We start from the raw sequence: 57,671 nt of genomic DNA, 5'->3' as shown, positions 1-57,671 counted from the left end.
CACTTGTTCTTTATGCATGATAGCCACGCCTTCACGTACATCGTCTGCACCGTAGCAAAGGATCTCACCACGTGGACCTTGGGAGAAACGGCGACGTTCTACTTCCACTAACTCACCAGTTTGGTAGTTGTATTGAGTGCGTACGTAAGTGAAACCATTGATGCGTGAGATTAGGTAAGCGGCGTCTTTACCTAAACCATTCAGGATCACTTTCAACGGATTTTTGCGTGATTTGTTCACGTTTAGTGCGATTTTGATTGCGCCTTCTGCCGCTGCGAATGACTCGTGACCGGCAAGGAAAGCGAAACAGCCGCTTTCTTCATTCAATAGACGAGCCGCCAATGCACCGTGACCGATACCCACTTGGCGTTGCTCTGCCACGCTGCCGGGTTTAGTGCACGCCTGAAGACCTTCACCGATGATGTTTGCTGCTTCTTCTGCTGTTTTTGCTCCGCGGAAAATCGCCAAAGCGGTGCCCAGTGTGTAGGCATCTGCCGCGCTTTCAAACGCGATAGGTTGAGTGTCCATCACTAGTGCTTTAGGGTCGATACCACGATCCATACAGCATTGGTAAGCCGCTTCCAGAGAAGAAAGTTGCATTTCGTCTAATGTGCGACGTACAGATTCAGTAATTGGAGTGTTCATAATCTCTTTCCTCTTGGTGGCAATTATTGTTGGCGTGGGTTAATGGTCGTTACGGCTTCGTCAAAACGACCGTAAGTGCCCGTTGCTTTTTCTGCTGCTTCTGCTGCAGATACGCCTTCGTTGATGGCTTTCATCATCTTGCCTAGGTTGAGATATTGGTAACCAATCACTTCTTTGTTTTCGTCTAGCGCGAGTTTTGTTACGTAGCCTTCAGCCAACTCCATGTAACGCACGCCTTTTGCTTTAGTTGAGTAACTAGTACCCACTTGGCTACGTTGAGTTTGACCAAGGTCTTCCAGTGCCGCACCAATTTCCAAGCCGCCTTCAGAGAAAGCAGATTGAGTACGACCGTAAACAAATTGAAGGAAGATTTCGCGCATCGCGACGTTAATAGCATCACATACCAAGTCGGTATTCAGTGCTTCAAGAATGGTTTTGCCAGTTAGGATTTCTGCGGCCATCGCGGCTGATTGAGTCATGCCTGAACAGCCGATCGTTTCGATCAAAGCTTCTTCGATGATGCCGTTTTTGACGTTAAGAGTCAGTTTTGCTGCACCTTGTTGAGGAGCACAAGCGCCAACGCCGTGGCTAAGACCAGAAATCGCGATAACGTCTTTTGGATTGATCATTGCGCCTTCAACAGGGATCGGTGCAGATGCATGAAGATCGCCGCGTTGAATCGGGCACATTGATTGGATTTCGTGTGAGTATTGCATAGTGTTTTCCCAGTGTATTTTTATTTTTTGAGAAAACAGGAGCGGGGTTGGAGAAGAGTTGAATTGCTCACTACAGAACTCTTGCTTTCACAACATAAGCGAAAGCACTTCCAACAGGGCTGACCTGTTTTCGTTTCTGTAGGAGTCATTAGCTTTAACAGCGGTTCGAATCTTTCGATTCCGGTGGTACCCCATCACCGAACCCATTTAGACTAGATCTAAGTCACACTAATCTGCAACATGAAATTTAGATCAATTTGGGATATTAAATCGGTTCTTTATATTCTCAGAGATATATGGAGATAAACGGAAGGAATAAAAAAACGCCGCATAATGCGACGTTTTTTCTAAACAAATGAGAGGCTTATGCAGCGTCTTCTTGCTCGCTATCTTCTTCAACAGCTTCAAGCTTCTTTGCTTTTTTTGGTGCAGGTTTACGTTTTGCACCCAGAGCGTAAAGCACTTCTTCTTTGTTTTGCGCAAGGAACATTGCAAGATCTTCTTGCTTACCTTCGTCTTCTAGAAGTTCACTTTTACCCAGCAGTGAGAATAACTCGTCTGCCATATCCAGCATTTTGTCGTATGCGTCAGCTTCCGCTTTAGAGGTAAAAGTCATTTTTTCTTCTCCATTGCGTTCTACCACGTACTTGACGATTACAGCCATGGTTGGTCCCCTAATTTGGTGTATTGATACTGGCTTTTTATACAGTTTTTGACCAATCAAGTCTAGCGACAAGCCTCAGAATGAGAGACACGTACAACTAACTGACTAGCATTTAAACTATCTTGGTTTCACTTTGCGGATTTGTCCGCCAAAGGAAGGTTTGTTGGTCGCTCCCAATCTTGGCAAAATTCGATAAACGTTTTGAGCAATGGGCTTTGATATTTCTCTTTATGAACCAGTAACCAGAAGCGACGTTTCATATCTAAAGGCATGTCGAGCAGTTTTACGCGGCCGTCACGAATAGCAGGTTCTGCAGACAAACGTGACAAGCAACCTAAGCCTAACCCTGCCGATACTGAGTTGATCAGCGCTTCGGTGGTATTGAGCTGAAAAGCTTCATGCCAATGTTCCAAGCGCGGCGCGACAACGCGCATAAAAAATTCGCGTGAACCAGATCCTGCCTCTCGCAATATCCATTCACTGTTTTCTAGCTCGGTTAAGTTTACTGGCCCTTCGTGCGCGGCTGGGTAATCGGGCGCGCAAATCACGCACATTTCATCTTCGCTAAACTGGGTAGACTGCAATTCAGGGTGAAGTGTTTTGCCCTCAATGAGGGCTATGTCTAACTCGTAATCGGTCAGCATGTCGCAGATTTGTGCGGAGTTAGAAATGAACAGGCTTTGAGAACGATGGTTCGTTTGCTGACGAAATTCGCTAAGCAAATAGGGCGCGACTTGGTTGCCAATGGTGTCGCTGGCACCAATGCGAAGTTGGCCCGATAGCGCTTGGTCACCATCGAAAATGCTCTCGATGTCTTTGGCTCGGTTGAGTAACTCATCCGCCAGTGGTAGCAGTTTTTGACCTTCTTGGTTCAAAATCAGTCGGTTATTAACACGATCAAACAAGTGATGGCCGATCTGTTTTTCTAATTCTGAGAGTGCCATGCTCACTGCGGCTTTCGATAAAAAGAGACTATCAGAAGCTGCTGTGAGCGTTTTGTGCTGCGTGATCGTCGTAAACACTTTCAGTTGTTTAAGAGAAATGTGACTTGCCATACCCCACCGTTAAGTAATCCTGAACGTTTGTTTTAAATAATTAGATATATCGGAACGAAGTGCAAGCGTATTATACGTCCCATCAAGAGTGAGTCTGGTTGAGGTCATTATGATTCAAAGAACAAAAGCAAAAGTAATGGGAGCACCAACTCCAATGGCGGGTTTGGCTCTTGGTATTGCAAGCTTGGGCTGGAGTTGGGAGAACTTCGCCGAATTACATGGCTACGGACAGTGGATTAGTGCGGGTATCGCGAGCATATTATTGGCTATATTGGCAACCAAGTTTTTGCTACATAATCATCTATTGAGACAAGATCTTGCTCATCCGGTTGTGGGCAGCGTGGTTCCGACATTTGCGATGGGAACCATGGTGGTTTCAAATTCTCTCGGCCATTTTTACCCATTAGCTGGCGATGCGCTTTGGCTGATTGCGGTGGTTTTGCACATCGTGTTCTTGGTGAGCTTTGTTTACCATCGCGCCAAAGATTTTGAATTGCACCACATGGTTCCTAGTTGGTTTGTACCGCCTGTGGGTATTATCGTTGCGGATGTGTCTTTCTCTGGCAACCCGATGTTAGCACCAGTGGCACAAGGTGCATTGATGTTTGGTATGGTGGCGTACGCGATCATGTTGCCGATGATGATTTACCGTTTCATGTTCACCCATGAAATTCCGGATGCAGCGAAACCAACAATGGCAATCATGGCAGCGCCAGCAAGTCTATCATTGGCAGGGTACTTAACGGTCACTGCGACACCATCACCAGTGATCATCGCTATGCTATTTGGTATCGCGGTATTGATGACAGCCATCATTTACCTCGCATTCTTTAAATTGCTTAGACTGCCATTTAGCCCAGGCTATGCGGCGTTCACTTTCCCGATGGTGATCGGTGCGACGGCGCTGTTTAAAATGGCGAATTGGATGGAGTTGCAAGGATTGGCTGCGCACTATGTTCAACAAGTGCGAGGCTTAGCTGGTCTTGAGTTGATTGTGGCAACATTTGTTGTCTCTTATGTGGCTTTACAATACATCAACAACTTATTGATTCAGCCACGCTTGATGCACGCTCATCACGCTTAAATAGCAGATAGGAAAAAGCCTCTTGGTCTTACAACCAAGAGGCTTTTTTATTTCAATCGGCGTCGATGTTGGACACTAGCCTTTTTTGTAAAATCGCGACATCTCATCCAGAGAATGACGAATGATATCGACAGGAACTTTCTGTTCTTTCTCGACTTTTAACTGGCGATTCAGTTGCTGAGAGTGCCCGCCAGGGTTTACCACAAGCATCAGTTCTTTGCCGACCAATGCATAGTTGTAGTAGCTGCCTGCAATATACCAATCGCGAGAGGCAGAGCTATCAAACAAGTTATGACCAACGCTGTATGAACTCGTTGTGCCTTGAACGTCAAACAGCGTATTCATCATGGTTGGCACGACGTCAAAATGGGTCGTGCGGTAATCAACTTGCTCTGGCTGACGATTTGGCATGTACACGTAAAGAGGCACATGCACTTGAACGTCACTGTAATTACCCGTGTGGCCCCAATAGTTCATCTTATGGTCGTTAAACTCTTCACCATGATCTGATGAAATCACCACAATGGTGTTGTCTAAGTCGACGTTTTTCAGCACATCACCAATCAAGCTGTCGATGTAGTACAACGAGTTCTTGTATCGATTGTGGTAAAGCGAAGCGTCAAAATCGTTGTTGAGCAAAATGTGGTCAACGCGTTCCCAGTATGGTTTGAATTTCGCAAATTCAGGTTCAGGAAACACCGTGCCGTGGGCGGCATCGTAGAACAGAAAACCAAAGTACGGCTTGTCGCTGTCCTGCTTTTGGAACTCGATGAACTTGTCTGTTATCTGCTGATCGCGCTCGACAGCTGTTTCCCCAGTTTGTTTCAGGGTCAAGTCCGACACTTTTTTGAATACCGTGCGAGAGAGTGGCGGACTGGTGAGCGGTGCTGAGCCAAAAATGCCCATGCGGTAGCCTTCTGCTTGCAGCGTATCCATAAAAACAGGAGAGCGTTGACTTGCGTAAAAGCTTTCCCAGTAGGTCGCTGGCAAGCTGTAAAACAGGCTGAAAATACCCGCTTGAGTTGAGTTGCCGCCGCTCATATGTTGTGTGAAATTCACCGTTTTTTCGGCGAACTTGCTGACATTTGGCATGACTTCCGGCGTCGCATCACTGTAGCGCCACGCGTCAACCAAGATAAACAAGACATTGGGCTGTTTCTCTTTGCTTTGCACTTGAATCGGCGCAAGCGGGTAGTTGAGTGAGCTACGTTCAATGTTGGTTAACTCTACGCGGTTCTTCGATGCAATGCTCTCATCCACTAGGTCGTGTTTGTAAATAAATTTACGAGCCGTCAGCGGGTAGTAAAGTGGCCAGTTATTCGAAAACTGACTGACTTCATCGTCGTAAAGGGCATTTTTGTACGCATGAATCATCTGTGTGCTGAGCAATACAGCAAACCAGACGCTGATCAAAACGAACTTAGCTCGGCTTTGTGCCAGTTTATTACTTACCCAAACGGTACAGGCGAGCCCGATCACCAGAACGGTAACTTCACTGACGAAGATAAGCCAACTCATCCACGAAATATCGAAGACATCACCGCCACTTTCGAAAAACATACGGATTAATAGAGCGTTGATGTGAAGTTTGTATTGCTGAAAAACGAGGATATCGACTTTAAACATGATCAATAGACAGATCGCGATAGCGATCACGATGCCTTTGAATACTCGAGTCGGTAGAAAAGAGAGCAATAAACTCAACAACATAAATGGAAGAGCGATCAAGCCCAGCCAGCCATATTGAGTCGAAACCAAATAGTAACCTTGCAACAAGGTTAGCGGTTCATTCTGATTGTTAGACAACACAAAAGGATAACAAGCGATCGACAGGTACACTGCAAAGCAAGCAAAAAAAGCAATCAGCCAAGCGCTGTTGGAAGACAGTTTGCGAAACATACTTTTTGTTTGTTTATAAATTATGGGTAGAGGGAGTATAAAACAGTGTTTTTTATTATGGAATAGTTGCGACGAATGTCACATTTTGTATGGAAGTGTCAGACTTGATTGACATGTGAAAATTCAGAAGATTCATACTCTATTTGAGTGATATATAACCTTTTGTTTTTTCCGAACGCGAGATCACTGCGGGTTTAAATGGGGCTGTGCTAAGCTAGCTAACAGTTTCAATCGGCGCTCGGTATTCCCAATTTGTTTACTGTTTATCACTCCAACCAAGTTGACGTTCTTAAATCACTCCTTGTCGAACTGATTCGAATCAGTCCGCTGGAAAACCCGTTCGAAAAAGAACAAATTCTGGTTCAAAGTCCGGGCATGTCCCAGTGGCTAAAAATGGAATTGGCCAAAGAGTTTGGTGTTGCTGCGAACATTGATTTTCCGCTTCCTGCTACCTTCATTTGGGAAATGTTTACGCAGGTGTTGCCAGACGTGCCAAAACGCAGTGCGTTTAACAAAGAAGCGATGACTTGGAAGTTGATGCATCTGCTGCCGGGGCTTCTCAACCAAGACGTGTTTTCGCCGTTAGCGCAGTACCTCAAAGATGACAGTGATCACTCTAAGCTGTATCAACTGGCTGAGAAAATTGCCGATATTTTCGATGGTTACTTGGTGTATCGTCCGGAGTGGATCGCAAGTTGGGAAGCAGGGCAGAGTGTGCCAGAGCTGGAAGATGAGCATCCGTGGCAGCCGATCTTATGGCAAGCGTTGTATGATCACACTGTGTCATTAGGGCAGTCTCCTTATCACCGTGCCAACCTTTATGAGCACTTTATCGACACGTTAGAGAGTTTTAACTGCAATTTTGACCATTTACCCAAGCGTTTGTTTGTTTTTGGCATTTCTTCGTTGCCGCCTCGCTATATGGATGCGCTAAAAGCAATTGGTGAACACATCGACGTGCATCTGATGTTCACTAACCCTTGTCGTTATTATTGGGGTGAAGTTCGAGATCGCAAATATCTGGCTCGTTTGGCGGCGAAACATCGTCAGCACGTTGTGTGGCAGGACGATCACTCGGAAGTGCAAGGTGAAACTGAGCAACTGAAAGGATCACTGGAAGATAATGTGATCGATGAGCTGCACACCGATGTGGTCGGAAACAGTCTGTTGGCATCCATGGGTAAACTCGGGCGCGACAATATGTATCTGTTGTCTCAGCTGGAATCTCATGAAATCGAAGCCTTTGTTGATGTTGAGCGCGACAGTCTGCTCCATCAATTGCAAGCGGATATTCTCAATCTTGAAGAACATCAAGATGACCAACAGATTGAAAACAGTCATCACAAACAAGTGGTTAGCTTGGGTGATAAATCACTGAGCCTACACGCTTGTCACAGCCCGATGCGCGAAGTGGAAGTGCTGCATGATCAACTATTGGCGATGTTCGATGCTGACCCAACGTTAAAACCGCGCGATATTATCGTGATGGTCGCGGACATCAACGCTTACAGCCCTGCGATTCAGGCGGTCTTTGGTAACGCGCCGGGTGAGCGTTTTATTCCATATTCGATTTCTGACCGAACCGCCGATCAAGAGAGCCCAATTCTGGCCGCATTTATGCAGTTGGTGAACTTACCCAATACGCGCTGTTTGGCATCAGAACTACTCGAACTTCTGGAAACTCCAGCGATATTAAAGCGTTTTGAACTCAGCGAAGATGATTTCTTACAAGCCAAACAATGGGTTGAAGAATCGGGAATTCGCTGGGGGGTGGATGCCAATACCGGACGCGAATTTGAACTGCCGGAAACCCGTCAAAACACATGGCAATTTGGTATTCAACGCATGTTGCTTGGCTACGCGATGCCAGAATCCGCAGGTTTGTTTGAAACCGAGCAAGGCAGTTTATCTCCGTACAACGAAGTGCAAGGCATGGGCGCAGAGCTGGCGGGCAAGTTGGCACACTTTATCCAACAAATTAGCACTTATCGCAGCAAACTTTCTCATGTTCAGACTATTGATGGTTGGCGAGAGACTTTGGTTTTACTGCTGGATGACTTCTTCTCAGTTGAGTTAGAAGGCGAAATGGCGCTCAAATCCATTCGCGATACGCTCAGCCAACTCAAAGAGCAATTAGCTGATGCCGCATTTGATGATGCGTTATCGCCGTCGATCATCAGCCAATACCTTCAAACCAAATTATCTGGCACACGAGTCAGCCAGCGCTTCCTGGCTGGTCAAGTGAACTTTTGTACCCTGATGCCGATGCGCTCTATTCCGTTTAGAACCGTTTGTCTGTTGGGGATGAATGACGGCGTGTACCCACGCTCCATGCCGCCAGAAGGCTTTGACTTGATGACGGGAAGAACCAAGCCGGGCGACCGTTCGCGCCGAGATGATGACCGTTACCTATTCCTCGAAGCGATGTTGTCTGCACAGCAAACGCTCTACATCAGTTATGTTGGCCGTTCAATCCAAGACAACACCGAGCGAGTGCCTTCGGTTCTGGTTTCTGAGCTGATGGAATACTGTCACCAAAACTATTGTTTAAGTGGTGATGAAGCGTTGCCCGTTGATGAGTCTGGCGACAACTTATTAAATGCGTTGGTGAATACCCACGCCATGGTGCCGTTTAGCCCAAGGGCGTTCCAAGGCATGCACGCCAGCTACGCGAAAGAGTGGATTCCAGCGGCATTGACTCAAAGTAGTCAATCGCAAGGCTATGTTCGTCGTGATTTTAATCGGGCATTAGACGACTATCTGTTAGGAGCGACGTTCCCACTTGAGCTCGACTTAGTAGAGTTGCAACGTTTCTGGCGCTTACCTGTGCAGTATTTTTTCAATCGTCGTTTAAAAGTAATCTTTGAACCGCCGCTACCGGTGATGGAAGACGACGAACCCTTTGTTTTAGGTGGTTTGGAAAGCTATCAAATGCGTGATGAGCTGTTAGAAACCTTGCTTGAAACGACATTGATGCAGCCAGAGAAAAAAACAGAGGTGCTTAAACACTTTATGAGTCAACAGCGCGCGCAAGGCAAACTGCCGGTGGGGGCGTTTGGTGATATCGAGTTTGAAACCAACCGAGTTCAGGCGGAAGAGCTGGTGGATAAACTGGCGTTTTTATCTGGTGCGCCTCAAGACGATTTGGAAATCGACCTGACGTTTGATTCCTTGTTTGAGCGAAATGAAGGCGAAGAGAAAAACGTTCGCCTAACAGGTTGGCTAACTCAATGCTACCAATCCGGTTTGATTCGCTATCGAAGCGGTAAGATTCGATCGCAAGATTACCTTGCAGCGTGGATCGATCACCTTGCCATGTCGGCGTCGGGTCATGCTAAGAAAACTCACATCATTGGTTACGATCGTAAAGAAGGCGCGCTGCATTTGATCTACCCAGAAATTGCCGATGCGCAGTATGCCAAACAGCTACTGACTGAATTAGTTCGCTTATTTTTCGAAGGCATGACTAAGCCTTTGCCTTATTTCCCGAAAACGGCGTTGGCTTGTGTTGAAGCGGGCTTTAGCCGCGGTCAGTGGGTCGATGACGAAGAGAAATCTTTGAAGAAAATGGCTGACGCATTCAATGATGGCTTCATGAGCCCAGGCGAAGGCAGTAATGCGTACATCTCTCGAATTTGGCCTGCTTGGAATGATGAGTTGGCCTCAGAAGTTCGTTTGCTGACAGCATTAGTACTGCAAGGTGCGCGCTTAGCGGTTCAAGACGCTGATGATGTAAAAGCGTAATAAAGACAGCTGGATAAAGAGAAGGAAGAGTAGGGTGGCCGCCAGAAAATCATTATTTTTTGTAGGGCGTTCGCTGTACGGCCACAAGGTCAGAGGGACCATGATACTTTTGTTTAATTCATTTGAGTTGTGCCGCCAAAAAGGTTTGGCTTATCTCGTGGGGCGCATACTAACGGTACGTCTTATGGATAACCGTGAGAAAGATCTCACAAAGCTCTAAATTATCCAACTTGTTAAACATATTAATAGAATTTTTAACTATAGATCACATTTATTAGGTGATACGTCCTAGTAAATAATCCGGAGAGATTCAGCGTTATGGATCAAATGTCAGGTGCAGAGTGTCCTCTACATACATTAGACCGCACAGAGCAACCTCAACCAACGCCACTAGAACCGATGACGTTTCCTCTGCATGGTGCGAGGTTAATCGAGGCATCAGCAGGTACAGGTAAAACCTTCACTATTGCAGGTTTATATCTGCGTCTTTTGCTTGGTCATGGCAGCGCGGAAACTCGACATCGCGTACCGCTTACGGTCGACCAAATTCTGGTTGTAACCTTTACCGAAGCGGCAACTGCGGAATTACGCGATCGTATCAGGGCAAGAATCCATGATGCGCGAATCGCGTTTGCGCGTGGACAGAGTTCCGACCCGGTGATCCAACCTTTGCTTAATGAGTTTGACGATCACAAGCAAGCCGCAGAAATTTTATTGCAGGCAGAGCGTCAGATGGACGAGGCGGCGGTCTACACCATTCACGGTTTTTGCCAACGTATGTTAACGCAAAATGCGTTTGAATCTGGCAGCCGATTTAATAACGAGTTTGTGACCGATGAAAGTCACCTAAAGGCGCAAGTTGTAGCCGATTACTGGCGCCGCAATTTCTACCCGTTGCCATTTACCTTGGCTGGGGAAATTCGCCAGCTATGGAGCTCTCCATCTGCGTTGTTGTCTGACATCAGCAATTACTTAACTGGTGCGCCGTTAAGCCTTTCTGTTCCTGCAATGAAAGGCAGTTTGGCTGATCTTCATACTGAAAATTTGAAAAAAATTGATGAATTAAAAGCACAGTGGCGAGAAAGCCAAGATGACTTCTTAACGCTGATTTCAGATTCAGATATTAACAAACGCAGCTACACCAAAAAGTCTCTGCCGACGTGGTTGGAGGCGGTAAACGCTTGGGCAGCAACGGAAACCACAGGATACGATTATCCAGACAAGCTGGAGAAATTCGCGCAAAACGTCTTGTTGGAAAAAACACCGAAAGGCAGTGCGCCGCAGCACGCGGTATTTGAAGCCATTGAAACATTTCTTGCCAATCCAATCAGCTTAAAAGCGCCACTGCTTGCTCATGCGATTGAGCATTGTCGTGTGATGCTGGCCAACGCGAAAAATCAAAAACAGTGGCTCTCTTTCGATGATTTGCTGACGCAACTTTCTGCTTCTATCGATACGGACGAAAGCGAGCTTTTAGCGGCGCGTATTCGTACTTTGTATCCTGTCGCAATGATTGACGAGTTCCAAGATACCGACCCGCTTCAATACAGTATTTTCAGCCGTATTTATCTGAACAACCCGGAATGTGGTTTGTTTATGATCGGTGACCCCAAGCAGGCGATTTATGGCTTTCGTGGCGCAGACATTTTCACCTATATCAAAGCGCGTAACCAAGTAAGTGCCCACTACACGTTAGGAACCAACTGGCGTTCTAGCGCAGATATGGTGCAGGCGGTAAACCAAGTATTTGCTTTGCCTGATAGTCCATTTATCTATGATTCGGACATTCCGTTTTTACCCGTCAACTACAGCCCGAACGCTGAAAAACGCATTTGGACTATGGGTGGCCAAAAGCAACCAGCGCTGACTTATTGGTTGCAAGAAGCGGACGATAAACCGCTACCAAAAGGCGAGTATTTGACTCGAATGGCAGAGGCGACCGCAAGCCAAATCCAAACTATTTTGACGCAGGCTCAACAGGGGCAAGCGTGTCTGGTGAATGGCGAAAAACAGAAAGCGGTTCAAGCGGGCGATATCGCGGTGTTGGTTCGAACAGGTAGTGAAGGTCGAATGATCAAACAAGCGCTAGCAGACCAAGGTATTGCCAGCGTGTACCTGTCTAACCGAGACAGTGTGTTTACCAGTTCGGTGGCGCAGGATTTACAGCGTTTGCTGCAAGCGGTGCTGACTCCAGAAAATGACCGTGCACTGCGTGCAAGTCTTGCCTCTGAGCTGTTTGCCCTCGACGCAGCAAGTTTGGATGCGCTTAATAACGATGAAATTGTGTGGGAAAACGCCGTAAACGAATTCAAAGAATATCGCAAGCTTTGGGTTCAACGTGGTGTGCTGCCGATGTTGCGCGCGGTGATCAGCAAACGCCATATTGCCGAGCGATTACTAGAAGAAGGCGCGAGTTCACAGGGTGAGAATGGTGAGCGAGTACTTACCGATTTAATGCACATCGGTGAACTGCTTCAACAAGCCAGTAATGAACTGGATAGCGACCACGGTCTGCTGCGTTGGCTCGCTCAGTCTATCAGTGATGCGGAAAATGGTTTGGGTGGCAGTGATGACCAAATCCAACGTTTAGAATCGGAACGTAACTTAGTGCAGATCGTAACTATTCACAAATCAAAAGGCTTGGAGTATGACCTCGTATTTCTGCCGTTTGTGTTCAGCTATCGAGAAGCCAGTGAAGCCAAATATTACGATGCAGCCAATGACCGCACGGTACTGGATATCACTGGCAACGATGCGTCCATGAAGCAAGCGGATAAAGAGCGTTTGGCGGAAGACTTACGCTTGATATACGTGGCATTAACGCGAGCTGTGTATGCGTGTTTTATCGGTGCCTCACCGTTGCGCAATGGCCGTTCGACCAAAGAGCCAACTGGTGTACACCGCAGTGCGATTGGCTATTTGATTCAAAATGGTCAAGAAGGTGGTATTAACGATTTGCACCAAGGTTTAACAAAGCAACAAGACGAGCTTGATTGTGTCGTTGTGGCCGATCCGCCGCAGCAACTCGAAGAGAAGTACGTAGCGCCACAAGAAGAAATATACGATCTTAGCGCGAAAGAGCTGCAAAACCCTATCGACAGAAACTGGCGCATCACCAGTTATTCTGGCTTGGTCAAGCAAGGCTCTCATCACGCCGAGCATGATGCCACGATTGAGATTACGGGTTTTGATATCGACTCATCTGAAGAACAAGACGAAGCGGATTTGGTGGAGCCAGAGCGTTCGATTTTTACCTTCCCTCGTGGAGCGCGTCCGGGTACGTTCCTGCACAGCTTGTTTGAGGAAATTGAATTTACTCAGCCAGCCACGACGGAAGAGAATACACAAATCATCCTTGGCTTGATGGAAAGCGAACAGCTCGATGAAGAGTGGTTGCCCATTTTACAGCAATTGATTGATACCGTACTCGCAACGCCGTTGGATGGTAAGTCTTTGCTGCTGAATCAAAAAGCACCGTCGCAACGTTTGGTGGAGATGGAATTTTTGTTGCCGATTGAAGTTTTGTCTGCACCGGCGTTAAACCGAGTCATTCAACGTCACGATCCGTTGTCGGCGAAAGCGGGGGATTTAGGTTTCCAAACCGTGCAAGGCATGCTCAAAGGTTTTATCGACTTGGTGTTTGAACATCAAGGTAAATACTACGTGCTTGACTGGAAATCGAATCATCTTGGCGACGATGTGACGCACTACCATGGTGAGGCTCTGAAATCGGCGATGGCGGATCACCGCTACGATTTGCAGTATCAGATTTATGCGTTAGCACTGCATCGTTTCCTAAGCAGCCGATTGGCGAATTATCAATATGATCATCACTTCGGTGGCGTGTATTACTTGTTCTTGCGCGGCATGGATGGGCAGAGTGACCACGGCATTTTTGCCGCGAAACCAACCTTAGACTTCTTACAAGAGATGGATCGTTTGGTTGATGGTCAAGTACTTGAAACGCGCTCAACTCAAGCCGGGCAGATGGAGCTACTTTAATGACGACAAATCACAATCTTCATTCTGGCCAAGATAGTCTATTGGTAGTGCTGGAACGCTTGGCGCACAAAGGCGCTATTCGTCAGCTCGACTACCAATTCGCCTGTTTTATTGATTCTCAAACGCATGATGAACAGTCGGATAGCCAAGCACTGGCGTTTATCGCTGGTGTTGTCAGTAGTGAGCTTGGCAAAGGACATATCTGCCTGTCTCTGTTCGATGCACAAGGGCAATCTACGGATTTAGCCAGTAAGCTAGGGCTGTTTGGTGAGTCGGCATTGGCGCTCAACACACAGCTACAAGTCATAGACTGGATAGAACTATTACAAAATTCCAGCTTGGTCGGCGCGCAAGGAGAAGCCTTGCCGTTGATGTTCGATGGCGAGCGTCTGTATCTGCACCGCTATTGGCATTATGAAGTGACTCTGGCGGAAAAGCTTAATCACTTGGGCGCCGCAGTTAACTTGCAACCACAAGAGTTTGCGCGATTATCCGAGTTGCTCAACCATTTATTTGCACGCCAATACCATTTTCTGTTTAACGCGTTAGGCAAAGCAGTAGAAGCGGGAAGCAGCAACCAAGTGTTGCGTCAACAATTGGTGTGTGACCACCTTGATGTGGTCGCAAGCGAATCGTTGGATTGGCACGCCATTGATTCCGTGCTTAGCAATGCGCGCAAGGTTCAGGATTTGCAGCAACTGGATGAGCTGGTGCCACTTTCTGCTTGTGTGAACTGGCAAAAAGTCGCGGCGGCGGTTGCGTTAACTCGTCGATTTGCTGTGATTTCTGGTGGTCCTGGTACGGGTAAAACGACGACAGTAACCAAATTGCTTGCTGCTTTGATTGAACAGGCAACGCACGAGAAAAATCTGACCATTAAGCTGGTGGCCCCGACGGGGAAAGCGGCGGCGCGATTAACCGAGTCCATTGGTAAAGCAGTGCAAGAACTGCCAGTTTCTCCGGAGCTAAAAGCCAAAATTCCGACTGAATCGAGTACCTTACATAGGTTGCTGGGCGCGATTCCTAATAGCGCAGAATTTCGTCACAACAAGCAAAATCCACTGCATTTGGATATTTTGGTTATCGATGAAGCGTCGATGGTCGATTTGCCAATGATGTACAAAGTGGTCGATGCCTTACCGAAACATGCGCGGCTGATTTTGTTAGGTGATAAAGACCAACTTGCCTCAGTTGAAGCTGGGGCAGTGTTGGGTGATATCTGTTCGTTCCATGCATTGGGTTATGGCAAAGAGCAGGCGTCAGCCATCGCAAAACTGACGGGTTTCGATACTTTAGCGCATACGGGTAACAGTGCATCTAGCATTGCTGATAGTTTATGTATGCTGCAAAAGAGCTACCGATTTGACGCTCGCTCAGGCATTGGTCAGTTGGCAAAAGCGGTTAACTCAGGTTCTGCTGCGAGCGTAGATAACGTCTGGGCGCGTGACTTTTCTGACATCGAACATTTAGCGCTAAGTAGTCAACATTACAACCAAATGATGCAGACGTTGGTGCAGGAATACGGTCGTTACCTCAAACGCATTGGACAACAGGAAACTGATCCTAAAACCGGAAAGCCAGAGTCGCTAACGCACAAAGCCAAAGCGGTGTTAGATACTTTCAACCAATGCCGACTGCTGTGCGCGATCCGTGAAGGTGACTTTGGTGTAGCTGGGCTAAACCAGCGCATCGAGAAAGCGCTCGCGGCGCGCAAGTTCATTCAAGTTCAGGATGAAATTTGGTATCACGGTAGACCTGTCATGGTTACGCGTAATGATCATGGTCTAGGTTTGTATAACGGTGATATTGGTATTTGCATGCGAGATGACAGTGAAGAAGAACCGCGTTTGAAAGTCTTTTTCGAGTTACCTGACGGCAGTGTGAAATCGGTCTTGCCAAGCCGAGTGCCTGAACATGAAACGGCTTACGCCATGACCATCCATAAATCGCAAGGCAGTGAATTTGATTACACCCTGATGATTTTGCCACCAGACTTTAGCCCGATATTAACCCGTGAGTTGATTTACACAGGCATTACCCGCGCGAAAAAGCGTTTAGCTCTTTACGCCGAACTTAATGTTCTGAAGCGAGGCATTAAGGTGAAAACCACTCGTGCGAGTGGGTTAGTACAGCGGCTTACTAACTAAAACAAGAAGACCGAGCTTATGGCTCGGTCTTCTTTTATGCATGTTTTGCAAACGCATTGGTAAAAGACACGCTGCGTATTTTGTATTGCTGTTGATAAGCAAGAATAAAATCTCGGATAGCGTCATTTACGGGGAAAACACAGTGGACGTCTAGGCCTTCTAAAAACTGATTGTCAGCCATATCCCAGAAGCTTTGAAGCGAATTACAAATGATTGTTCTCATAACAGTGCTCGTCTCGGCTTATTTAAAGTCAGATTAACAACTGTCCTTGGTGTGCAATACGGAGCTAACTAGTTTTTCAATTGCCCAGTATTTTAGGGTGAAGGCTACATTACATCACCTAGATCCATTCGTATTGGTTAAAAACCAATCACTAGCGAGCAGAGTATAGCCAACCAAATGTATATTTAAAAGATAAAATTGGAACGAAAATCAAGCAATGGTTTGCGCATTTCTAAGTTGGGTTTACATGATGACCCGCTAGTCCGGAGTAGGGTTTATGTGTGGCCTTACTCCTAAACAAACTCGTTCCTAAACAAGCTCGATGTGCAGGGTTGAGCGTTAATGAACTAAATCCTGCCCTTTGAGGTTAGTTGGTATAGTGGAACGTTAAGTTTCGCTCCCTGATTTAAGGTTAAGCTATAAATCTAACGCTAAGATTTTGGACTTACGCTGGAAGTTATATAACCCTTGTTTGGCTCCAGGCAAATAGTCGACACTGACTTCGTAAAAACCTTGCTCTCTGAACCAATGCAAACTGTGTGTCGTGAGGACAAAAATCTGATCAATGGTTTCGGATTTAGAACGATGTTTCATGTAGTTGAGCAGTAACAAACCTCGGTTTCCATCACGATAGTCAGGGTGAATCGCTACGCAAGCCATCTCAGCTTTACGCTCTTCTGGGTATGGATAAAGGGCAGCACAGCCAATAATCAAGCCGTCTTTTTCGATGATGGTAAATTTTCCAATCTCTTGCTCTAGCTGTTCTCGAGAGCGCCTAACCAGTACACCTTGTTCTTCTAACGGGCGAATGAGGTCTAAGATACCGCCAATATCGTCAATATTAGCTTGCCTCACTTGTTCAGCACTCGCCATAACAACTTGGGTACCGATACCGTCGAAAGAGAACAACTCCTGAATTAAGGCGCCATCTACTTTATAACTGATCAAGTGGCTACGAGGTACTCCGGCACGGCAAGCGGCAATAGAGCCTTTAAGAAAGCGCAGTGTCCCAGTGTTGTAATCTAGGTCAGGAGACGTATTTTCAGAAAGCGTTTTGATGACATGTTCCGCCTCTATTGGTAGCAACTCGGCGACAGCATTACCGTTGTCATCAATGACACCTTGTTCGGAGCAAAAACCAATCAGCTTATCCGCACCCAGCTTTATCGCTAGTTGGGTGGCGACTTCTTCCGATAATAAATTGAAGCACTCGCCAGTCACAGAGCTAGCAATGGGACCTAGCAGAACAATTGAACCTTGATCAAGAGTGCGGTTGATAGCATCGGTGTCAATGCGGCGAATACGTCCACTATGGCAATAGTCCACACCATCATCAACGCCGAGTGGTTGAGCAATGATGTAGTTTCCGCTAACGACATTGAGCTGGGTACCTGCCATCGGAGTATTGTTGAGGCTCATTGATAGGCGCGCAGTAATCGCAAGCTGAAGTTGTCCGGCAGCTTGCATAACAACAGATAAAGCCGATTCATCCGTAATGCGGATATTTTTGTGGTAAGGCGTAGTGAGGTCTTGTTTTTCTAGCAGCTGATTAATTTGAGGACGTGCACCATACACCACCACGACTTTGATTCCGAGGCTGTGCATGAGTGCGATATCATTAATAATATTGCCAAAATTTTTGTGTGCGACGGCTTCTCCGCCCAGCATGATCACCATGGTTTTTCCGCGGTGAGCATTGACATAAGGTGTTGATTGACGGAATCCTTTTACGAGAGCAGTACTACGAATTTTCACTACAGCCATTCCTTTGTTTAATTATGTTAAAATAATGCCTTTTTATTCACTTGGTGGCAAGGTGAAATTTTGGAATAAAGCACAAACATATTGAGGTAGGTTCTTGGTCCCGTTAAGAGGGAAGGTTACAATGGTGGCGTCTTTCCTCAATACGTGAACCTCATGTCTTCTGCTGTTAATAAGAATGCTGCGATCACTGCTTCAAATCTGTCAAAAACGTCATCTAAATCAATGCTTCGTAAGTGGCTAGAGCGTTCTCTCATGCTTATAGCGATAGTTGGAACCGTTGTCGTGTGCATGCTGTATAGTGATTTGATTACTCGAACCATTAATCCGCCCATTCCCAAATCGACAATTTATGGTCGCTGGGTTGAGCAAGATGTTGCGCCTTATGCTCGTGAAGAATTTGTGTTGAGTGAGCGCGGTGTTACCGTAAATGGTTCTACAGTGGCGACCAGTTTTGAATTCGATGGGGATTCGTTTTCGTATCGAGTGGGTTCAAATGAGCGGCACTTCAATTTTGTGGGTAAGCAGCATGCAGAAATGAAGCTGGATGCTAATGCACATTATCTACCTGTATTCCGTTTAGAGGGGCGTGCAAGGATTGCGGTAAGATAGTCGTTTTTATCTTTGTCTGTTAAGCAGAGATCTCTTGCGTCTGTGAGTCACATGGATGATCACAATTTCATCTCTCAATCAGTAAATCTTACTTTCAAACATAATCCGGACAATTCCGTAATTCTTCCGCTGCTATCATGTTGCATTAACTGAATGAATTCACAACGAGTAAACGGATTGGCTTAGCGTTGAAACATTTTGTCGTTGCTTTTCAATTGCACCGTATGCATTTGTTTGCCATCCTTTTGCTATTCTCTTTTACGGAAAAGACACGTGTTAAAAAAACTCCTTCCTATTATCTCTTTGAGCCTACTCTTTGGCTGTGCTCAACAAAATGATCGTGCTCAGCAATATCTTGATGGTGAGTTTCCTCAGATCCTCAATAAAGTGGACGTAGTTGAGTCTAACAAACCACGCGATTTTACTGAATTTAACAAGCAAGCTGAGCAAGTGGTGATAAAGTCACCATCCATGGCGAAGATATACCAACCGCTATATCAACGATTAAGTGAGTGGGCGCAACAGAGCGGAGATACCAGTGCGTTGAGTGCGTTTGGCATTCAAGCCGCGCAATTGGGTGGTGGTGATAAAAAAGGTAATGTGCTGTTTACCGGATACTTTTCTCCCGTGATGGAGCTGCGTCATACACCAAACGACATTTTTAAGTACCCAGTTTATGGCAAGCCAAACTGCTCATCAGATTGTCCGACTCGTGCGGAGATCTACAACGGGGCATTAGATGGCCAAGGTTTAGTGCTAGGTTATGCGCCTAACCGTATTGACCCGTTTATGATGGAAGTGCAGGGCAGTGGCTATGTGCATTTTGAAGATGATGATACGTTGGAGTACTTCGCGTACGCAGGGAAAAATAATAAAGCTTACGTTAGTATTGGCCGCATTTTGATTGAACGTGGTGAAGTGCCGCGTGAAAAAATGTCTCTCAAAGCGATTAAAGAGTGGGTAATGGACAACGACGACGCAACAGTACGCGAGTTGTTGGAGCAAAACCCTTCTTACGTCTTCTTTGCGCCAAAAGCGGAAGCGCCAGTAACGGGATCGGCTGGTATTCCTTTGTTACCAATGGCCGCGGTCGCGGGTGACCGTTCTATCTTACCAATGGGCACACCAATCTTGGCGGAAGTACCATTGCTGAATGCGGATGGTACGTGGAGCGGTGCTCATCAACTGCGAATGCTGATCGTTTTAGACACTGGTGGTGCGGTAAAACAGAACCATTTGGATCTGTATCATGGCATTGGTGCGAGAGCAGGAACGGAAGCAGGGCACTACAAGCATTTTGGTCGAGTGTGGAAACTTGGGCTGGAAAACTCACCAACTCAAGCGCCTTGGGCTTTACCGCCAGAAAAGCTACAATAGCGACCCAAGAAAGAGGAACACTCTCTTATCTAGACATTTCATCAAAGAGTGCGTATAAATCGCACTCTTTGTTTTTCTATCGATCATCTGGACTTCAATATGCGTGAACTCGATACCCCAGCATCTGACAGCTACAATCAACGCTTTGGCGGCACTCGTCGTCTTTATGGCAACAGTGAAGTAGACATTCTTCGCGCTGCACACGTTTGTGTTATTGGTATTGGTGGCGTGGGTTCATGGGCGGTCGAAGCGCTGGCCCGTACTGGGATCGGTGAGTTGACTCTGATTGATATGGACGATGTTTGTGTCACGAATATTAACCGCCAAATTCATGCGATGACGGGCACCGTTGGCCAAAGCAAAATTGAAGTGATGGCCGAGCGTGTCAAATTGATCAACCCAGAGTGTAAAGTCAATCTGATTGATGATTTCATCACGCCAGACAATCAACATGAGTACTTAAGCAAAGAGTTTGATTACGTGCTAGATGCGATTGACAGCGTAAAAGCGAAGGCGTCTTTGTTGGCGTATTGCCGCAGCAACAAGATCAAAGTGATCACTACGGGGGGCGCTGGTGGTCAGGTTGACCCAACGCAGATCATGGTCGCTGATTTAACGAAAACGATCCAAGATCCTCTAGCGAAGAAAATCAAAGACACCTTGCGTCGTCATCATAACTTCCCTAAGAATCCGGCTCGTAAGTTTGGTATTGATTGCGTGTTTTCAACCGAGCAGCTGAAGTACCCTCAAGCAGACGGTTCAGTGTGTGGTGTGAAGTCGACAGCGGAAGGCCCAAAACGTATGGATTGTGCTAGCGGTTTTGGTGCGGCGACTGTTGTAACTGCAACGTTTGGCTTTGTCGCGGTATCGCGAATCGTTGAGAAGTTGATTTCAAAATATAAGAAGTAAACTAGAAGAAGAGCGCATCATGACAGATTTTCCCGTTTCTCCATTTGGTACAGATATCACCAGCGAAGACATTGTAGCGACTATGCAGCAATTTCAAGGCTGGGAAGATCGTTACCGTCAGGTTATTCAGTGGGGTAAAAAGCTGCCACAAATGCCAGAAGAGCTGAAATCAGAACAAGTTACCGTTTCGGGTTGTGAAAGCTTGGTGTGGTTAGTGAGCAAAGAGCAAGATGGCGTTTGGCATTTTTGTGCGGACTCCGATGCGCGTATCGTCCGTGGATTGATTGCCTTGGTGATGGCAGCTTATGACGGTAAAACGGCCGATCAAATTCAAGCATTTGATATTGATGCTTATTTTGAACAACTGGGGCTTGTCTCCCATTTAAGCCCGTCACGTGGTAATGGCTTGAAAGCTATTGTAGAGCAGATTAAGCAAACCGCCGTGTAACGAGTCATTTTCCCAATTCTTAAAAAACGCCGAATAGCCTAGCTGTTTGGCGTTTTTTGTATCTGAGTTGAGATATTTTTTGCAAATGGATAAAAAATATGCAAATGGTCGACTATTTTAGCGTTAATTAACCATTCTATTGATCCTGGTTCATTATATTGCCCACTTGGTTTTTATAAACTCAATTGTATTTAAAATTTGTCTATATTAGATAATAGACATATGCCCCACTCGCTCCTATTCCCCAATGTGGAAACACACTTGGAAGCGATTGGGTTACTTAGATACAAATGCTAGGAACCTCCCTATATGCAATTCACCTTGGAACATGCGCAAGACGTGTTATCCGGAATGCCAGACCCCACTTTTATTCTGAGTGAAGATGGTATCTATATTGATGTTTTTGGAGGAACAGATAAAAAAGCCTATCACGATGGAAGCAATTTGATAGGTGAGACGCTGCACAGCGTACTCGAGAAAGATAAAGCTGACTGGTTTATCGAGCAGATCAATCGATCACTGAAACAAGACAGTATTGTGACGGTCGAGTACAAGATGTGCGCCGACAGCATTCAGGGAATAGATGCTAACAGTGGGCCAAGAGGCGACCTATACTACGAAGGCAAGATCTGCCCACTCGCTATAAAATACCGAGGTCGTCGCGTTGTCCTTATTCTTACACGCAACATCTCCAATCGCCACCGAGTTGAAACCCTTCTTCGCCATCAAAGCCAAATTGATGCTCTTACCAACATCTACAATCGACGTGTCTTTTTCGAAAAGCTCACAGAAGAGGTCATTAAAGCTCAAGAGCCGAACTATCACTCCGCGTTGTTATTGTTTGATTTGGACTTTTTTAAAGTCATCAATGATAAACGTGGTCATGATGCGGGGGATTATGTCTTAGAGACCTTAGCTGATTTGGTTTCTCACTTACTCGTCAAAGACGAAATTTTTGCAAGAGTCGGAGGGGAGGAGTTTGCGATTATTTTGCCTGAAACTTCTATGTCGGCGGCGAAAGAGGTAGGAGAGGAAGTACGTTCCCACATTCAAAATTGTCAGTTCGAATTTGAAAAGATTGAAATTCCGGTCACGGTGAGTGTAGGCGTGGTGGAAATAGGCAGAAATGAAACCACCAAACGTTTGTATGCGCATGCAGATAAAGCGCTTTATGCTGCGAAAAGAAATGGCAGAAATTGCGTGGCGACTCTGGATAGGCAGATGGAGTAACCTTGTTGGTTACTCCAAATCAAACCGTTGGCGTTATAGCATGTCGACGGCTTTTTCTACGGCGGCGATGAGTCTATCCACATCTTCAGCCGTGTTATAAATACCAAAAGAAACGCGTACCGTGCCTTTAACGTTTAGCGCATCCATCAATGGGTGAGCGCAGTGGTGTCCTGCTCGTACCGCAATGCCTTGTTGATCGAGCAGCGTCGCCATGTCTTGGTGATGAACGCCGTCCATGACGAACGTCAGTACAGAGGCATTCGGTTGATAGCCTAGAATATGGATGTCATCCAAAGCGCTTAGTGCTTGGTAGGCCTTATCCTGAAGCACATGGAGATGATCCTCTACTTCGTGATGGTTAAAACCTTGGTACCACTCAATGGCTTTCGCTAGAGCAATCGCGCCCGCAACGTTTGGTGTGCCCGCTTCAAATTTACCAGGAAGTGCAGAAAACGTCGTTTTCTCGAAAGAAACACGTTCAACCATTTTACCGCCGCCGTGCCATGGTGGCATGGCTTCCAAAAGTTTAAGCTTGCCGTATAAAACCCCAATGCCTGCTGGTGCATAAAGTTTGTGACCTGAGAAAACGTAGAAATCGATATCTGATGTCGATAAATCAAGTTGCTCATGTACGATGCCTTGCGCGCCATCAACTACAACAACCGCGCCAACGTTGTGCGCCAGTTCAGTGATTTTTTCGATAGGTTGGCGTGTGCCTGTTACGTTGGTTATTTGTGCGCAAGCAACAATTTTACAGCGGTCAGACAGAAGCGCCTCAAATGCACTGATGTCGAACTGGCAATCTGATGTCATCGGAACTTTAATGACTTTAGCACCCGTTTGCTCTGCCACGATTTGCCAGGGCACGATGTTGGCGTGGTGCTCCATCTCGCTAATCAAGATCTCATCACCTGGTTGTAACGTGCTACGGGCGTAGGTTTGAGCAATTAAGTTCAGTGCTTCGGTTGCGCCCCGTGTCCAAATGATCTCTTTAGAGCTGTTTGCACCAATAAAGCTTGCCACTCGTTCTCGTGCCGCTTCAAATTGGCTGGTGGCATTAGCCGTTAAACTATGGCTGCCACGGTGAACATTGGCATTTTGCGCACTGTAGTAATGACTGATGACATTAATCACACATTGCGGTTTTTGCGTTGTCGCTGCGCTATCTAGATACACTAAGGGCGTATCGTTGACGGATTGGTTTAGAGCAGGAAATTGCTCGCGTACAGCATTTACGTCAAACATTATTCTTCACCAAGCTTGTGGTAGTGCAGAGTAGGCAGAGGGATCATTGGTTCAGCAACTGACCATGCGTGTTTTTTACCTGAGAGTTGAATGATTACTTCCATCGCGAACTCTAAAGCTGTACCCGGACCTTGACTAGTGATCAGGTTGTGGTTGATATCAAAGGTCACACGTTTACTGCGCCACTTCTCTACCGGGATATGCGACTGAAAGCTCGGGTGACAGGTCATCAGTGATTGTGGGAAAAGATCATGGTGTTGCAATACCAACGCTGGTGCTGCGCAGATAGCTGCGACCAATTTTCCCTCGTAGATGTGCTGCTTAAGGATTTCTATCATCACCGTACTATCACGGAAAATTTCTGCACCACCAACACCACCAGAAAGCGCTATGGCATCAAACTCATCATCAGCGATATCGACCAGCTTACAATCTGCCGTTAATGTGACTCCGCGAGAAGCTTTCATCGTCAATGAGCCATCAAAAGCAGCACTCGCTACCGTAACGTCATAACCCGCGCGAACCATCATGTCGATAACGGTGACGGCTTCCATTTCTTCGGTGCCTGGAGCGATTGGCACTAAGATTTTCTTACTCATTGTTCTGTCCAGCTTTGTTCTATTTGTTTGATGCGTTGGTAAAGTTTTAAATTCTCAGGCGTATTGATGCGATGTTTCTCGGCAGCCTTTAACAAGTATCCGGTTATAAAATCAATTTCCGTTCGACGCTGATGGAATACGTCTTGTCTCATTGAAGAATAGTTCTCAGCTGTGGCGTTCACCACTTGCATTACCGTATCGAAAAGAGAGCGAAACTCGATAGCAATACCTTCTTTACTCATTACTTCAACCAGTTCTTGAGTGATGCTTTCGAGTTGTATCTTAAACTCGGGCTTCGCAAGTTCACCATTCTTACACTGGAGAATCGCAGTCAGTGGGTTAATCGCGCAGTTGATCGCTAACTTAGTCCATAACGCAGATTGGATGTGTGGATTCCAAATGACCTCTGGAAGGGCATTATGCATAACATCTTGCAGAAAAGTGCACTGCATTCCTTTGTCATTATAACCACCCGCTTGCGTTGTTCCGTGACCGGTATGCAATACGTGTTGGTTATCTGGTTTGTATGCGCCGTGCGTCGTTGTTGCGAGCACTATCGGATTGTTTGGCACAACCTTCTCCACGGCAGAGGCAGTACCCATACCATTGTGCATCAGCATGATAATCGTGTCTGTATTGATATGAGGCAGTAAAGGCTGAATGGCGTCTTCCACTTGCCAAGCTTTTACCGTGATCAAAATGAGGTCCGCTTGATTTACGGAGGAAATATCTTGATTACTGAATACGTTTGCGGGTGTGTCATCCAACTGAAGTGATTGTTGGCTTTCAGAACTTCTTCCCCACAATGAAACATTGTGCCCAGCAAGCTTAAATTTTGTTGCCCAGAGTGAGCCCACCGCACCTGGACCGAGGATAAGGATATTCACCAAACGCTCTCATTAAAAAGGTTTGCTGCAAGGATAATGAGGGAAAAAAGGAAAGCAAATAAAAATGGCGCCGAAAGGCGCCATTTTTGAGCAAACTTAGTGGTTCAATTAGAACTTGTAAGTTACAGCTAGGTAGTGGCTTACACCAGTCGATTCTAGCTCAACACCTGGAGCGACTTGTAGACCGTCTTTTACACCATATACTTCTTTGTATGCTTTCAGGCCGTAACCAACCGCGAAGCGATCTGAGTGCCAGTAAATGCCGTTGAACATTGCACCACCGTTTGACGCGGTAGTACCAAATTTGTTACCAGCATCATCATCCATACCGAATTGGTAATCAATGTAACCTTGGTAAGAAATGAATGAACCATTGTCGAAGAAGTAGAATGGTTTGAACCAGTTAGTCGAGATTTGGAAACCGTTCCAACCTTTGTTGTTGCCATCGTAAGTGCTGTACAGGTTTAGGCCGATTTTACCTAACCAAGGAACCATTACATCAGAACCTAAACCGATTTTCTGGTTGTTTACACCACCGTTGTTACCACCCCATTCCATTAGAGATGCAATGTATAGCTCTTGAACTGGACCGAAAGATAGGTCTTTACCAGTTACTGCATCTAGAGACATACGTGGTGCAAATTTCATGAACATCTTGTCAGGAGCGCCGTTCTCGATTGACTTATCTTGGTTATCTTTAGTCGCTAGGTTAAATACGTCTACGTAACCGTATAGGTCGAAAATACCAGAGCGACCGCCAAATTCCATTTCTAGGTAATCGTGAGCGTTGTCGTCAGCGCCTTTAACTCGTGGCATTTCATCAATTGAGTACATGTAGTTGAACTGCATCCACTTGTAATCGTTTTTGTGGATATCGCCGTCAGAGTAATCTGCCGCCATAACTGGAGCTGAAGTAGCCGCTAGAAGGCTAAGAGCTAAAAGTGATTTACGCATAAGGGGACTCTCTATGTTTGTAATGATTCAGAACACGCAATCTGTGCTGCGCTTTCCAATTGGCGGGAATAATAGCGATAAAAATCCCAAATGAAAGTGATAAAGGGTGCAAAATTGAACGTTTTTGGTGAGTTGTGTCACGAAATTATCTTTATTTACGGAACTTTTTGTTTGTTGCATTCAGTTGCAGTAAATATGTGATTTAGATCGTTTGCGTAAGCGATTTTATGACTTTTTAAGCCAGTCGATTAACCAACATAAATCGTTAGTGATCGGAGTGATAAGGGATTCGTATGTATCCGTGAATCAAAGAGGACGTTTGAATGAAAGAAGTCATGTTATTCCCACTCACTTCAGTTGTACTCCCTGAAGGTAAAATGAATCTGCGCATTTTTGAGCCACGATATAAGCGAATGGTAAAGGAATGCAGCCTACAAAATGTGGGTTTTGGAGTTTGCCTAGTAGGAAGTGAAGGTGACCCTAAAGACGTGGGTAACGTTTCATCTATCGGAACTTTGGTCAGGATCGTTGATTTTGAAACACTCAGTGATGGCCTTCTTGGTATTACAGTTGCTGGTGAGCAACGCTTTGTTGTCAAACGCGTCCGTGCAGATGCGGATGGCTTACGTCATGCAGAGGTTGAATGGTTAGACAATTGGCAACATCTAGACAACTCACCAGATTTATTCTTTTTAAGCCAGCAGTTATCCCATGTTTATGAAGAGTTTCCTCAACTTGGAAGCCTCTACCAGCATCGTTTTTACGATGACTCTGCTTGGGTTACTCAGCGTTGGCTTGAGTTACTACCCCTAGACTGCAATCGGTTCGAACAGCTAGTCGGCGCAGAGGACTGTATTTCTGCGTTGCAATTTCTGACAGAAGCCATAGAAGCCCCGACTAACAAAGAGGCAAGGATATGAAAGGATTTAATAAAGCTGCGCTAACTATTGTTGCGACATTAGGACTGGCGGCGTGTGGCTCCGACAGTGACACTATCGAGTATTCCAATTTACAAGCAGTGCACGCGTCTTCTGATGCGCCGCTTGCAAATGTGTGGATCAACGATAAACCATCATTAACGAATGTTGATTATGGTGTGGGATCTGGCTACGTTAAATTGCGAGAGGGGATGAATTCGATTCAGGTCGATGTTCAGCTCCCAGGTAATGAAACCGCGACCGTAATACCTAAAACAGAACTAGATCTTGATTCCGACCTCAATTATAACGTGTTCGTTGTTGGCGATGCCGATGGTTCGCCAAACCCAGTTGAGCCTTTAGTTGTGACTCGCAGCGCCGATTCAATGGCTGATGCCAATAGTCTAGATGTTCAAGTTGTTCATGCAGCTTCAGGTGTTCCTGCTGTTGATCTTTATGTCACTGAGCCAGGTGCTGCTCTTGCTAGCGCGACTCCAATAACTAACCTTGCTTACAAAGCTTCTACCGACGTATTGAACATCCCAGCTGGTGAGTATCAAGTTCGACTTGCCGTAGGAGACAGCGTTGCTTTTGACTCGGGCACAGTATCTCTTGCGGCTAATTCCAACTTGACGATTGCCGCTATCGGCACAGGAGATTCGAATAGCACGTCACCTGTCAAACTCTTGGTGTTGGACGGTTCGGGCTCTTCTATAATTGAAGATATGGGCAGCCAAGCTGAAGTAAGAGTCGGACACCTTGTCGATGGAGCGCCAGTCGTCGATGTTAACGTTAACGGGGCGGCCTTCGCTCCTCTTGCCGACTTAGCGTTCAAAGAGATTCGTGGTTATTTGGATCTTGCTGCTGGCGCTTACGATATTGACGTTTACGTGGATGGCACAACAACTAATCCGATCATAGATGTTGACGGTTTAATGGTTGCGGGTGGAATGGATTACAGTGTTTACGCAGTCGGTGTTGTTAGCCCTGCGATTGATATCGAAGCTCTGGTTGTTGAAGATATGAGACGCGCTGTGGCGACTAGCGCGACGTTGAATGTGACACACGCGGCGGCTAATCCTATAGCGGAAATGGTGGATATTTACCTCACTACGAGTGCAGGAATAGATGGAAGTGATCCAACTATTGCTAATTTTGCGTATAAAGATAGCGTACAAGGATTATATGTCGCTGAAGGTACATATTATGTAACGGTAACAGTGGCTGGTAACCCAAGTATTGTTGCGGTTGACTCAGCACCAGTCAATGTAATGAACGGTGTTGTTTACCAAGTCGTTGCCATTGATGATGGGAACAACGGTGGTTTCAACTTGTTGGTCGATGACGTGACCGATTAGGAAGAATGGGAGGAGGAAACTCCTCCCACAAATTAAGGCCGATTATGATGAGTGATAGCCCGAAAAAACTGGGGCGCAGTGATTGGAACGATTACATGGATAAAGTGAAGGCTCGAGACAAAGACGCGTTCGCTTTTGTATTCCGTTTTTACGCACCCAAGCTGAAGCAATTCGCTTACAAACATGTTGGTAATGAGCAAGTTGCTATGGAGATGGTGCAAGAGACCATGGCGACAGTTTGGCAGAAAGCGCACCTCTATGATGGGGAAAAGAGCGCGTTATCGACTTGGATATATACCATAATCCGAAACCTTTGTTTTGATTTGCTGAGAAAACAGAAAGGCAAGGAATTACACATTCATTCTGATGACATTTGGCCGTCAGAGTATTATCCACCTGATCTTGTTGATCACTATTCACCAGAACAAGATATGTTAAAAGAACAGGTGGTTAAGTTTTTAGATATATTACCGAAAAACCAGAGAGATGTTTTACAAGCGGTATATCTTGAAGAGCTACCTCATCAACAGGTCGCGGAATTATTTGATATACCCCTCGGTACCGTAAAATCTAGGCTGAGGCTTGCAGTAGAAAAGCTAAGGCATTCAATGCATACGGAGCAACTATGAACAAACACCCAGATAACAGCTTGTTAGAAGCATACGCTTCGGGAAGCATTGATGCAGTTTCTGGTCTTGTGGTCGCAACCCATTTAGAAACATGCACCAAGTGCCGAGCTTATGTTAACCAAGTCGAAGCAAGTCAAGCGAATATTGTAAGTGACATACCTTCTGAGTATGTTTCTGAATTTGACGACATGTTTAATGACATCATCAATGCGAAGCCAGCGACTGATAACATCGTGATCCGCGACTCTGCTGCTGTTAATGTGGCAGGAAAAAGCTTCGCTCTTCCTAAAACCTTAGCGCGTTTCTCTGACCTCGTAGGGTCATGGAGAAGTTACGGAGGCAAGGTTTTCAGTGCTCAGATTGATCTAGGGGAAGACGCTCGTGTCAGCTTAATGTACATCGGGGAAGATGTGCAAATTCCTCAACATACGCACAAAGGCCTGGAGTCTACATTGATCCTACATGGTGGATTTAGTGACGAGGATGGCCAATATGAACAAGGCGATTTGATGATTAGAGACGCATCAGTGAAGCACAGCCCTTACACTAAGGCCGGAGAAGACTGCTTGTGTTTAACCGTATTGACTGAGCCGATGATCTTTACTCAAGGCGTGGCACGTATATTTAATATGTTTGGTAAAGGGTTATACCCATAGACCTCTTATCTTATATCTCGCAAAACAAAAACCACCGAATTCGGTGGTTTTTTATATGTTTCGTTAATGCTTGTGACGTGCTTTTTCCAATAGAGCATCAAAGTAATGTCGTAGCGAGTACAACATAATCAAGCTTGGCACGACCATGACAGCGGTAAGCACGAAGAATGTGCTCCAATCATTAAGATAATCCACTAGCTCGCCACTGAAAGAAGCAAGAGTCGTCCGTCCGAAGTTTCCTAGAGAAGCAAGCAACGCATACTGAGTTGCCGAAAATGCTTGTCCGGTTAGAATCGTCAAAAATGAAACAAAAGCGACAGTTGAGAAAGCAGTCGTAAAGTTATCGACAATAATCGTGGCTAAGTACAAGTGCTCGTTTGGGCCTACCGAAGCAATCCAAGCAAACATCAAGTTACTGGCAGACATAGCAATACCACCGATCATTAATCCACGTACAATACCAAACCTAACGTTGAACATGCTTCCGACAAAAGTAAAGAAGATGGTGGCTCCCCAACCAATCAGTTTGGAGTAATAGCCAATTTGTTCATTGCTAAAACCAATATCTTTGTAGAACGCGATCGACATCCTGCCCAAAAACGCTTCGCCAATTTTAAATAGGAAAACGAACAGCAACAGAGTAATCGCGACACGGACACCATTGCGATTAAAGAAATCAAGGAAAGGTTCCACAACAGTCACGGTAAACCAAGCTACGACTTTCGAACCAACCACTTCTTTGTGGCGTTGTTCAGCGGCAGACTGAAGTTGTTCGCGTTGAGTCTTAGGTTCACCGACTAAAATCGTAAAGACCATTAGAATGCCGACTATCACCGCCATCCCGTAATACACACCATTCCAACCGACACTGTCAGCATTAACAAACGCTAAATAACCCGGTAGTGAATAACCTGTCCACCAGCCAATGACCGCCATTGCAGAAGCTTGAGGCAGTTTAGACTCTTCTGACTTTGGGAAAGTATCAATACGAAAAGCATCAATTGCGATGTCTTGTGTCGCTGAAGCCGTTGCAATACACAAGGCGAGTAGTGACGCAAACACCAAGTTTTCCGCTGGATTAACACCGGCAATAAATAGGGTAGCGACGAGTACGATACTTTGACAAAAGAAAATCCAGCTACGTCTTTGCCCCAGCAGTCTAAAGAGGACTGGCAGCTTCACGCGGTCAACCAGAGGTGCCCACAGAAAGTTGATCGCATAGACCGCAAAAACGCTACCAAAATAGCCAATTGCGGAGAGGGTCAAGCCGGCATCTTTTAGCCAACCTGACATGTTTGAACCGATAAGAACCCACGGAAAGCCGCTAGAGCAGCCCAGCATGAAAACCCACATGAGTCGTTTATCGAGGTAACTTTTTACCGTTTCCAACCAAGTGATGGAAGGTAATGAAGACATAAATCAATCCAATAAAATGAAGCCGTTGAAAGAGAAAGCCCTTCGATTATTCAAAGGGCTTATCGTTTTGGCTATTTAAGTAGTGTAGCTTTGGTGATGACGATTTGCGTCTCTGGTACATCACGCATTCGGCCTACCGTCGTGGTCGGCTGCTGAGCCATTTTCTGGATAACGTCGAACCCCTCAGTAACCTCACCAAATACAGCATAACCTGGTGGTCGAGCGCCATAGTTGAGAAAGTCATTGTCGACTAAGTTGACGAAAAACTGACGAGTTGCAGAGTTTGGTGCATTGGTTCGTGCCATGGCGATGGTAGCACGGTCATTGTTTAGACCATTATTTCCTTCGTTTTTGATTGGCGCGTATGTTTTCACCATCTGCATATCTTGGTTAAAGCCGCCACCTTGTGCCATGAAGCCTGGGATAATACGATGAAAAATAGTACCCTCGTAGCTCCCATCTTCTACATATTTTAGAAAATTAGCGACAGTGATAGGTGCTTTCTCTTCGTTTAACTCAACCGTAAATGAACCAAGTGTCGTTTCAAACGCTACTTTTGGTCCAGCCCAAACGCTGCAGCTGAGTAGTGCTAAGGACAGAATCGCTTTGCGTAACATTAGAAACGCTCCTGCATGTACTGACGAAGCTCAGGGTCATTGGCAATCTCTTTAAGCGTCAATGTCACCACATCATTCAATGTCTCTTCAATATCGGCATCAGAAGCACTCAATGTGCCAGATCGCTTTGCTGTACCTGTATAAGTTTTGACTAGCTTGCCCTCAGGTGTCTCTGCTGTGATTTCCAGCACAACTTTAGCATCCATCTCATTTTCCATCACCGAATGCTTCACGTTGACCAACGCTTCTTGAACGCTCAATTCAATCGCGTTGTTGCTGTTTAGATCCGCATGGAAACCTTGAGATGAGAATTGCTTCTCTAATGCTTCTTCTAACGCAATACGTAAATTCTGTTTAGCATGAAGAGGAAGAATGTTCGAACGGCCGTTATCCACCAACGCCACGTACTGCGCTGCACGTACATCTTTGCTGGTCAAACTGTAAGTCTTGCCTTGAACAATTGGATTGGTGCTCAATGTGCTTTCTGGCATCAGGTTCAGCTGAGGTTGTTGAGGGGCTGAACACGCAGCAAGCAACGCAACCGAAGCCGCAAGTACCAATTTTCTCATTTTATTATTCCTTTTAACTATTTTGCTAAAGCTTATTTTGCGCTTAATTTAGCAGGATTTTTTGTAGCCTGTAAAATCACAAACTTATTGTTGGAAGCGATAAGTTTCACATTTTTATCGCCAAACAGACGTTTGAGTTTTGCGTCGTACCCGAGGTGACGATTTCCGATAACCAGTAAACGGCCATTTTCACTTAATACTTGTTTAGCATCGCAGAACATTTGCCAAGCAATATGATCGGTGATTGCCTGTTGTTGATGAAACGGTGGATTACACATAACCATAGAGCTGCTGCTGTGTTTAAAACCGTCCAAGCAATTGTTCGCTATGCACTGTATGTCTCTATTTTCACCAAGGTTGTCGCGTAGGTTCTGTTTTGCCGACTCAAGCGCCATAAAGCTTTCATCAACACATGTTAGCCGAGCATTTGGATTCAACTGACCAAATTTAACAGACAGAACACCATTGCCGCAGCCGAGGTCGATGACATTGTCTATTGAAGGGTCTTGAGGCAGGTGCTGCAGCATAAAGCGTGCACCTAAATCTAAACTTTCTCCTGAATAGACATTTGGCATGTTCTTGAGTTCGATATCTTCGCCATCAACGCGCCAAGTCGTGAAAGGCATTACTTCAATCGTAGGCTCAACTGTTGCTTGAGAAAACACCAATCTGTGCTTTTTCCAGGCCAAAGATGTTTTTGTTTCGCCTAAGTATTTTTCAAACAGTTTTAGCGTCGAAGTATGAATGTCTTTCGCTTTATTGACTGCAATGACGGGGCAGGAAGCCGGTAGCGCCTTTCTTAATTGGCTTAGTATCCACACTAGATGGCGGTTACTTTTGGGCAGTTGCAGCAAGACGAGATCAATATTGGCAGGAACGAGGTCCATCGTGGTGGCAAACGCTACTTTATTGCACTGGTTTTGCTCGAGATTTTGCTGTGCACCTTTATGTGAGATGAATGAATCACTCATTAGCGTTACATGGTGCTTTTCCGAAAACCAGCAGGAGAGGGCACCAAAGCTGTCATTAATCACGAGGATGTTTTGATTGTCTGGCAAAGCAAGCTCTTGAACATGATTAATAAGATACTCATCACCGGCATCCCACGCTTGTAGCGTTTCGTTACTACGTTTTGGGAAACGATGAAGTGTTAAGCTTCGCTCGTGAAGGTTCAGTTCGGTTTTCATAGCTAAATGTAAGTTGATTTAGAAATTAAGTGTTATTGTCGCAAATGATGACGTGTCGAGATACAAAAAGCTGTCAAATTTTACGAGTTCAGTGATGGCTGCTCTTTAGACATGTTCGTGGAGTCAAGCGCCTTGAGACAATATGTCTACAAAGTGCGTCAATAATGAGAGTGACGTTTGAGTGATGCATGTCTGCTTTACTTAGGTATATACTTATGGAATTCGCATCAATGAGGAACGAATATGATCCAAGAAATCATAGAGAAGAAACTACACAGTGAGCTGCAACCCAGCTATCTCAAAGTCATTAATGAGAGCTACATGCATAATGTGCCACCAGGCTCAGAGAGTCATTTCAAAGTGATTGTTGTGAGTGATTCGTTCGCGGGACAGCGTTTGATTGGGCGCCATCGTCAAGTTCATCAAATTTTGGCAGATGAACTGGACAACCACATTCATGCATTAGCTATTCATACATATACTGATGAAGAGTGGAAGCGTGAACAAGATGGCGCCCCTGATAGCCCGATGTGTATGGGTGGTGGTCACTAAAAACGCAAGATATAAAGGTGCAGAGAAAGGTGGCTTAAGGCCATCTTTTTTCGTTTTACATTCTTTAGGGACGTTAACGTGGCACAAATTCTGGTTAAAAAATGTGTTAACAGTGTTTCAACAAATGAATGGAAATTGCAGAATATTTCAGGCGATGAATATCACTTTTCCATAAGATATGTATGGAATATGGCATTTGTGCGATGGGTCAAAGTTATGACTATTCTTTGACCTTTTAGACCTGATTCTACCGAAATAACCCCTCTATTCTAATGATTGATCATGGCATCAAGTTCCTAAAAAATGCTAGACTACGGCACCTGATAAATCTCGCGTATTCCTTGTGACGAGATTTTTAATAGGATGTTGCGATTTTGATGTTTAAAACAACATCAAAACCGGACACTGATGTCGTGTCTAAAAGTTACGCAATCAAAAGAATCTTTTTCCCGATAAAAGTAGTGCAAGTGCGTATGATTACAATAAAGAAGGGCTTGGATCTTCCTATCGCAGGAACTCCATCCCAGGTGATTAATGATGGTAAGACCATCAAAAAAGTCGCCTTGCTTGGCGAAGAGTACGTTGGCATGCGACCTACCATGCATGTCCGCGTTGGTGATGAAGTGAAAAAAGCGCAAGTTCTTTTTGAAGATAAAAAGAACCCAGGCGTGAAATTTACTGCACCAGCAGCCGGTAAAGTGATCGAAGTTAACCGTGGCGCTAAACGTGTCCTTCAATCTGTAGTGATTGAAGTGGCAGGTGAAGAGCAGGTGACATTTGATAAGTTCGAAGCCGCTCAACTTTCAGGTCTAGATCGTGAAGTGATCAAGACTCAGTTGGTTGACTCTGGCTTATGGACCGCTTTACGTACTCGTCCGTTTAGCAAGGTTCCTGCAATCGAGTCTTCTACTAAGGCTATTTTCGTAACTGCAATGGATACTAATCCACTAGCAGCTAAACCTGAGTTGATCATTAATGAGCAACAAGAAGCATTCATTGCTGGTCTAGACATTCTTTCAGCCCTGACAGAAGGCAAGGTTTACGTATGTAAATCTGGCACTAGCTTGCCACGCTCTTCACAGTCTAACGTAGAAGAACACGTCTTCGATGGCCCTCACCCAGCAGGTCTTGCTGGCACCCACATGCATTTCCTATACCCAGTAAATGCAGAGAATGTGGCATGGAGCATCAACTACCAAGACGTTATCGCGTTCGGTAAGCTGTTCCTAACTGGTGAGCTATGCACAGATCGTGTTGTGTCTCTAGCTGGCCCAGTTGTGAATAACCCTCGTCTAGTTCGTACCGTAATGGGTGCAAGCTTAGATGACCTAACAGATAACGAGCTGATGCCTGGCGAAGTTCGTGTGATCTCTGGTTCAGTACTAACAGGTACACATGCAACTGGTCCACACGCATACCTTGGCCGTTACCATCAACAGGTTTCTGTATTACGTGAAGGCCGTGAAAAAGAACTATTTGGCTGGGCAATGCCTGGTAAGAATAAGTTCTCGGTAACTCGCTCTTTCCTTGGTCACATATTCAAAGGTCAGTTGTTCAATATGACAACGACGACCAATGGTAGTGATCGTTCAATGGTTCCAATTGGCAACTACGAACGCGTAATGCCTCTAGATATGGAGCCTACTTTGCTGCTTCGTGATCTATGTGCCGGCGACACAGACAGTGCTCAAGCACTGGGTGCGCTTGAACTGGATGAAGAAGATCTAGCATTGTGTACCTTTGTATGTCCAGGTAAGTACGAGTACGGTACGTTACTTCGTGAATGCCTAGATACTATCGAGAAGGAAGGGTAATTTTCATGGCTCTTAAAAAGTTTCTTGAAGACATCGAGCATCATTTTGAGCCTGGTGGCAAACACGAAAAATGGTTTGCCCTGTACGAAGCTGTAGCAACAGTTTTTTACACGCCAGGTATCGTAACAAATAAAAGCTCGCACGTTCGTGATAGCGTTGACCTAAAACGTATCATGATCATGGTTTGGTTTGCGGTATTCCCAGCAATGTTCTGGGGTATGTACAACGCAGGTGGCCAAGCTATTGCAGCACTTAACCACATGTACGCTGGTGACCAACTAGCGACAGTTATCGCAGGTAACTGGCACTACTGGCTAACAGAAATGCTTGGCGGCACTATCGGTGCGGAAGCGGGTGTTGGCAGTAAGATGCTACTAGGTGCGACTTACTTCCTGCCAATCTACGCAACAGTATTTATTGTTGGTGGCTTCTGGGAAGTGTTGTTCTGTATGGTGCGTAAACACGAAGTTAACGAAGGTTTCTTTGTAACTTCTATCTTATTCGCACTTATCGTTCCACCAACGCTACCTCTATGGCAAGCGGCACTAGGTATCACATTTGGTGTTGTTGTAGCAAAAGAGATCTTCGGTGGTACAGGTCGTAACTTCCTTAACCCTGCACTTGCAGGTCGTGCATTTCTATTCTTCGCTTACCCAGCACAAATTTCGGGTGACGTAGTATGGACTGCAGCTGACGGCTTCTCTGGTGCAACTGCTCTTAGCCAATGGGCTCAAGGTGGTAACGGTGCTCTAGTTAACACAGTAACTGGCGCTCCTATCACTTGGATGGACGCGTTCATCGGTAACATCCCTGGTTCAATTGGTGAAGTATCGACTCTAGCTCTAATGATCGGTGCAGCGATGATCGTTTACATGCGAATCGCTTCATGGCGCATCATTGCGGGTGTAATGATCGGTATGATCGCAGTATCGACTCTGTTTAACGTGATCGGTTCTGACACTAATCCAATGTTTAATATGCCATGGCACTGGCACCTAGTTCTAGGTGGTTTTGCATTCGGTATGTTCTTCATGGCAACGGACCCAGTATCAGCGTCATTTACTAGCAAAGGTAAATGGTGGTACGGCATCCTGATTGGTGCAATGTGTGTGATGATCCGTGTAGTTAACCCAGCGTACCCAGAAGGTATGATGCTGGCGATTCTATTCGCGAACCTATTCGCACCTCTGTTCGACCATGTAGTGATTGAGAAGAACATCAAGCGGAGACTAGCACGCTATGGCAAGTAATAACGACAGCATTAAAAAGACGCTGGGTGTTGTTATCGGGTTGAGCCTTGTTTGTTCAATCATCGTATCAACAGCAGCAGTAGGTCTGCGTGATAAGCAAAAAGCTAACGCTGTCCTAGATAAGCAATCAAAGATCGTTGAAGTTGCAGGCATTGACGCAAACGGTAAGAAAGTACCAGAGCTATTTGCTGAGTACATCGAACCTCGTCTAGTGGACCTTGAAACAGGTAACTTTACTGAGGGTAATGCATCTACGTACGATCAACGTGAAGCATCAAAAGATGCAGAACGTTCAATCGCATTGACACCAGAAGAAGACGTCGCTGATATCCGTCGTCGCGCGAATACAGCAGTGGTGTACCTTGTAAAAGATCAAGATGAAGTCCAAAAAGTTATCCTGCCTATGCACGGTAAAGGACTATGGTCGATGATGTATGCCTTTGTAGCCGTTGAAACTGATGGTAACACTGTGTCTGCTATTACTTACTACGAGCAAGGTGAAACTCCTGGACTTGGTGGTGAAGTAGAGAACCCTTCATGGCGCGATCAATTCATTGGCAAGAAATTGTACAATGAAGATCACCAGCCAGCGATTAAGGTCGTGAAAGGCGGCGCACCGCAAGGTTCTGAGCACGGTGTTGATGGCCTATCAGGAGCTACGCTCACTAGTAATGGTGTTCAACACACATTTGACTTCTGGTTAGGTGATATGGGCTTTGGTCCTTTCCTAGCAAAAGTTCGTGACGGAGAACTTAACTAATGTCTAGTGCACAAAACGTTAAAAAGAGCATTCTAGCGCCAGTATTGGATAACAACCCAATCGCGCTACAAGTTCTTGGTGTATGTTCTGCTCTTGCAGTAACAACTAAACTAGAAACAGCTTTTGTAATGACACTAGCGGTAACATTTGTAACTGCGTTGTCTAACTTCTCTGTTTCATTGATCCGTAACCACATTCCTAACAGTGTGCGTATCATCGTTCAGATGGCAATCATCGCATCGTTAGTAATCGTGGTAGACCAAGTGCTAAAAGCTTACCTATACGATATCTCTAAACAGCTATCTGTATTCGTTGGTCTGATTATCACTAACTGTATCGTAATGGGTCGTGCTGAAGCATTCGCAATGAAGTCTGCGCCAGTACCATCTCTTATTGACGGTATTGGTAACGGTCTAGGTTACGGCTTCGTTCTTATCACTGTAGGTTTCTTCCGTGAGCTATTTGGCTCAGGCAAACTATTTGGTCTAGAAGTTCTACCTCTAGTGAGCAACGGTGGTTGGTACCAGCCTAACGGCCTAATGCTACTAGCACCATCAGCATTCTTCCTAATCGGCTTCCTTATCTGGGTAATCCGTATTCTGAAACCAGAACAAGTAGAAGCGAAGGAGTAAGGACGTCATGGAACATTACATTAGTCTGTTAGTTAAATCGATTTTCATCGAAAACATGGCTCTGTCTTTCTTCCTAGGTATGTGTACTTTCCTTGCCGTATCTAAGAAGGTTAAGACCTCTTTCGGCCTAGGTGTTGCAGTTGTGGTAGTTCTGACTATCGCTGTTCCTGTGAACAACCTGGTATACAACCTAGTTCTGAGAGAGAACGCGTTAGTTGAGGGCGTGGACCTTAGCTTCCTAAACTTCATCACCTTTATCGGTGTAATTGCAGCACTTGTACAGATTCTAGAGATGGTCCTAGACCGTTTCTTCCCACCTTTGTACAACGCGCTAGGCATCTTCCTACCGCTGATCACAGTAAACTGTGCAATCTTCGGTGGTGTATCTTTCATGGTACAACGTGACTACAACTTTGCTGAATCGATCGTTTACGGTTTCGGCTCTGGTATGGGCTGGATGCTAGCAATCGTTGCTCTTGCAGGTATCCGTGAGAAGATGAAGTACTCTGACGTACCTCCAGGTCTACGTGGTCTTGGTATCACATTTATCACTGTAGGTCTTATGGCGTTAGGCTTTATGTCTTTCTCTGGTGTTCAACTGTAAGTCGGGTAAACCGCAACAATTAAGGAATAGTCAATGGACATTATTCTTGGTGTAGTGATGTTTACTCTGATCGTACTTGCACTAGTACTAGTGATTCTTTTCGCTAAGTCTAAGCTTGTACCAACAGGTGACATTACAATTTCTGTGAACGATGACCCTTCTCTGGCGATCGTTACACAACCAGGTGGTAAGCTACTGAGTGCTCTAGCAGGTGCTGGCGTATTCGTATCTTCTGCTTGTGGTGGCGGTGGCTCATGTGGTCAGTGTCGCGTAAAAGTTAAATCAGGTGGTGGCGACATCCTACCAACCGAGCTTGACCATATTACTAAAGGTGAAGCGCGTGAAGGTGAGCGTCTAGCGTGTCAGGTTGCAATGAAAACTGACATGGATATCGAGCTTCCTGAAGAAATCTTCGGCGTTAAGAAGTGGGAATGTACTGTTATCTCTAACGATAACAAAGCGACATTCATCAAAGAGCTTAAGCTACAAATTCCAGATGGCGAATCAGTACCTTTCCGTGCTGGTGGTTACATCCAGATTGAAGCTCCTGCTCACCACGTGAAATACGCAGACTACGATATTCCTGAGGAATACCGTGAAGACTGGGAGAAGTTCAACCTTTTCCGTTACGAGTCTAAAGTTAATGAAGAGACCATTCGTGCATACTCTATGGCTAACTACCCAGAAGAGCACGGTATCATCATGCTTAACGTTCGTATCGCAACTCCGCCGCCGAACAACCCAGACGTACCACCAGGCATCATGTCTTCGTACATCTGGTCTCTAAAAGAAGGCGACAAGTGTACTATTTCTGGTCCATTTGGTGAGTTCTTTGCGAAAGATACAGATGCAGAAATGGTATTCGTTGGTGGTGGTGCTGGTATGGCTCCAATGCGCTCACACATCTTCGACCAACTTAAGCGTCTGCACTCTAAGCGTAAGATGTCTTTCTGGTACGGCGCACGTTCTAAGCGTGAAATGTTCTACGTAGAAGACTTCGATATGCTACAAGCTGAGAATGACAACTTCGTATGGCACTGTGCACTGTCTGATCCACTTCCAGAAGATAACTGGGATGGTTACACTGGCTTTATTCATAACGTTCTTTACGAGAACTACCTACGTGATCACGAAGCGCCAGAAGACTGTGAATACTACATGTGTGGTCCACCTATGATGAACGCAGCTGTAATCGGCATGCTAAAAGATCTAGGTGTAGAGGATGAAAACATCCTACTAGATGACTTCGGTGGTTAATTCCTCCAAGTGATTGAATCTATGGCTAGCTCTCCAAGAGCTAGCCATTATTTTTTATAGACATAAAATTGATACTCAACAGTTGATATAGGTAATCGGATTGAAAGGATTGGTCCTATTTCCCATATCAATTCAACAACATTGGGAGTTAACAAGTGAAAAAGTGGCTTGTTGCATTCGCTTCTCTATTGATTTTGGCTGGCTGTGAGCAGCCTGCAGATCAAATTCATTTAAGTGGTCCTACCATGGGGACTTCTTACAACATCAAGTATATCGAGCAAGATGGTATTCCAACGCCAAAAGAGATGCAGACAGAAATTGATCGCTTATTGGAAGAGGTTAATGACCAAATGTCGACCTATCGTGACGACTCAGAGTTAAGTCGTTTTAACCAGCATCAAACGAGCGAGCCATTTATAGTTTCGACACAAACAGCAACGGTAGTGAAAGAAGCAATTCGTCTTAACGGTCTTACTTTAGGTGCGTTGGATGTGACGGTCGGCCCTCTAGTTAATCTGTGGGGGTTTGGTCCAGAAGCTCGTCCAGATGTAGTTCCAACCGATGAAGAACTCGCTGCTCGCAAAGCAAATACCGGTATTCACCACCTATCTGTTGATGGTAATAAACTGTCCAAAGATCTTCCTAATTTGTACGTCGACCTATCGACGATTGCGAAAGGTTGGGGGGTTGACGTGGTTGCTGACTACCTTCAATCTGAAGGGGTACAGAACTTTATGGTCGAAGTTGGCGGTGAAATGCGTCTCAAAGGTGTCAATCGTGAAGGTGTGCCTTGGCGTATCGCAATTGAAAAACCGACCGTTGATGAACGTTCAATTCAAGAAATTATTGAACCAGGCGACATGGCAATTGCAACAAGTGGTGACTATCGTAATTACTTTGAGAGTAATGGTGTGAGATACTCTCATATTATTAATCCACGAACAGGCAAACCAATTCATCATAAAGTGGTTTCTGTAACGGTATTAGATAAATCGTCGATGACTGCTGATGGTCTTGCAACTGGTCTTATGGTGCTAGGTGAAGACAAAGGCATGGCAATTGCGAACGAAAATAATATTCCTGTTTTCATGATTGTGAAAACGGAAGATGGTTTTAAAGAGTTGGCTTCGGAAGCATACAAGCCATTCATGAAGAAATAACAACAGAAGTGAGCATGTTTTTATGAATACATTTCTAATTACCTTTGCTGTGTTTGTCGCGGTAATCACTGCAATGGCTGTCGGATACATTTTCCAAAAGAAAGTCGTGAAAGGTAGCTGCGGTGGCCTAGGGGCAGTTGGCATCGAAAAAGTGTGTAATTGTCCAGAACCCTGCGATGCGCGTAAAAAACGTGAAGCGCGCGAGGCTGCGCGTGCTGAGAAATTGGCGGCGTGGGAAAAAGATAGAATTGCTTAGTATTGGTTAATCGTACTAAGAAAGTGATAAAGCTCAGCGTTCTGCTGAGCTTTATTTTTAGGCAGCTAACCAAAACTCAGATGTCCGAGAAAGAGCCTAATACCGTGTTTTGTTGTTTCTTTCTCTCATGTTACAGAGCAAGACCACACCGATAGTCATTAGGACTAAGAAATGATTTGGTTACGCCCGTTCTCTTTGGCCATGTAAAGTCGCTCATCCGCCACTTTTATTTGTTGTTCTAGCTCCCCCTCGATGTTGCTTACACCAATACTCGCGGTCACAAGAATGTTTTTGTCCAAATAAGTTATTGGCGTTTTTTCTATGCGCTGTCTCATTTGTTCTAAGCGTGTTAGAAAGCCGTCATAGTCGCCACTGGCTTGAATACAAAACTCCTCGCCACCAAGCCTAGCGACAATATCATTTGGAAAATAGATTTTTAGAATATTCGCTATCATGACTAGCACTGCATCGCCGCCCTCATGTCCGTGTGTATCATTTACTTGCTTAAAGAAATCGATATCAAGCATCGCGATGTTTCTTTGAGCGTTTTCTACATGGGGCTGCTCAAACAGAAAGCGGCGGTTCCATAAGCCCGTTAGCGCATCTTGATTTGCCATTTTAAACAGTTCAGATGTTGCGTCTTTGATATCTAACAGTTGGTGAATACGGCAAAAAAATTCTTCTTGATTAAATGGCTTGTATAAAAAGTCATTGGCCCCTGCTTTTAGAAACCTAGCCGTCATGGTCTTAGAGTTACTACCCGACAAGCCGAGAATGGCTAATTGATTTTTATCCCACTTCCGACGTAATTCACGCACCATAGTAATGCCATCTTTAACGGGCATGTCATGGTCGGTTAAAACGAGAGTGATATCTGGATTTTGCTCGACAAGCTCTAGGGCTTTTTGCCCATTGTCAGCTTCCAACGTTTGAATATATTGATGCTCCAAAAGTTGGGCGATGTGTCTTCTTACGGTGTGAGAATCATCAACGACTAAGCATTTGTGTTGTTGATTGTTGGTTAGTCGCTTGAGGAGTGGTAATAGATAGGCAACAGACGCCATGTTGTCTTTCAAAATATAGTCGAGGACACCTTTTGCAAGCATCTTTTCGCGAGTGTCTTCTTGAAATCGAGCCGTTAAAACAATGACACGATGACCATGTTCCAAAACGAGATCAATAATCTCGCCATCTTGAGCATCCGGTAAACAATAGTCTAAAACCGCACAGAAGAGGTCCTGTGCTGAAGATAACAAGTTCTTTGCCTCCGCGTAGCTTTCCGCTGCGATGACCTCATAACCAGCTTGGCTTATTGTTTGGCAAAGAAAGTTTTTAAATGCACGACTATCTTCAACAACCAGAATCTTATTACTCAAGCGCAGTCCCCAAAATTAATTGTTTAAAATCAATGATAACTAAAATTAAACTTATCGCCATCAAAAAACACATGTCAACCAAAAGTAGAACAACTACTCAAATGTTTGACACGCATCCGTTAACATCACATCATTATTCCTGTCTTAGTTATATAATTATGTTTAGCTAACGTAGGGAGAAAGTAGTATGGAAATGCATCAACATGGTATGGCTGAGCTATTTCAACAACTGGGCCTCGGTAGCTCTCCTCAAGAAATGAAAGATTTTATTAATCAACATCGACACAAAAGAGATTCTGCGCCTTTACATGAAGCTAGCTTTTGGACGATGTCACAGGCGAACTTTCTAAAACAAGCCATCGAAGAAGATGCAGATTGGGCCGAATTGGTCGATCAATTGGACGTAATGCTTCGAGATTGACGTTCGTTTAAACACGCCCATTTCTCTTCAGGTAGATTTGATTTATACTGTTTTTTTGAACAGTGCTTTGATGGCTATGTCAGATCGAATTAGAAAAATTATTCATGTCGATATGGATTGTTTTTATGCTGCCGTAGAGATGAGAGATAACCCCAGTTACCGTGGCATTGCACTCGCTGTTGGCGGACATGAAAAGCAGCGTGGAGTGATTAGCACCTGTAATTATGATGCGCGTAAATATGGTGTTCGCAGTGCAATGTCAACGGCGCGCGCGCTGCAACTCTGTCCTCATTTGTTGGTTGTGCCCGGTAGAATGCATGTATACAAGCAAGTCTCTCAGCAGATTCGTGCTATTTTTGAGCGTTATACGCCTATCATTGAACCTCTCTCATTGGATGAAGCATACCTCGATGTCACGGACTCGACAGCTTGCCGTGGCTCCGCAACGTTGATCGCAGAGTCAATTCGCCGTGATATCTGGAATGAACTTGGGTTGACGGCATCGGCGGGCATTGCTCCGATTAAGTTTCTTGCCAAGGTCGCGTCAGACATGAACAAGCCCAACGGTCAGTTTGTGATTCCGCCAGAGAAAGTCCAAGAGGTTATCGATAGTCTTCCGTTAGAGAATATTCCTGGCGTGGGGAAGGTGAGTCTTGAGAAGCTCCACCAAGCCGGTTTTTATCGATGTGAGGACATTAAAAACAGTGACTATCGAGAGTTGTTGAGGCAGTTTGGTCGTCAGGGTGCCTCCTTATGGCAGCGAAGCCATGGAATTGATAATCGAGAAGTCGTTGTTGAGCGCGAGAGAAAGTCCGTCGGTGTGGAAAGGACATTCAGCCAGAACATCGCAACCTATGGTGAATGTTGGCAAGTGATTGAGGAGAAACTTTATCCTGAACTCGAGAAACGTTTAGAGCGTGCAAGCCCAGATAAGTCGATTATTAAACAAGGTATTAAAGTCAAATTTGCCGACTTTCAACTGACAACAATTGAGCACATCCATCCGCAATTAGAGCTTGAGGACTTCAAGATCTTGCTAAGAGATATTCTTAAACGCCAAAATGGACGGGAAATTCGCCTTTTAGGCTTGAACGTGATGCTCAAGCCCGAAGACCAAGCGCGTCAATTGAGCTTTTTTTAGGCCCTTACCGTTTCTACCTGCGTTAATACCTGCTCAAAACTTACATTTGCCATTGCACCATAACCTGCTAGCTTTGAGGCTTTTAGCTGGCTAATCAAAGGAGTGCTGATTCCGCACAAGAAGCGAGCAACGGCATCATTACTGATGGCCGATGGGGAAAGCTGAATAAACTCCCGCGCCCATATCGATACTTGAGATTGTTCAATATCTTCAGGTTCTGGTGCTGTGAATGTGGCGACGTGACCACGACACACGGAGCAGTGACCACATTGCTTTGGTGCATCGTGATCCGCAAAGTAGTTCGCCAATTGTGAGCTCAAACAGTGCTCGGACTGGAACAAGTGCAGCATGGTGTGGATTCTTTCGATATCTTTGCTTTCTTTGGATTGAAACAGTTCATACAGTTGTTGGATTAAAACATCCGAGCTCTGTTTGGTTGGCATAACTGAGTACACGTCCGTCAGTTGTTTGCTCTCTAGTTCTATCCAGCCGTTCTGGTGAAAATAGTCGAGCGCTGCGACAACTCGGCTGCGTTCCGATTGATAGTTCATCCATAGCGCTTCTAGATCAACTTGGCACCACACTTTGGCTTTTTGTGAGCAGGAAAAAATAGCCTCCACAAATTGACGTCGCTCGCCTTGAAATTGATTCACAATAAATTGCTGATCGTGCAAAAACTTAAACCGATATTCCGCAAAGTAACTGTACTTTGCTTCAATGACGTTATGTAGCTCCAAATAAACCAACAAGGTTTTGAGTGGCAATTGGCGGATATTACTTTCACGCGACAAACGCAGTGGCACTACCTCCCATTGTGGAGCATGTTCTTTCGCTTGCTCGACTACATAGTTAATTGACGTAAATTCTGGTGTGTCACCATAGACAAAATTCTCCAACACCGTTAGGCCGGACGTATTGCCTAGCAGAATGCACTCCGAGCGTTGCCCGTCCCTGCCTGCACGTCCAATCTCTTGTGCGTAGTTCTCGATTGATTTGGGTAAGTCGAAGTGAATGACGCGTCGAATATCAGATTTATCGACCCCCATACCAAATGCAATCGTTGCAACAATACAGTCAATTTGGCCATCCATGAACTGCTGTTGGATTTGTTCACGAACGTCGCTTTTCATGCCAGCGTGGTATGCGTGAGCGTTAATGCCAATATGGATTAATGACTTTGCTACTCGTTCTGCTGTTTGCTGCTGCGTCACGTATACGATGGTCGGAAGCTTAGGTGAAGAGGCGATGATCTCACTGAGCTGTTCTTGTTTCTTTGTTTCCTCACACGGGATCACCGAGATATCCAGATTAGAGCGGTAGAAGCCTGTAACGGTAATATGTTCACTGGCAATATCGAACTTTTTTTGCATGTCTTCAATAACTGCAGGCGTTGCCGTTGCGGTGAGAAGTAAAGACTGTGGGATGTTCAGTTCACGTTGATATTGCGGTAGTTTGAGATAATCTGGACGAAAGTTATGCCCCCATTCGGAAATACAGTGCGCTTCATCAATGACCATCAAAGAAATCGGTACTTGGCGAATGAATTCACGAAAACGCTCATTTTTTAGTCGCTCAACAGAAATCATCAAGATTTTGATTTGTCCATTCTTCACGCCAGCCATGACCTGTTGTGCTTCTTCTCTACTTTGACTGCTATCGATAGAAGCGGCCGCGATTCCTTTACTTTGTAAAAAGCTCAGTTGATCCTTCATTAACGCCAACAACGGAGAGATCACCAACGTAAGGTTGGGTAATATGGTTGCAGGTAGTTGATAACAGAGTGACTTCCCCGAGCCTGTAGGAAAGATTGCCGCAGCAGAGTAACCATTCATAACGGCTTCAATAACGGGTTGCTGACCTTGGCGTAATGAGTCAAAACCAAATACAGATTGAAGTGTTTGATGCAGCGAGTCACTTTGCATAATAGGGAAACCTTTCTTTGATGGTAAACTTGGCTACATTAACACACCCCGAATACTAAACGCGCGTCCTAAAAGTATGAACAAAGCTGACTTAGTCCAAATTATCATCCAACATCTGGAAGAAAAACGTCAAGTTGCCCATGCATCGGCTCAGCGAGCTATCGATGCCGCGACAGATGAAGAAACTGTTCCCGAGCATAAGTACGATACATTGGCACTTGAAGCCGCGTATCTTGCTCATGGACAAGCCATGCGGATCCAAGATAGTGAAGAGGAATTGCGTCAATATCGTTCTTTAGTGACTCGTGACTTTAAGAATGCGCCTGTTGGTGTTGGTGCTTACGTTGTTCTCGCAGATGAGAATTTGATCGAAAAGCACTTCTTTGTAGGCCCTTGCTCTGGTGGTTTGACTGTTCAATATCAGGCTCAGGAAGTCTTTGTCTTAACAGCAAAATCTCCTCTTGGTCGAGCGTTGTTCGGAAAAGAAGAAGGTGATGAGGTTGACGTAAAAATAGGAGATAAAACAACTTGTTACGAAGTCGTGACGATTTGCTGACATCTCATGTATCACTCAGTGTTATGTTTAACACGAGTAATGTTAAATAAAAGAGAATGACATGAAAAAGCTTTTTACACTCTCATTGCTGATGGTCAGTGCTACTGGTTATGCAGCGCAGTGTCGTGTGGACATCAATAATGAAGTCCGTATGGATGGGCAAAGCTTGGAAATTCGCCAAACGACAGGTGATAAAGCTGTCGTGGATGAGGATAACAACCTTTTCATCAAAGGTGAGCTAATTGAACTCAATTCTGACCAGAAAGCGGCAATTGAAGACTATCGCGAAAAAATGAACGCGTATATTCCACAAGCAAAGCAATTGGCGAGTGATGGTTTAGCGCTTGCGAATGATATTATTGATGATGTTGCGGAAAGCCTCGATGCACCTGGTGCGTTTGATAATGTAAAAGTCGCAGTAAAGGACTTTTTCGCTGATGTTGAATCACGTTACTACAAAGATGGCGATTTCATTCTACCAGCGGAAAGTTTTGAGTCCATGACACAAGGGTGGACTGAAGACTTTGCAAAAGCACAAGAGATCTTCAATAAAGAGTTTTTAGCCAGTTCGTTGGATGCTTTATCGAAAAAAATGAAGGAAGAGGGAGGAATAAACCTCACTGCATTATCAGAGAGTATGGCTGAGCTCAGCGCGAAAGTAGAAGAGCGTTTAGCCGAGCATTCGAAAGAGGTAGAACAACAAGCAGAAGACTTGTGCGATTCGCTGGATGACATGGCAGGACAAGAAGACGATCTGTTGAAGAAAATCCCTGAGCTAAAAGATTACCGAGTATTTACGATTTAATTACTCATTAAAAAGTAAAAAACTCAATGAGATAAAGAAAGAGAGCACGATTGTGCTCTCTTTTCGTTTTTACATACTTGAATAAGTAATGGAAACAAGACGATATTTGCGTTTTACTCGCTTGTTCTTTGATAGCTTATTGCGTATTCATCTCGGTGAGTTTATCGCCGACAGGTTTTGAGAAGTTAAAGCCATCATGCTGATCCCAGTTGATAGACCATGTCATTACCCCTGCATAATTCGGGTAATGGTACGCTGGTTTAACGGTGCCACATGAAGTGCCTTTGGTTAAACAATCTAGTGCGTTGATAATATTCTGTGTTGGAGCCTGCCCTGAATTTGCCGAGCTAGGACCTGAAGGTAAACCGATTGCGACTTGATCATCGCGCAATGGTGCAAATTGAGTGCCGTCGGCCAACTCAAAACCTTCGATAAGCATTTTAGATTGCGCTACCATCATATCCACAGAGCCTTCTGGTGCACTGCCTGGCAGGTATGGGTTTGGCAAACCGCCGTTGTTATATAACTGGACGTGAAGCAAGTCGAGCGTGCTGCGTGTCTCGTTAATCACAGGGATGTACGCCCCCCAAATACCGCTGTAAGCCACATAACCACCTTGAACATAAGGGTGCTCAGGCGCCATGGTTAGGTACATGTCGCCACCCATGTTTTGCTCTATTTGAAGCAAAGCACGACCAAGGCGAGCTTGAATTTGCGAGCCATGAACTAAGTTAGAACCACTCTCTAAATCCACATCTAGACCATCAAAGCCCCACTCAGCGATAAGACCTGTTAGGCTAGAGACAAAGTTGGCTTCATCTTGGTCGGTATTCAGCGTAATCGTGCCTTCTGCGCCGCCAAGAGAGAGAACAAACTTCTTACCTTTAGCTTGAAGCGCTGCCATGTCCTGCTTGAATTGTGTTGGATCGAGTGCTGGACAATCGCTGTAAATATCGCCTGAATATAGATTAAAGTGCACGGTGCCATCACTGTTGCGATCATTTTCAGCAAAGGCAATATCAATCACATCCCAAGCATCTGCCATATCCGCTAGACGAATTGGACAGCCCGCTCCATTTACAAAATTGTGCCAGTAACCGATGAGTTTATGGCGTTTCTCTACTTGCTCAACCACCGTTATTGCTGCGGCGTCAGACAATGCATTGCTTCCTGATAAATCCACAGCTTGGGCGCTAACTGTAAAGTTACCAAGTGCAGTTGGTGTCCAGTTGGCTGTGTAAGGTGCCGTGGTATCGGTTGCAACAATAGAGCCGTTGATCATGAAATCAACGTGTTTAATGCCTGAAGTTAAAGACGTTGCATCGGCGCTTAATGCGAGGCTTTTGCCTAATCCAGCGGTCTGACCGCTGCTTGGTGAAGTCAGAGAGACGACCAAATCTTTATCGCTGACTTCCACACCAACCAGGGACTCTGACGTGTTGTTATCATTATCGGTTGCGACGGCTTTAAGCTGGTTAGCGCCAATAAGTGTGGCGTTCCAAGTAACGGAATATGGCGCTTGAGTGGTGACCCCTAAGCTGGTGTTGTTCGCAAAAAACTCAACTTGCGTGACTGTGCCATCAGCATCGCTTGCGCTTGCCGTGATTTCGTTATTGCTGCCAGCGAGCACGACTTGTCCATCCGTTGGTGCCGTAATGGTAACTTGCGGTGGTGTCGAACAAGCACCTAGGCCACTCCAAGCATCTTGCCAGTATAGCCCTTCACCAGGCTCGTAAGCCCATGTCGCATCCGAGGAGCACCAACCAGCAACATCACAACGATATTTTTGGTTGAAGTGAGAAACCAGGTCGCCAGCTTGATAACTTGTGCCTGCCACATAAGGTACTGCATCTGCACATCCGCCTGTTCCGGTTTCTGCATTACTAATAACCAGCGCTACTTCTTGGCTCATCGTTGCGAGGTTTGTATCATCAGTCGCTTGTGCTTTGAACGAGTATGTACCTGGACTCGCGGTCCATTGATACTCGTAAGGTGCACTAGTATCAATGGCGACAGATTGATTGTTTACGAAGAACTCAACTTGTGTGACCACACCATCAATATCGTCAGCTTGAGCGGCTACGGTTAGGTTATCGCCTACATTAAGCACTTCTGTGCCTACTGGGCTTGTCAATGAAATGCTTGGTGGCGGTAATTCGACTTGTGGTTGAACTTGGATAGAAATCGTCGTGGTGCTAACAGCTCCCTCATTATCTGTCGCAATTGCGGTCAATTGCGAGATCCCTTCAATAGCTGTCCAAGAAGCTTCGAATGGTGCTTGAGTTACCACAGCAACGGTTTGGTTGCCTGCAACAAACTCAATTTGTGTGATTTGGCCATCTTCGTCAGTTGCGTTGGCTAACAAAGTGATCGCACTGCCTTCGGGAATTTGTGCGTTGTTTATTGGAGAGGAGAACGACACCGTTGGTGATAAATTGTTGCTTCCACCATCACATTGCCCTAACGCTTTCCATGCTTCCCAAGATCCTGAGTTGGTCACGGGATCATTGCCTTGCGTCCAATATGCAGCCTCATAAGCGGCTCCTTGCGTTTTTACTAAAGCGCCCGATGTATAAGTCGCAGTGCTGTCCCAGTCGGGTAAACTTTGACAGTTATAGGCTTGAGCTTGGTAGCTGGCGCTGAGTGCTACAACCATCGCTCCGTGAAGTAGGGTGACCTTCATTTTCCTCTCCTTGAATCATGGGTATAAATGAGAACAGAGTAATAACTAGCTGATAAATAGACATTAGGGGGAAAAAGCGAAGCACAATATTCTGCTTTTCGACACAGTATCACGAGGAACAGTTCGTCCCTTACACCAGAGCTCATTATTTTTCGGCTCACTTCACGGCAGAAGGATTGGTAAAATTCAGCCACGTAAAACGAACAACAGTCGCGAGGCTTTTGAGCGATGAATATGAGATGTACGTTAAAATTTACAAGCTGAATGACTACAAATTGTTTCAACTGTCGAGGATTTAACCGAGGTGCTCTTGTTGAATAGTGAATATTGCTATAGTGTACTAGTTAGCTAGTTCAATGATATTTTTGTGTGAGTAGTATGACACAGCAAACCTCTTCTCAGCCTCGCGAGCATTTTGGCTCTCGTCTCGGGTTCATCTTAGCTGCCGCAGGTGCCGCAGTTGGCCTTGGCAATATTTGGGGCTTCCCAACTCAAGCAGCCAGTAATGGTGGCGGTGCTTTCCTGTTAGTTTATTTGGTGATGATTCTTATCGTCGCATTTCCGATGCTGGTGGTTGAAATGGCGATTGGTCGCCATGGTCAAGCCAACCCTGTAGACAGTATGCGTGCAATCACAGATAACCCTGCCGGTAAAAAGCTCGGCGGCATTGTGGGTTGGATTGGTTTAAGCGTACCAAGCGCTGTCTTAGCGTTTTATTCAATTGTTGGTGGTTGGTTGATCTGCTTTTTACTGGGTGCAATCACAGATCTAATGGGGTTAGAAGCTGCAACTCAATGGCTAAAGGGCTTTAGTGTTGAACGTAACTTGTTCGGAACCATTACTTTTTATGTACTGACGATTCTCATCGTACAAGGTGGCGTAAAACAAGGTATTGAGAAGTGGTCCACACGTTTGATGCCAGCATTGTTTGTTTTGTTTGCTCTGCTATTTGCTTACATCATGACGCAAAACGGTGCGATGGAAGGTCTGAAACATTACCTAGTGCCGGATTTTGAAAAGGTATGGGACCGCAAGTTGATTCTTGCTGCAATGGGGCAGGGCTTCTTCTCGCTTACGATCGGTGGCTGTTCAATGCTGATTTATGGCTCTTACTTGAGTAAGAAAGAGAACCTACCAAAGATGGCGATGAACGTGACCATGGTAGATACTGCCGTTGCTTTCATTGCAGGATTAGTGGTGATGCCAGCGATGTTTGTGGCAATGCAAAAAGGCGTTCAGATCTATGCAGAAGATGGCTCTCTATTAAGCTCTGATACGTTGGTATTTACCGTATTGCCATTGATGTTTGATAGCTTAGGTTTGCTTGGTCAATTGTTCTCTATTGTGTTCTTCTTATTGCTGACGATTGCGGCGCTAACGTCCTCCATTTCAATGTTAGAGTGTCCAGTGGCTTTAGTGAGTGAGCGCTTCAATACTAAGCGCAGCGCAACGAGCTGGGTTTTAGGTGGTCTCATTGCCTTGTTCAGTGTGGTGATTGTTTATAACTTTGGCGCTCTGTTTGGTATGGTCGCGACGGTTGCTACTCAGTATCTACAACCAACCGCTGCGCTCTTATTCTGCTTATTTGGTGGTTGGGTATGGAATCGCAACTCAAAAATCAAAGAGCTTGAGCAAGGTTGCCCGGAGTTTACGCAAGGTTGGTTTGGTAAGTTATGGCCTGCGTATGTGAAGTTTGTATGTCCAATTCTTGTGGCGACAGTCATCTGGGCTTCATTTGGCTAACCGAGACGCCTATCGAATAAAAGAAAAGGGCTTGATGGTAACTCATCAAGCCCTTTTTCATATTGGTTATTCTCGTTTCGGTTATCCGCCAAGCATGGTGTGGATTAACGGAATTGTCCTGCTTCTGGAAGAAAGTCAAAACCAGCAGAAGCCAGTTTTGTCTCCAGTGCTGTGCGCTCGATATCGAAGAAAGCCACCAGTTTGTCCAGATCACCTCCGAAGTCATCGCGTAGCTTCATATTCACAATGCTCATCAGCATGACAGGATCCATGGATTCAAAGTTCGCTAGATTCATTACTTATCCTCAAAATCTGAAATCAGTAGGTTTGCCGCAGCAAATGCCGCTTTTTCACGCACTTCTTTAGGCAGGGACTCATCCGCTGCAACATCGTTCAGTGCTTTAACTGCACATGAAATTGCTTGGGGAATATAAGCTTGATCGCCACTACCAATCTGAGCATAAAGCTCACGAACCAGTTCACAACAGCCGTATACTTGCATGTTTTCTTTCCACTAAATGATAACTTATCTCAATATACACACAGCGGATTTGAAACTCAAAGTACAGAGTTGTTTTGGCTCAAGTTGAAGGTTTGCTTGAGCGAGATTTAATCACTGCATTTGTGCTTCTAACTGCTGAGTGACTTCTGGTGAAAGTTGAAGTTGTTTTGCTAGTTCTTGCAGATACGCTTTTTCCATAAAGTTTTGTTCATCAGCGACGATCAAAGACGCCAGGTAAATTTCTGACGCTTGTTGAGGAGAGGTCGCCTGATTAGCAATTTCAGCAGGAGCAAGCGGTTTGTTTAACTCTTGCTGAACGAGGTGACGAACGTGCTCATCTGCGCCCATATCCGCGAGAGCTTGTTCAATGCGAGCCATTTCCTCTTCATCAACGTGACCATCAGCTTTTGCAGCTCCAATCATTGCTTTTAAAATTAAGACACTGTGTTTACTGTCATCGGGGTCAAAGGTTTCTTGAACACCTTGACCGGATTGCTTGGCTTGCCAGTCGTTATACACTTTGTAGGCCAAGGCTCCAAGCGCAGCTGCGCCACCGACTTTTAATGCGCTTGACCCTATTTTTTTAGTCATTTTTTTACTTTTCTTTGAGCCCATCAGCATACCGATGAGGCCTCCGCCTACAGCACCTGCTCCTAGCGTTTTTAGGCTACTTGAATATGATGAGAATTTGATGTTGTTGGTTTGTTTGCCCAATGCATCTGCACCTTGCTTAAGTAAGTCTGATTTGAGTGCTTGGTTTAGAAGACTTTTTAAATCCATAACTGACCTCCTTTAGATGATGAAATCAGTTTAATAGCAAGAAGCTGAACCAAAGATTAACAAAGTGAATAGTTCGAAAAAGGTGGAGGGGGGCGTTGAGCTGTAATAAAAAGGGCTGACCGAAGCCAACCCTTTTTAACTATTTGAAACTACTTCAAATGCGAACTCGTCTAGTGCTTACTTTAGTTGAGCTTTTACGTGCTCAACAATGTCAGTCATTGCGACTGCTGCTTTCTCACCAGTAGCACGGTTCTTGTATTCGAAGTTGCCTTCTTTCATTGAGCGGTCACCGATAATAATGGTATGCGGTACACCAATAAGCTCCATGTCAGAGAACATTACGCCTGGGCGTTCTTTACGGTCGTCAAATAGCACTTCGATGCCCATTGCTGTTAGCTCAGCGTACAATTTCTCAGCGGCTTCTTTCACTTCTTCTGACTTGTGCATGTTCATTGGAACGATCGCTACCTGGAATGGTGCGATTGCATCTGGCCAGATGATGCCGTATTTGTCGTGGTTTTGTTCAATAGCAGCCGCTACTACGCGAGTGATACCGATACCGTAACAACCCATTTCTAGGATGACGTTCTTACCATCAGGACCCAGTACACCACAGTTCATCGCTGCGGAGTAAGCGTTACCTAGTTGGAAGATATGGCCAACTTCGATACCACGCTTAAGCTGGATAATGCCCTTGCCACATGGGCTTGGGTCACCTTCCACAACGTTACGTAGGTCTTCAACTTGGCCAAGCTCTACATCACGACCCCAGTTAATACCGAAGTAGTGTTTGCCATCGATGTTCGCGCCCGCACCGAAGTCGCTCATTACCGCAACGCTGCGGTCAACAATGAACGGCAGTTTAAGGCCAACAGGGCCAAGTGAACCAGGGCCTGCACCGATAAGCGCACGAATTTCTTCTTCAGATGCCATTTCCAGTGGAGCTGCAACCTGAGGAAGGTTTTCTGCTTTCACTTCGTTCAGTTCATGATCACCACGAATAATAAGCGCGATGATTGGCGCATCAACTTCGTCAGATGCTTTCACAAACAGTGTTTTCACTGTTTTTTCAATTGGTAGTTCGAACTGCTCAACCAATTCAGCGATTGTTTTCGCGTTTGGCGTATCAACCAACGTCATTTCTTGTGTTGGTGCCGCAGCCTCAGAGGCTGGAGCTAGTGCTTCTGCTTTTTCAATGTTTGCCGCGTAATCTGACTCGCTAGAAAATGCGATGATATCCTCGCCGCTTTCAGCCAGTACGTGGAACTCTTGAGAGCCGCTACCACCGATAGCACCGCTATCTGCAAGTACAGGACGGTAATCCAGACCCATGCGATCGAATGCTTTACAGTAAGCATCGTGCATTGCGTCGTATGACTTTTGTAGGCCGTCTTTATCAATGTCAAAGCTGTACGCATCCATCATTGAGAATTCACGTGAACGCATTACACCGAAGCGTGGACGACGTTCGTCACGGAATTTGGTTTGGATTTGGTACAGGTTTAGCGGAAGCTGTTTGTAAGAGCTCACTTCATTGCGAACAAGGCTTGTGATCACTTCTTCAGCGGTTGGGCTAAGTACAAACGGACGAACATGACGGTCAGTAAAGCGAAGTAGCTCAGGGCCCATCTTTTCGCTGCGGCCTGTCTCTTCCCATAGTTCAAACGGCTGAACAACGGGCATCAAAGTTTCGACTGCGCCTGCATTGTCGATTTCTTGACGAACGATGTTTTCGACTTTACGCAGTACACGTAGACCAGTAGGTAGCCAGGTGTATAAACCTGAAGCCAGCTTACGGATCATACCTGCACGTAGCATGAGCTGGTGGCTCACTACTTCTGCGTCGTTTGGAGTCTCCTTCAGAGTAGAAAGAAGATAATTACTGGTACGCATTAAATTTATCCGTTTATTTAAGTTAGATACTCAAGCTTGAATAAGCAGGAGTATGGGAGTTCCCTAAAGGGAAATTTGTTAGCCGTCTATAATATCAGCCAATTGCGTTTGTCAAAAGCTTTCAATAGCGGTAACCGTTATTAAGTTGCTTGTTGCTGTGAACTTTACGTTCAAGTCGAACAAATTTACCGCATATTCTTTGTCGTCCGGCTTGTTTTTCTTATATGCAGGGCGAGGATCTTGTGCCAGAACTTGTTCAATGACTGATCTTACATAGTCAGTATCGGATCGATTTTCTATCGTTGCTAATGCTTGAGCAGAAAAGGTGACTTGTGACTTTTCTGGCTCTTGGTCTGCGTATCCGCCTTGTGCTTCCGAAATAGAATCCGAATAGGGGATATAAGGCTTAATATCCACAATCGGTGTCCCATCCACGAGATCTACACTGCCTAAATCAAGATAGATTTGATCGCCTTGCTTAGTGACTCCTTTCACTTCAACGGCTGACATTCCGATTCCGTTTGGACGGAAAGTCGAGCGCGAGGCAAAGACACCAATTCGTTCATTGCCGCCTAATCGTGGCGGACGTACAGTTGGTTTCCAACCAGCTTCCAGATTCTGATCAAATAGAAACAACAACCAAACGTGAGAGAACTGTTCTAGCCCACGCACTGCTTCAGGGCTATTTGCTGAACCTAACAGTTTTACGCGTGCTTTAGCCTCTGGTACTAAGCGTGGTTGGCGCGGAACTGCAAACTTTTCTTTGTACGGTGTCTCAATGACGCCGATGGGTTCGATGGAATACATGGTGGACATCTTTAAGAATTCATTGAGATGAAAAGTATCACAAATTTCTCTTGCTTTTCTTGTTGATAATGATTATTAATTAAAATGTTATAACATAACAATTTAATTGAAAGGAAAAGTATTATGAAACAAGGAATCCACCCTGAATATCGTCCTGTGGTGTTCCACGACACCAGTGTAGATAAGTACTTTGTCGTTGGTTCTACGTTGAAAACGGAGAGAACCATCGAATGGAAAGATGGCAAAACTTACCCTTACTTTACGTTAGATGTGTCGTCAGCTTCTCACCCGTACTACACCGGTAAACAGCGCGTTGTACAAACCGAAGGTCGCATTGCGAACTTCAACCGTCGTTTTGGTCAATTTAAGAGCGAAAAGGAATAAATCATGAAGGTAGTAAAATCATTAAAAAGTGCAAAAAGTCGTCATCCGGATTGCCAGATTGTAAAACGGAGAGGGCGTCTTTATGTCATTTGTAAAACGAACCCGAGATTCAAAGCTGTGCAAAAGTAATCAACCTGCATATATCTAACTTATGGTTTTGTTTAATTGATAATGTTGAGTTAATTATCTTACATGGATGAAATATCTACATTTTTATTCAATGTTGGTTATAAATGCCTCCGTTCGTCACAGTTTGTAACATTTAGGGCTTTTATTTGACCTTCTACTCAAGTACCCTTCGCACGCTTTTTGACATTTTTGTCACATTTGCATAGGAATAAAAACAAGGAGGGAACAGATGAGTTCATCTGATTCAATTAAACAAAACTCGCCTAAGAAGCCGCTGTTTACGCGCTTTTTGGATACTGTCGAATATTTGGGGAACTTATTACCCCACCCGATCACACTATTTGCCATTTTCTGTTTAGCCATTCTGGTGATGTCGGGTATTGCAGGATACTTCGAAGTTTCCGTAGTTGATCCTCGTCCTGAGGGTGCAAAAGGTCGTGCCGCGGATGGCATGATTCATGTCGTTAGCTTGCTTAACGCTGATGGCCTTGAACTAATCGTTACCAATCTAGTGAAAAACTTTGTCGGCTTTGCACCTTTGGGTACGGTATTGGTTGCGATGTTGGGTGTTGCTATTGCTGAATACTCAGGCTTGCTATCTGCAGCAATGCGTGGCTTAGTCATGGGTGCATCACAACGCATGGTAACAGTGACGGTCGTTTTCGCGGGTATCATTTCAAATACGGCATCAGAG

The 57,671-nt window shown here is 45.3% G+C and carries 53 protein-coding genes and 1 riboswitch (2 of these 54 cut by a window edge); of the genes, 30 read left to right on the top strand and 23 right to left on the bottom strand.

Translation table 11 applies throughout. The annotated features are described in order from the left end of the window. The 4 genes from R7Q47_RS09690 to R7Q47_RS09675 all read right to left on the bottom strand — a co-directional run. Positions 1–645 carry the 5' portion of a GGGtGRT protein gene (locus tag R7Q47_RS09690; RefSeq protein WP_025768220.1) on the bottom strand. The gene continues 339 nt to the left of window position 1, outside the view, so the window shows 645 of its 984 coding nt (coding positions 1–645); the start codon lies at positions 643–645; the stop codon falls past the left edge of the window. Positions 646–668: 23 nt separating this feature from the next. Further along, positions 669–1,361: an iron-sulfur cluster assembly scaffold protein gene (locus R7Q47_RS09685; protein WP_005450903.1), complete on the bottom strand. Its 693-nt coding sequence runs from the start codon at positions 1,359–1,361 to the stop codon at positions 669–671. 132 nt (positions 1,362–1,493) lie between these two features. Then, positions 1,494–1,569, bottom strand: a riboswitch (Fluoride riboswitch). Positions 1,570–1,725: 156 nt separating this feature from the next. Next, positions 1,726–2,025 carry a YebG family protein gene (locus R7Q47_RS09680; RefSeq protein ID WP_005380208.1) on the bottom strand — a complete coding sequence of 100 codons (300 nt, stop codon included), beginning with the start codon at positions 2,023–2,025 and terminating at the stop codon, positions 1,726–1,728. A gap of 128 nt (positions 2,026–2,153) precedes the next feature. Further along, positions 2,154–3,080, bottom strand: a complete 927-nt coding sequence (locus tag R7Q47_RS09675; protein WP_025768221.1) for a LysR substrate-binding domain-containing protein — start codon at positions 3,078–3,080, stop codon at positions 2,154–2,156. A 109-nt stretch (positions 3,081–3,189) separates the two neighbouring features. Here R7Q47_RS09675 and R7Q47_RS09670 point away from each other — a divergent pair, with 109 nt between their 5' ends. Next, on the top strand, positions 3,190–4,164 hold the full coding sequence (locus R7Q47_RS09670) for a TDT family transporter (protein ID WP_017636010.1): 975 nt from the start codon (positions 3,190–3,192) through the stop codon (positions 4,162–4,164). Between the two features lie 75 nt (positions 4,165–4,239). Here R7Q47_RS09670 and R7Q47_RS09665 read toward each other — a convergent pair whose 3' ends face one another. Next, entirely contained in the window at positions 4,240–6,063 is a 1,824-nt protein-coding gene (locus R7Q47_RS09665; protein ID WP_154205082.1) for a DUF3413 domain-containing protein, read from the bottom strand. A gap of 252 nt (positions 6,064–6,315) precedes the next feature. On the opposite strand from R7Q47_RS09665, the gene recC reads away from it, so the two are divergent. From recC to recD, 3 genes are all read left to right on the top strand, one after another. Continuing rightward, positions 6,316–9,807, top strand: a complete 3,492-nt coding sequence (recC, locus tag R7Q47_RS09660; RefSeq protein WP_154205083.1) for an exodeoxyribonuclease V subunit gamma — start codon at positions 6,316–6,318, stop codon at positions 9,805–9,807. Positions 9,808–10,134: 327 nt separating this feature from the next. Beyond that, positions 10,135–13,809 carry an exodeoxyribonuclease V subunit beta gene (gene recB, locus R7Q47_RS09655; RefSeq protein WP_213962842.1) on the top strand — a complete coding sequence of 1,225 codons (3,675 nt, stop codon included), beginning with the start codon at positions 10,135–10,137 and terminating at the stop codon, positions 13,807–13,809. Further along, on the top strand, positions 13,809–15,956 hold the full coding sequence (recD, locus tag R7Q47_RS09650) for an exodeoxyribonuclease V subunit alpha (protein WP_213962825.1): 2,148 nt from the start codon (positions 13,809–13,811) through the stop codon (positions 15,954–15,956). The genes recB and recD overlap by 1 nt, the downstream gene beginning before the upstream one ends. A 34-nt stretch (positions 15,957–15,990) precedes the next feature. Here the strand turns inward: recD and R7Q47_RS09645 are convergent, their stop codons facing one another. Both R7Q47_RS09645 and argA read right to left on the bottom strand, forming a co-directional pair. Then, a complete protein-coding gene (locus R7Q47_RS09645; protein ID WP_005380230.1) occupies positions 15,991–16,179 on the bottom strand; it encodes a hypothetical protein in 189 nt (62 codons plus the stop codon). A 417-nt stretch (positions 16,180–16,596) separates the two neighbouring features. Further along, positions 16,597–17,934 (bottom strand): amino-acid N-acetyltransferase, encoded by a 1,338-nt coding sequence (argA, locus tag R7Q47_RS09640; RefSeq protein WP_012841478.1) that lies wholly within the window; start codon positions 17,932–17,934, stop codon positions 16,597–16,599. Between the two features lie 162 nt (positions 17,935–18,096). Here argA and R7Q47_RS09635 point away from each other — a divergent pair, with 162 nt between their 5' ends. The 5 genes from R7Q47_RS09635 (at position 18,097) to R7Q47_RS09615 (ending at position 22,516) form a co-directional block, all read left to right on the top strand. Beyond that, entirely contained in the window at positions 18,097–18,552 is a 456-nt protein-coding gene (locus R7Q47_RS09635) for a DUF2850 domain-containing protein (RefSeq protein WP_005380234.1), read from the top strand. 273 nt (positions 18,553–18,825) lie between these two features. Continuing rightward, a complete protein-coding gene (gene mltA, locus R7Q47_RS09630) occupies positions 18,826–19,929 on the top strand; it encodes a murein transglycosylase A (RefSeq protein ID WP_054577574.1) in 1,104 nt (367 codons plus the stop codon). Positions 19,930–20,028: 99 nt separating this feature from the next. Further along, complete coding sequence (tcdA, locus tag R7Q47_RS09625) at positions 20,029–20,838, top strand: tRNA cyclic N6-threonylcarbamoyladenosine(37) synthase TcdA (protein ID WP_005380241.1); 810 nt, start codon at positions 20,029–20,031, stop codon at positions 20,836–20,838. 19 nt (positions 20,839–20,857) lie between these two features. Next, positions 20,858–21,286, top strand: a complete 429-nt coding sequence (csdE, locus tag R7Q47_RS09620) for a cysteine desulfurase sulfur acceptor subunit CsdE (RefSeq protein ID WP_047102627.1) — start codon at positions 20,858–20,860, stop codon at positions 21,284–21,286. 309 nt (positions 21,287–21,595) lie between these two features. Further along, a complete protein-coding gene (locus R7Q47_RS09615; protein ID WP_213962824.1) occupies positions 21,596–22,516 on the top strand; it encodes a GGDEF domain-containing protein in 921 nt (306 codons plus the stop codon). 33 nt (positions 22,517–22,549) lie between these two features. Here the strand turns inward: R7Q47_RS09615 and csdA are convergent, their stop codons facing one another. The 4 genes from csdA to R7Q47_RS09595 all read right to left on the bottom strand — a co-directional run bounded on the left by csdA (position 22,550) and on the right by R7Q47_RS09595 (position 26,201). After that, positions 22,550–23,761: a cysteine desulfurase CsdA gene (gene csdA, locus R7Q47_RS09610; RefSeq protein ID WP_213962823.1), complete on the bottom strand. Its 1,212-nt coding sequence runs from the start codon at positions 23,759–23,761 to the stop codon at positions 22,550–22,552. Further along, a complete protein-coding gene (locus R7Q47_RS09605) occupies positions 23,761–24,360 on the bottom strand; it encodes a DJ-1 family glyoxalase III (RefSeq protein ID WP_213962822.1) in 600 nt (199 codons plus the stop codon). Before R7Q47_RS09605 ends, csdA begins: the two co-directional genes overlap by 1 nt. Beyond that, complete coding sequence (panE, locus tag R7Q47_RS09600) at positions 24,357–25,247, bottom strand: 2-dehydropantoate 2-reductase (protein WP_206949382.1); 891 nt, start codon at positions 25,245–25,247, stop codon at positions 24,357–24,359. The genes R7Q47_RS09605 and panE overlap by 4 nt, the downstream gene beginning before the upstream one ends. Positions 25,248–25,355: 108 nt before the next feature. Further along, a complete protein-coding gene (locus tag R7Q47_RS09595) occupies positions 25,356–26,201 on the bottom strand; it encodes an outer membrane protein OmpK (protein ID WP_005391741.1) in 846 nt (281 codons plus the stop codon). A 323-nt stretch (positions 26,202–26,524) separates the two neighbouring features. On the opposite strand from R7Q47_RS09595, the gene R7Q47_RS09590 reads away from it, so the two are divergent. From R7Q47_RS09590 to R7Q47_RS09575, 4 genes are read left to right on the top strand one after another with little or no spacing between them, the layout of a single operon-like run. Further along, the gene (locus R7Q47_RS09590; protein WP_318088946.1) at positions 26,525–27,121 is read left to right on the top strand and encodes an LON peptidase substrate-binding domain-containing protein; all 597 of its coding nucleotides are present in this window, start codon (positions 26,525–26,527) and stop codon (positions 27,119–27,121) included. Next, the gene (locus tag R7Q47_RS09585) at positions 27,118–28,476 is read left to right on the top strand and encodes a DUF4397 domain-containing protein (RefSeq protein ID WP_130545067.1); all 1,359 of its coding nucleotides are present in this window, start codon (positions 27,118–27,120) and stop codon (positions 28,474–28,476) included. The genes R7Q47_RS09590 and R7Q47_RS09585 overlap by 4 nt, the downstream gene beginning before the upstream one ends. Before the next feature lie 44 nt (positions 28,477–28,520). Then, a complete protein-coding gene (locus R7Q47_RS09580) occupies positions 28,521–29,105 on the top strand; it encodes an RNA polymerase sigma factor (protein ID WP_005380255.1) in 585 nt (194 codons plus the stop codon). After that, a complete protein-coding gene (locus R7Q47_RS09575) occupies positions 29,102–29,761 on the top strand; it encodes a ChrR family anti-sigma-E factor (RefSeq protein ID WP_262631481.1) in 660 nt (219 codons plus the stop codon). Before R7Q47_RS09580 ends, R7Q47_RS09575 begins: the two co-directional genes overlap by 4 nt. Before the next feature lie 63 nt (positions 29,762–29,824). On the opposite strand, the gene R7Q47_RS09570 is transcribed toward R7Q47_RS09575, so the two are convergent. From R7Q47_RS09570 to R7Q47_RS09555, 4 genes are all read right to left on the bottom strand, one after another. Continuing rightward, positions 29,825–31,177, bottom strand: a complete 1,353-nt coding sequence (locus R7Q47_RS09570; protein ID WP_005380257.1) for an AmpG family muropeptide MFS transporter — start codon at positions 31,175–31,177, stop codon at positions 29,825–29,827. A gap of 71 nt (positions 31,178–31,248) precedes the next feature. After that, positions 31,249–31,794 (bottom strand): peptidylprolyl isomerase, encoded by a 546-nt coding sequence (locus tag R7Q47_RS09565; RefSeq protein WP_005380258.1) that lies wholly within the window; start codon positions 31,792–31,794, stop codon positions 31,249–31,251. Continuing rightward, a complete protein-coding gene (locus tag R7Q47_RS09560; RefSeq protein WP_005380259.1) occupies positions 31,794–32,363 on the bottom strand; it encodes a YajG family lipoprotein in 570 nt (189 codons plus the stop codon). Before R7Q47_RS09560 ends, R7Q47_RS09565 begins: the two co-directional genes overlap by 1 nt. Before the next feature lie 32 nt (positions 32,364–32,395). Next, positions 32,396–33,550: a methyltransferase gene (locus tag R7Q47_RS09555; protein WP_318088945.1), complete on the bottom strand. Its 1,155-nt coding sequence runs from the start codon at positions 33,548–33,550 to the stop codon at positions 32,396–32,398. Between the two features lie 243 nt (positions 33,551–33,793). Here R7Q47_RS09555 and bolA point away from each other — a divergent pair, with 243 nt between their 5' ends. The 9 genes from bolA (at position 33,794) to nqrM (ending at position 41,835) form a co-directional block, all read left to right on the top strand. Next, positions 33,794–34,102: a transcriptional regulator BolA gene (bolA, locus tag R7Q47_RS09550; protein WP_005380262.1), complete on the top strand. Its 309-nt coding sequence runs from the start codon at positions 33,794–33,796 to the stop codon at positions 34,100–34,102. A 473-nt stretch (positions 34,103–34,575) separates the two neighbouring features. Further along, positions 34,576–35,916 carry a Na(+)-translocating NADH-quinone reductase subunit A gene (locus R7Q47_RS09545; RefSeq protein WP_318088944.1) on the top strand — a complete coding sequence of 447 codons (1,341 nt, stop codon included), beginning with the start codon at positions 34,576–34,578 and terminating at the stop codon, positions 35,914–35,916. A gap of 5 nt (positions 35,917–35,921) precedes the next feature. Further along, positions 35,922–37,166, top strand: coding sequence for an NADH:ubiquinone reductase (Na(+)-transporting) subunit B (locus R7Q47_RS09540; protein WP_005380265.1), 1,245 nt, complete (start codon positions 35,922–35,924; stop codon positions 37,164–37,166). After that, on the top strand, positions 37,156–37,926 hold the full coding sequence (locus tag R7Q47_RS09535; RefSeq protein ID WP_005380267.1) for a Na(+)-translocating NADH-quinone reductase subunit C: 771 nt from the start codon (positions 37,156–37,158) through the stop codon (positions 37,924–37,926). Before R7Q47_RS09540 ends, R7Q47_RS09535 begins: the two co-directional genes overlap by 11 nt. Next, positions 37,926–38,558, top strand: a complete 633-nt coding sequence (locus R7Q47_RS09530; protein WP_005380269.1) for an NADH:ubiquinone reductase (Na(+)-transporting) subunit D — start codon at positions 37,926–37,928, stop codon at positions 38,556–38,558. The genes R7Q47_RS09535 and R7Q47_RS09530 overlap by 1 nt, the downstream gene beginning before the upstream one ends. 7 nt (positions 38,559–38,565) lie before the next feature. Further along, positions 38,566–39,162 carry an NADH:ubiquinone reductase (Na(+)-transporting) subunit E gene (gene nqrE, locus R7Q47_RS09525; protein WP_318088943.1) on the top strand — a complete coding sequence of 199 codons (597 nt, stop codon included), beginning with the start codon at positions 38,566–38,568 and terminating at the stop codon, positions 39,160–39,162. A 33-nt stretch (positions 39,163–39,195) separates the two neighbouring features. Further along, positions 39,196–40,419 carry an NADH:ubiquinone reductase (Na(+)-transporting) subunit F gene (gene nqrF, locus R7Q47_RS09520; protein ID WP_005380271.1) on the top strand — a complete coding sequence of 408 codons (1,224 nt, stop codon included), beginning with the start codon at positions 39,196–39,198 and terminating at the stop codon, positions 40,417–40,419. 155 nt (positions 40,420–40,574) lie between these two features. Further along, entirely contained in the window at positions 40,575–41,579 is a 1,005-nt protein-coding gene (locus tag R7Q47_RS09515; protein WP_262656594.1) for an FAD:protein FMN transferase, read from the top strand. Positions 41,580–41,601: 22 nt separating this feature from the next. Then, positions 41,602–41,835 (top strand): (Na+)-NQR maturation NqrM, encoded by a 234-nt coding sequence (gene nqrM, locus R7Q47_RS09510; protein ID WP_005380273.1) that lies wholly within the window; start codon positions 41,602–41,604, stop codon positions 41,833–41,835. A 164-nt stretch (positions 41,836–41,999) separates the two neighbouring features. Here nqrM and R7Q47_RS09505 read toward each other — a convergent pair whose 3' ends face one another. Further along, on the bottom strand, positions 42,000–43,211 hold the full coding sequence (locus R7Q47_RS09505) for a response regulator (protein ID WP_262656593.1): 1,212 nt from the start codon (positions 43,209–43,211) through the stop codon (positions 42,000–42,002). A gap of 187 nt (positions 43,212–43,398) precedes the next feature. Between R7Q47_RS09505 and R7Q47_RS09500 the strand changes: the two genes are divergently transcribed. Together R7Q47_RS09500 and dinB are read left to right on the top strand one after the other, a co-directional pair. Beyond that, the gene (locus R7Q47_RS09500; protein WP_005380277.1) at positions 43,399–43,632 is read left to right on the top strand and encodes a DUF2789 domain-containing protein; all 234 of its coding nucleotides are present in this window, start codon (positions 43,399–43,401) and stop codon (positions 43,630–43,632) included. A gap of 76 nt (positions 43,633–43,708) precedes the next feature. Then, a complete protein-coding gene (gene dinB / locus R7Q47_RS09495) occupies positions 43,709–44,773 on the top strand; it encodes a DNA polymerase IV (RefSeq protein WP_411912871.1) in 1,065 nt (354 codons plus the stop codon). On the opposite strand, the gene R7Q47_RS09490 is transcribed toward dinB, so the two are convergent. Continuing rightward, positions 44,770–46,695 carry an ATP-dependent DNA helicase RecQ gene (locus tag R7Q47_RS09490; protein ID WP_256900255.1) on the bottom strand — a complete coding sequence of 642 codons (1,926 nt, stop codon included), beginning with the start codon at positions 46,693–46,695 and terminating at the stop codon, positions 44,770–44,772. The genes dinB and R7Q47_RS09490 overlap by 4 nt on opposite strands. A gap of 76 nt (positions 46,696–46,771) precedes the next feature. On the opposite strand from R7Q47_RS09490, the gene R7Q47_RS09485 reads away from it, so the two are divergent. Both R7Q47_RS09485 and R7Q47_RS09480 read left to right on the top strand, forming a co-directional pair. Continuing rightward, on the top strand, positions 46,772–47,251 hold the full coding sequence (locus tag R7Q47_RS09485; protein WP_318088942.1) for a GreA/GreB family elongation factor: 480 nt from the start codon (positions 46,772–46,774) through the stop codon (positions 47,249–47,251). Between the two features lie 61 nt (positions 47,252–47,312). Further along, a complete protein-coding gene (locus tag R7Q47_RS09480; protein WP_017820767.1) occupies positions 47,313–48,056 on the top strand; it encodes a YggN family protein in 744 nt (247 codons plus the stop codon). Positions 48,057–48,192: 136 nt separating this feature from the next. Here R7Q47_RS09480 and R7Q47_RS09475 read toward each other — a convergent pair whose 3' ends face one another. Beyond that, positions 48,193–50,739, bottom strand: coding sequence for an Ig-like domain-containing protein (locus tag R7Q47_RS09475; RefSeq protein WP_318088941.1), 2,547 nt, complete (start codon positions 50,737–50,739; stop codon positions 48,193–48,195). Between the two features lie 378 nt (positions 50,740–51,117). Here R7Q47_RS09475 and R7Q47_RS09470 point away from each other — a divergent pair, with 378 nt between their 5' ends. Beyond that, on the top strand, positions 51,118–52,482 hold the full coding sequence (locus R7Q47_RS09470; protein WP_005391763.1) for a sodium-dependent transporter: 1,365 nt from the start codon (positions 51,118–51,120) through the stop codon (positions 52,480–52,482). A 104-nt stretch (positions 52,483–52,586) separates the two neighbouring features. Here R7Q47_RS09470 and R7Q47_RS09465 read toward each other — a convergent pair whose 3' ends face one another. The 5 genes from R7Q47_RS09465 to tsaA all read right to left on the bottom strand — a co-directional run bounded on the left by R7Q47_RS09465 (position 52,587) and on the right by tsaA (position 56,464). Then, on the bottom strand, positions 52,587–52,778 hold the full coding sequence (locus R7Q47_RS09465) for a DUF4250 domain-containing protein (protein ID WP_005380289.1): 192 nt from the start codon (positions 52,776–52,778) through the stop codon (positions 52,587–52,589). Then, complete coding sequence (locus tag R7Q47_RS09460) at positions 52,778–52,984, bottom strand: YaeP family protein (RefSeq protein WP_005391765.1); 207 nt, start codon at positions 52,982–52,984, stop codon at positions 52,778–52,780. The genes R7Q47_RS09465 and R7Q47_RS09460 overlap by 1 nt, the downstream gene beginning before the upstream one ends. Positions 52,985–53,095: 111 nt before the next feature. Next, positions 53,096–53,764, bottom strand: a complete 669-nt coding sequence (locus tag R7Q47_RS09455; protein WP_318088940.1) for a tellurite resistance TerB family protein — start codon at positions 53,762–53,764, stop codon at positions 53,096–53,098. Between the two features lie 177 nt (positions 53,765–53,941). After that, positions 53,942–55,657, bottom strand: a complete 1,716-nt coding sequence (locus R7Q47_RS09450; protein ID WP_248486937.1) for a proline--tRNA ligase — start codon at positions 55,655–55,657, stop codon at positions 53,942–53,944. 111 nt (positions 55,658–55,768) lie between these two features. Beyond that, positions 55,769–56,464: a tRNA (N6-threonylcarbamoyladenosine(37)-N6)-methyltransferase TrmO gene (tsaA, locus tag R7Q47_RS09445; protein WP_248486935.1), complete on the bottom strand. Its 696-nt coding sequence runs from the start codon at positions 56,462–56,464 to the stop codon at positions 55,769–55,771. A gap of 123 nt (positions 56,465–56,587) precedes the next feature. Between tsaA and R7Q47_RS09440 the strand changes: the two genes are divergently transcribed. The 3 genes from R7Q47_RS09440 to R7Q47_RS09430 all read left to right on the top strand — a co-directional run. Continuing rightward, the gene (locus R7Q47_RS09440; RefSeq protein WP_248486933.1) at positions 56,588–56,848 is read left to right on the top strand and encodes a type B 50S ribosomal protein L31; all 261 of its coding nucleotides are present in this window, start codon (positions 56,588–56,590) and stop codon (positions 56,846–56,848) included. 3 nt (positions 56,849–56,851) lie between these two features. Beyond that, a complete protein-coding gene (gene ykgO / locus R7Q47_RS09435) occupies positions 56,852–56,977 on the top strand; it encodes a type B 50S ribosomal protein L36 (RefSeq protein WP_005380299.1) in 126 nt (41 codons plus the stop codon). Positions 56,978–57,206: 229 nt separating this feature from the next. After that, positions 57,207–57,671, top strand: the 5' end (the start) of a protein-coding gene (locus R7Q47_RS09430) for an AbgT family transporter (protein WP_005380301.1). Its footprint extends 1,122 nt past the window's final position; 465 of the gene's 1,587 nt are visible here — the first part of the coding sequence; it begins with the start codon at positions 57,207–57,209; its stop codon lies off the right edge, out of view.

Source organism: Vibrio sp. Vb0349 (assembly GCF_033338975.1).
The sequence above is the reverse complement of the archived record's forward strand: the minus strand, read 5'-3'. Positions and strand labels throughout refer to the sequence as shown.

Excerpts from the sequence above, each read along its gene's own strand:
- ykgO (WP_005380299.1), top strand. The coding sequence starts at position 56,852 with ATGAAGGTAGTAAAATCATTAAAAAGTGCAAAAAGTCGTCATCCGGAT.
- tcdA (WP_005380241.1), top strand. The coding sequence starts at position 20,029 with ATGCGTGAACTCGATACCCCAGCATCTGACAGCTACAATCAACGCTTT.
- R7Q47_RS09575 (WP_262631481.1), top strand. The coding sequence starts at position 29,102 with ATGAACAAACACCCAGATAACAGCTTGTTAGAAGCATACGCTTCGGGA.
- bolA (WP_005380262.1), top strand. The coding sequence starts at position 33,794 with ATGATCCAAGAAATCATAGAGAAGAAACTACACAGTGAGCTGCAACCC.
- recB (WP_213962842.1), top strand. The coding sequence starts at position 10,135 with ATGTCAGGTGCAGAGTGTCCTCTACATACATTAGACCGCACAGAGCAA.
- R7Q47_RS09540 (WP_005380265.1), top strand. The coding sequence starts at position 35,922 with ATGGCTCTTAAAAAGTTTCTTGAAGACATCGAGCATCATTTTGAGCCT.
- R7Q47_RS09605 (WP_213962822.1), bottom strand. The coding sequence starts at position 24,360 with ATGAGTAAGAAAATCTTAGTGCCAATCGCTCCAGGCACCGAAGAAATG.
- R7Q47_RS09685 (WP_005450903.1), bottom strand. The coding sequence starts at position 1,361 with ATGCAATACTCACACGAAATCCAATCAATGTGCCCGATTCAACGCGGC.
- R7Q47_RS09475 (WP_318088941.1), bottom strand. The coding sequence starts at position 50,739 with ATGAAGGTCACCCTACTTCACGGAGCGATGGTTGTAGCACTCAGCGCC.
- R7Q47_RS09530 (WP_005380269.1), top strand. The coding sequence starts at position 37,926 with ATGTCTAGTGCACAAAACGTTAAAAAGAGCATTCTAGCGCCAGTATTG.
- R7Q47_RS09485 (WP_318088942.1), top strand. The coding sequence starts at position 46,772 with ATGAACAAAGCTGACTTAGTCCAAATTATCATCCAACATCTGGAAGAA.
- recD (WP_213962825.1), top strand. The coding sequence starts at position 13,809 with ATGACGACAAATCACAATCTTCATTCTGGCCAAGATAGTCTATTGGTA.
- R7Q47_RS09675 (WP_025768221.1), bottom strand. The coding sequence starts at position 3,080 with ATGGCAAGTCACATTTCTCTTAAACAACTGAAAGTGTTTACGACGATC.
- R7Q47_RS09480 (WP_017820767.1), top strand. The coding sequence starts at position 47,313 with ATGAAAAAGCTTTTTACACTCTCATTGCTGATGGTCAGTGCTACTGGT.
- csdA (WP_213962823.1), bottom strand. The coding sequence starts at position 23,761 with ATGTTTGACGTAAATGCTGTACGCGAGCAATTTCCTGCTCTAAACCAA.
- R7Q47_RS09455 (WP_318088940.1), bottom strand. The coding sequence starts at position 53,764 with ATGGATTTAAAAAGTCTTCTAAACCAAGCACTCAAATCAGACTTACTT.
- tsaA (WP_248486935.1), bottom strand. The coding sequence starts at position 56,464 with ATGTATTCCATCGAACCCATCGGCGTCATTGAGACACCGTACAAAGAA.
- dinB (WP_411912871.1), top strand. The coding sequence starts at position 43,709 with ATGTCAGATCGAATTAGAAAAATTATTCATGTCGATATGGATTGTTTT.
- R7Q47_RS09585 (WP_130545067.1), top strand. The coding sequence starts at position 27,118 with ATGAAAGGATTTAATAAAGCTGCGCTAACTATTGTTGCGACATTAGGA.
- R7Q47_RS09535 (WP_005380267.1), top strand. The coding sequence starts at position 37,156 with ATGGCAAGTAATAACGACAGCATTAAAAAGACGCTGGGTGTTGTTATC.
- R7Q47_RS09450 (WP_248486937.1), bottom strand. The coding sequence starts at position 55,657 with ATGCGTACCAGTAATTATCTTCTTTCTACTCTGAAGGAGACTCCAAAC.
- R7Q47_RS09590 (WP_318088946.1), top strand. The coding sequence starts at position 26,525 with ATGAAAGAAGTCATGTTATTCCCACTCACTTCAGTTGTACTCCCTGAA.
- R7Q47_RS09500 (WP_005380277.1), top strand. The coding sequence starts at position 43,399 with ATGGAAATGCATCAACATGGTATGGCTGAGCTATTTCAACAACTGGGC.
- R7Q47_RS09490 (WP_256900255.1), bottom strand. The coding sequence starts at position 46,695 with ATGCAAAGTGACTCGCTGCATCAAACACTTCAATCTGTATTTGGTTTT.
- R7Q47_RS09460 (WP_005391765.1), bottom strand. The coding sequence starts at position 52,984 with ATGCAAGTATACGGCTGTTGTGAACTGGTTCGTGAGCTTTATGCTCAG.
- R7Q47_RS09595 (WP_005391741.1), bottom strand. The coding sequence starts at position 26,201 with ATGCGTAAATCACTTTTAGCTCTTAGCCTTCTAGCGGCTACTTCAGCT.
- R7Q47_RS09470 (WP_005391763.1), top strand. The coding sequence starts at position 51,118 with ATGACACAGCAAACCTCTTCTCAGCCTCGCGAGCATTTTGGCTCTCGT.
- R7Q47_RS09645 (WP_005380230.1), bottom strand. The coding sequence starts at position 16,179 with ATGAGAACAATCATTTGTAATTCGCTTCAAAGCTTCTGGGATATGGCT.
- R7Q47_RS09580 (WP_005380255.1), top strand. The coding sequence starts at position 28,521 with ATGATGAGTGATAGCCCGAAAAAACTGGGGCGCAGTGATTGGAACGAT.
- R7Q47_RS09555 (WP_318088945.1), bottom strand. The coding sequence starts at position 33,550 with ATGAAAACCGAACTGAACCTTCACGAGCGAAGCTTAACACTTCATCGT.
- nqrF (WP_005380271.1), top strand. The coding sequence starts at position 39,196 with ATGGACATTATTCTTGGTGTAGTGATGTTTACTCTGATCGTACTTGCA.
- R7Q47_RS09570 (WP_005380257.1), bottom strand. The coding sequence starts at position 31,177 with ATGTCTTCATTACCTTCCATCACTTGGTTGGAAACGGTAAAAAGTTAC.
- R7Q47_RS09565 (WP_005380258.1), bottom strand. The coding sequence starts at position 31,794 with ATGTTACGCAAAGCGATTCTGTCCTTAGCACTACTCAGCTGCAGCGTT.
- R7Q47_RS09440 (WP_248486933.1), top strand. The coding sequence starts at position 56,588 with ATGAAACAAGGAATCCACCCTGAATATCGTCCTGTGGTGTTCCACGAC.
- R7Q47_RS09545 (WP_318088944.1), top strand. The coding sequence starts at position 34,576 with ATGATTACAATAAAGAAGGGCTTGGATCTTCCTATCGCAGGAACTCCA.
- R7Q47_RS09635 (WP_005380234.1), top strand. The coding sequence starts at position 18,097 with ATGTCTTCTGCTGTTAATAAGAATGCTGCGATCACTGCTTCAAATCTG.
- nqrM (WP_005380273.1), top strand. The coding sequence starts at position 41,602 with ATGAATACATTTCTAATTACCTTTGCTGTGTTTGTCGCGGTAATCACT.
- R7Q47_RS09680 (WP_005380208.1), bottom strand. The coding sequence starts at position 2,025 with ATGGCTGTAATCGTCAAGTACGTGGTAGAACGCAATGGAGAAGAAAAA.
- R7Q47_RS09615 (WP_213962824.1), top strand. The coding sequence starts at position 21,596 with ATGCAATTCACCTTGGAACATGCGCAAGACGTGTTATCCGGAATGCCA.
- R7Q47_RS09465 (WP_005380289.1), bottom strand. The coding sequence starts at position 52,778 with ATGAATCTAGCGAACTTTGAATCCATGGATCCTGTCATGCTGATGAGC.
- R7Q47_RS09560 (WP_005380259.1), bottom strand. The coding sequence starts at position 32,363 with ATGAGAAAATTGGTACTTGCGGCTTCGGTTGCGTTGCTTGCTGCGTGT.
- csdE (WP_047102627.1), top strand. The coding sequence starts at position 20,858 with ATGACAGATTTTCCCGTTTCTCCATTTGGTACAGATATCACCAGCGAA.
- R7Q47_RS09670 (WP_017636010.1), top strand. The coding sequence starts at position 3,190 with ATGATTCAAAGAACAAAAGCAAAAGTAATGGGAGCACCAACTCCAATG.
- R7Q47_RS09665 (WP_154205082.1), bottom strand. The coding sequence starts at position 6,063 with ATGTTTCGCAAACTGTCTTCCAACAGCGCTTGGCTGATTGCTTTTTTT.
- nqrE (WP_318088943.1), top strand. The coding sequence starts at position 38,566 with ATGGAACATTACATTAGTCTGTTAGTTAAATCGATTTTCATCGAAAAC.